Annotated in this window: 51 protein-coding genes (1 of these 51 running past the window's edge); 33 read left to right on the top strand and 18 right to left on the bottom strand. The window is 57.8% G+C overall.

Translation table 11 applies throughout. The annotated features are described in order from the left end of the window. From gmd to N4A58_RS10415, 7 genes are all read right to left on the bottom strand, one after another. Positions 1-843: GDP-mannose 4,6-dehydratase (gene gmd / locus N4A58_RS10385; RefSeq protein WP_293709324.1), on the bottom strand; the 843-nt coding region annotated here is incomplete at its 3' end. A gap of 108 nt (positions 844-951) precedes the next feature. Continuing rightward, positions 952-2,169 carry a glycosyltransferase gene (locus N4A58_RS10390; RefSeq protein WP_293709326.1) on the bottom strand — a complete coding sequence of 406 codons (1,218 nt, stop codon included), beginning with the start codon at positions 2,167-2,169 and terminating at the stop codon, positions 952-954. Then, the gene (locus tag N4A58_RS10395) at positions 2,169-3,122 is read right to left on the bottom strand and encodes a glycosyltransferase (protein WP_293709328.1); all 954 of its coding nucleotides are present in this window, start codon (positions 3,120-3,122) and stop codon (positions 2,169-2,171) included. The genes N4A58_RS10390 and N4A58_RS10395 overlap by 1 nt, the downstream gene beginning before the upstream one ends. Beyond that, positions 3,112-4,620: a hypothetical protein gene (locus N4A58_RS10400; RefSeq protein ID WP_293709330.1), complete on the bottom strand. Its 1,509-nt coding sequence runs from the start codon at positions 4,618-4,620 to the stop codon at positions 3,112-3,114. The genes N4A58_RS10395 and N4A58_RS10400 overlap by 11 nt, the downstream gene beginning before the upstream one ends. Before the next feature lie 345 nt (positions 4,621-4,965). After that, positions 4,966-6,135, bottom strand: a complete 1,170-nt coding sequence (gene glf, locus N4A58_RS10405; protein WP_293709332.1) for a UDP-galactopyranose mutase — start codon at positions 6,133-6,135, stop codon at positions 4,966-4,968. Between the two features lie 293 nt (positions 6,136-6,428). After that, positions 6,429-10,154 (bottom strand): lamin tail domain-containing protein, encoded by a 3,726-nt coding sequence (locus N4A58_RS10410; RefSeq protein ID WP_293709334.1) that lies wholly within the window; start codon positions 10,152-10,154, stop codon positions 6,429-6,431. A 108-nt stretch (positions 10,155-10,262) separates the two neighbouring features. Then, positions 10,263-11,873 (bottom strand): XylR N-terminal domain-containing protein, encoded by a 1,611-nt coding sequence (locus N4A58_RS10415; protein ID WP_293709336.1) that lies wholly within the window; start codon positions 11,871-11,873, stop codon positions 10,263-10,265. Between the two features lie 240 nt (positions 11,874-12,113). Here N4A58_RS10415 and N4A58_RS10420 point away from each other — a divergent pair, with 240 nt between their 5' ends. The 8 genes from N4A58_RS10420 (at position 12,114) to N4A58_RS10455 (ending at position 19,221) form a co-directional block, all read left to right on the top strand. Then, a complete protein-coding gene (locus N4A58_RS10420; RefSeq protein ID WP_293709338.1) occupies positions 12,114-12,629 on the top strand; it encodes a 2,4'-dihydroxyacetophenone dioxygenase family protein in 516 nt (171 codons plus the stop codon). A gap of 27 nt (positions 12,630-12,656) precedes the next feature. Next, positions 12,657-13,487, top strand: coding sequence for an SDR family NAD(P)-dependent oxidoreductase (locus tag N4A58_RS10425; RefSeq protein ID WP_293709340.1), 831 nt, complete (start codon positions 12,657-12,659; stop codon positions 13,485-13,487). Between the two features lie 109 nt (positions 13,488-13,596). Continuing rightward, complete coding sequence (locus N4A58_RS10430) at positions 13,597-14,889, top strand: ABC transporter substrate-binding protein (RefSeq protein ID WP_293709342.1); 1,293 nt, start codon at positions 13,597-13,599, stop codon at positions 14,887-14,889. A gap of 7 nt (positions 14,890-14,896) precedes the next feature. Beyond that, positions 14,897-15,625, top strand: coding sequence for an ABC transporter ATP-binding protein (locus N4A58_RS10435; RefSeq protein ID WP_293709344.1), 729 nt, complete (start codon positions 14,897-14,899; stop codon positions 15,623-15,625). After that, positions 15,622-16,338, top strand: a complete 717-nt coding sequence (locus N4A58_RS10440; protein WP_293709346.1) for an ABC transporter ATP-binding protein — start codon at positions 15,622-15,624, stop codon at positions 16,336-16,338. The genes N4A58_RS10435 and N4A58_RS10440 overlap by 4 nt, the downstream gene beginning before the upstream one ends. 1 nt (position 16,339) lies before the next feature. After that, positions 16,340-17,200, top strand: a complete 861-nt coding sequence (locus N4A58_RS10445) for a branched-chain amino acid ABC transporter permease (protein ID WP_293709348.1) — start codon at positions 16,340-16,342, stop codon at positions 17,198-17,200. Positions 17,201-17,212: 12 nt separating this feature from the next. Next, positions 17,213-18,223: a branched-chain amino acid ABC transporter permease gene (locus tag N4A58_RS10450; RefSeq protein ID WP_293709350.1), complete on the top strand. Its 1,011-nt coding sequence runs from the start codon at positions 17,213-17,215 to the stop codon at positions 18,221-18,223. Continuing rightward, entirely contained in the window at positions 18,220-19,221 is a 1,002-nt protein-coding gene (locus N4A58_RS10455) for an alcohol dehydrogenase catalytic domain-containing protein (RefSeq protein ID WP_293709352.1), read from the top strand. The genes N4A58_RS10450 and N4A58_RS10455 overlap by 4 nt, the downstream gene beginning before the upstream one ends. Before the next feature lie 101 nt (positions 19,222-19,322). Here N4A58_RS10455 and N4A58_RS10460 read toward each other — a convergent pair whose 3' ends face one another. The 3 genes from N4A58_RS10460 to pdxA all read right to left on the bottom strand — a co-directional run bounded on the left by N4A58_RS10460 (position 19,323) and on the right by pdxA (position 22,797). After that, on the bottom strand, positions 19,323-20,741 hold the full coding sequence (locus tag N4A58_RS10460) for a calcium-binding protein (protein ID WP_293709354.1): 1,419 nt from the start codon (positions 20,739-20,741) through the stop codon (positions 19,323-19,325). A gap of 189 nt (positions 20,742-20,930) precedes the next feature. Beyond that, positions 20,931-21,818: a dihydrodipicolinate synthase family protein gene (locus N4A58_RS10465; protein ID WP_293709356.1), complete on the bottom strand. Its 888-nt coding sequence runs from the start codon at positions 21,816-21,818 to the stop codon at positions 20,931-20,933. Positions 21,819-21,822: 4 nt separating this feature from the next. Next, positions 21,823-22,797: a 4-hydroxythreonine-4-phosphate dehydrogenase PdxA gene (pdxA, locus tag N4A58_RS10470; protein WP_293709358.1), complete on the bottom strand. Its 975-nt coding sequence runs from the start codon at positions 22,795-22,797 to the stop codon at positions 21,823-21,825. A 172-nt stretch (positions 22,798-22,969) separates the two neighbouring features. Here pdxA and N4A58_RS10475 point away from each other — a divergent pair, with 172 nt between their 5' ends. Both N4A58_RS10475 and N4A58_RS10480 read left to right on the top strand, forming a co-directional pair. Then, entirely contained in the window at positions 22,970-24,004 is a 1,035-nt protein-coding gene (locus N4A58_RS10475) for a four-carbon acid sugar kinase family protein (RefSeq protein ID WP_293709360.1), read from the top strand. 11 nt (positions 24,005-24,015) lie between these two features. Beyond that, positions 24,016-24,753, top strand: coding sequence for a FadR/GntR family transcriptional regulator (locus tag N4A58_RS10480; protein WP_293709362.1), 738 nt, complete (start codon positions 24,016-24,018; stop codon positions 24,751-24,753). A gap of 36 nt (positions 24,754-24,789) precedes the next feature. Here N4A58_RS10480 and N4A58_RS10485 read toward each other — a convergent pair whose 3' ends face one another. Both N4A58_RS10485 and N4A58_RS10490 read right to left on the bottom strand, forming a co-directional pair. After that, entirely contained in the window at positions 24,790-25,905 is a 1,116-nt protein-coding gene (locus tag N4A58_RS10485) for an iron-containing alcohol dehydrogenase (RefSeq protein ID WP_293709364.1), read from the bottom strand. A 21-nt stretch (positions 25,906-25,926) separates the two neighbouring features. Then, entirely contained in the window at positions 25,927-27,105 is a 1,179-nt protein-coding gene (locus N4A58_RS10490) for an exo-alpha-sialidase (RefSeq protein ID WP_293709366.1), read from the bottom strand. Positions 27,106-27,422: 317 nt separating this feature from the next. On the opposite strand from N4A58_RS10490, the gene N4A58_RS10495 reads away from it, so the two are divergent. The 7 genes from N4A58_RS10495 to N4A58_RS10525 all read left to right on the top strand — a co-directional run bounded on the left by N4A58_RS10495 (position 27,423) and on the right by N4A58_RS10525 (position 36,144). Then, positions 27,423-28,919 carry an ABC transporter substrate-binding protein gene (locus N4A58_RS10495; protein WP_293709368.1) on the top strand — a complete coding sequence of 499 codons (1,497 nt, stop codon included), beginning with the start codon at positions 27,423-27,425 and terminating at the stop codon, positions 28,917-28,919. A 69-nt stretch (positions 28,920-28,988) separates the two neighbouring features. Then, on the top strand, positions 28,989-29,903 hold the full coding sequence (locus tag N4A58_RS10500; protein WP_293709370.1) for an ABC transporter permease: 915 nt from the start codon (positions 28,989-28,991) through the stop codon (positions 29,901-29,903). A 10-nt stretch (positions 29,904-29,913) separates the two neighbouring features. After that, positions 29,914-30,849: an ABC transporter permease gene (locus N4A58_RS10505; RefSeq protein ID WP_293709372.1), complete on the top strand. Its 936-nt coding sequence runs from the start codon at positions 29,914-29,916 to the stop codon at positions 30,847-30,849. Continuing rightward, positions 30,842-32,470, top strand: a complete 1,629-nt coding sequence (locus tag N4A58_RS10510; RefSeq protein ID WP_293709374.1) for an ABC transporter ATP-binding protein — start codon at positions 30,842-30,844, stop codon at positions 32,468-32,470. Before N4A58_RS10505 ends, N4A58_RS10510 begins: the two co-directional genes overlap by 8 nt. Positions 32,471-32,491: 21 nt before the next feature. Further along, a complete protein-coding gene (locus tag N4A58_RS10515) occupies positions 32,492-33,523 on the top strand; it encodes a DUF475 domain-containing protein (protein WP_293709376.1) in 1,032 nt (343 codons plus the stop codon). A 153-nt stretch (positions 33,524-33,676) separates the two neighbouring features. Beyond that, positions 33,677-34,939, top strand: coding sequence for an MFS transporter (locus N4A58_RS10520; RefSeq protein ID WP_293709378.1), 1,263 nt, complete (start codon positions 33,677-33,679; stop codon positions 34,937-34,939). Positions 34,940-35,046: 107 nt separating this feature from the next. Continuing rightward, positions 35,047-36,144: a Gfo/Idh/MocA family oxidoreductase gene (locus tag N4A58_RS10525; RefSeq protein WP_293709380.1), complete on the top strand. Its 1,098-nt coding sequence runs from the start codon at positions 35,047-35,049 to the stop codon at positions 36,142-36,144. Positions 36,145-36,180: 36 nt separating this feature from the next. Here the strand turns inward: N4A58_RS10525 and N4A58_RS10530 are convergent, their stop codons facing one another. Beyond that, the gene (locus N4A58_RS10530; RefSeq protein ID WP_293709382.1) at positions 36,181-37,080 is read right to left on the bottom strand and encodes a LysR substrate-binding domain-containing protein; all 900 of its coding nucleotides are present in this window, start codon (positions 37,078-37,080) and stop codon (positions 36,181-36,183) included. Positions 37,081-37,270: 190 nt separating this feature from the next. On the opposite strand from N4A58_RS10530, the gene N4A58_RS10535 reads away from it, so the two are divergent. From N4A58_RS10535 to N4A58_RS10585, 11 genes are all read left to right on the top strand, one after another. Further along, positions 37,271-38,281 carry a hydroxyacid dehydrogenase gene (locus N4A58_RS10535; protein ID WP_293709384.1) on the top strand — a complete coding sequence of 337 codons (1,011 nt, stop codon included), beginning with the start codon at positions 37,271-37,273 and terminating at the stop codon, positions 38,279-38,281. Between the two features lie 2 nt (positions 38,282-38,283). After that, the gene (locus tag N4A58_RS10540) at positions 38,284-38,964 is read left to right on the top strand and encodes an RraA family protein (protein ID WP_293709385.1); all 681 of its coding nucleotides are present in this window, start codon (positions 38,284-38,286) and stop codon (positions 38,962-38,964) included. Positions 38,965-39,005: 41 nt separating this feature from the next. After that, on the top strand, positions 39,006-39,962 hold the full coding sequence (locus N4A58_RS10545) for a tripartite tricarboxylate transporter substrate binding protein (protein WP_293709386.1): 957 nt from the start codon (positions 39,006-39,008) through the stop codon (positions 39,960-39,962). Positions 39,963-40,109: 147 nt separating this feature from the next. Then, the gene (locus tag N4A58_RS10550) at positions 40,110-40,571 is read left to right on the top strand and encodes a tripartite tricarboxylate transporter TctB family protein (RefSeq protein ID WP_293709387.1); all 462 of its coding nucleotides are present in this window, start codon (positions 40,110-40,112) and stop codon (positions 40,569-40,571) included. Between the two features lie 3 nt (positions 40,572-40,574). Continuing rightward, a complete protein-coding gene (locus tag N4A58_RS10555) occupies positions 40,575-42,071 on the top strand; it encodes a tripartite tricarboxylate transporter permease (RefSeq protein ID WP_293709388.1) in 1,497 nt (498 codons plus the stop codon). Continuing rightward, entirely contained in the window at positions 42,071-43,108 is a 1,038-nt protein-coding gene (locus N4A58_RS10560; RefSeq protein ID WP_293709389.1) for an amidohydrolase, read from the top strand. The genes N4A58_RS10555 and N4A58_RS10560 overlap by 1 nt, the downstream gene beginning before the upstream one ends. Continuing rightward, complete coding sequence (locus N4A58_RS10565; RefSeq protein ID WP_293709391.1) at positions 43,105-44,049, top strand: tripartite tricarboxylate transporter substrate binding protein; 945 nt, start codon at positions 43,105-43,107, stop codon at positions 44,047-44,049. Before N4A58_RS10560 ends, N4A58_RS10565 begins: the two co-directional genes overlap by 4 nt. A 66-nt stretch (positions 44,050-44,115) precedes the next feature. Beyond that, positions 44,116-45,084 (top strand): TRAP transporter substrate-binding protein DctP, encoded by a 969-nt coding sequence (gene dctP, locus N4A58_RS10570; RefSeq protein ID WP_293709393.1) that lies wholly within the window; start codon positions 44,116-44,118, stop codon positions 45,082-45,084. Between the two features lies 1 nt (position 45,085). Next, complete coding sequence (locus N4A58_RS10575) at positions 45,086-45,598, top strand: TRAP transporter small permease (RefSeq protein WP_293709395.1); 513 nt, start codon at positions 45,086-45,088, stop codon at positions 45,596-45,598. 4 nt (positions 45,599-45,602) lie between these two features. After that, positions 45,603-46,895 (top strand): TRAP transporter large permease, encoded by a 1,293-nt coding sequence (locus N4A58_RS10580; protein WP_293709397.1) that lies wholly within the window; start codon positions 45,603-45,605, stop codon positions 46,893-46,895. Next, a complete protein-coding gene (locus N4A58_RS10585) occupies positions 46,892-47,845 on the top strand; it encodes an SMP-30/gluconolactonase/LRE family protein (protein ID WP_293709399.1) in 954 nt (317 codons plus the stop codon). Before N4A58_RS10580 ends, N4A58_RS10585 begins: the two co-directional genes overlap by 4 nt. A gap of 160 nt (positions 47,846-48,005) precedes the next feature. On the opposite strand, the gene N4A58_RS10590 is transcribed toward N4A58_RS10585, so the two are convergent. Beyond that, positions 48,006-49,145, bottom strand: a complete 1,140-nt coding sequence (locus N4A58_RS10590) for a calcium-binding protein (protein ID WP_293709401.1) — start codon at positions 49,143-49,145, stop codon at positions 48,006-48,008. Between the two features lie 147 nt (positions 49,146-49,292). After that, the gene (locus N4A58_RS10595; RefSeq protein WP_293709403.1) at positions 49,293-50,303 is read right to left on the bottom strand and encodes a LacI family DNA-binding transcriptional regulator; all 1,011 of its coding nucleotides are present in this window, start codon (positions 50,301-50,303) and stop codon (positions 49,293-49,295) included. Between the two features lie 234 nt (positions 50,304-50,537). Between N4A58_RS10595 and N4A58_RS10600 the strand changes: the two genes are divergently transcribed. The 5 genes from N4A58_RS10600 to N4A58_RS10620 are packed head-to-tail and all read left to right on the top strand — an operon-like array spanning position 50,538 to position 55,948. Further along, positions 50,538-51,572 carry a sugar ABC transporter substrate-binding protein gene (locus N4A58_RS10600; RefSeq protein ID WP_293709405.1) on the top strand — a complete coding sequence of 345 codons (1,035 nt, stop codon included), beginning with the start codon at positions 50,538-50,540 and terminating at the stop codon, positions 51,570-51,572. 57 nt (positions 51,573-51,629) lie between these two features. Continuing rightward, positions 51,630-52,409: an ATP-binding cassette domain-containing protein gene (locus tag N4A58_RS10605; protein ID WP_293709407.1), complete on the top strand. Its 780-nt coding sequence runs from the start codon at positions 51,630-51,632 to the stop codon at positions 52,407-52,409. After that, entirely contained in the window at positions 52,406-53,644 is a 1,239-nt protein-coding gene (locus N4A58_RS10610) for a sugar ABC transporter permease (RefSeq protein WP_293709409.1), read from the top strand. The genes N4A58_RS10605 and N4A58_RS10610 overlap by 4 nt, the downstream gene beginning before the upstream one ends. A gap of 11 nt (positions 53,645-53,655) precedes the next feature. Continuing rightward, positions 53,656-54,381 carry an SDR family oxidoreductase gene (locus tag N4A58_RS10615; protein ID WP_293709411.1) on the top strand — a complete coding sequence of 242 codons (726 nt, stop codon included), beginning with the start codon at positions 53,656-53,658 and terminating at the stop codon, positions 54,379-54,381. 1 nt (position 54,382) lies between these two features. After that, entirely contained in the window at positions 54,383-55,948 is a 1,566-nt protein-coding gene (locus N4A58_RS10620) for an FGGY-family carbohydrate kinase (protein ID WP_293709413.1), read from the top strand. An 85-nt stretch (positions 55,949-56,033) separates the two neighbouring features. Here N4A58_RS10620 and N4A58_RS10625 read toward each other — a convergent pair whose 3' ends face one another. The 3 genes from N4A58_RS10625 to N4A58_RS10635 all read right to left on the bottom strand — a co-directional run. Further along, positions 56,034-56,339 (bottom strand): H-NS histone family protein, encoded by a 306-nt coding sequence (locus tag N4A58_RS10625; RefSeq protein WP_092465068.1) that lies wholly within the window; start codon positions 56,337-56,339, stop codon positions 56,034-56,036. 507 nt (positions 56,340-56,846) lie between these two features. Beyond that, positions 56,847-57,476, bottom strand: coding sequence for a nucleoside/nucleotide kinase family protein (locus N4A58_RS10630; protein ID WP_293709417.1), 630 nt, complete (start codon positions 57,474-57,476; stop codon positions 56,847-56,849). Next, a protein-coding gene (locus tag N4A58_RS10635; RefSeq protein WP_293709419.1) for a sugar phosphate isomerase/epimerase crosses the window boundary here: on the bottom strand, positions 57,476-57,671 show its 3' portion. The gene runs 653 nt beyond the window's last position; only the last 196 of its 849 coding nucleotides appear in the window; its start codon lies off the right edge, out of view; it ends in the stop codon at positions 57,476-57,478. The genes N4A58_RS10630 and N4A58_RS10635 overlap by 1 nt, the downstream gene beginning before the upstream one ends.

Raw genomic sequence — 57,671 nt, forward strand, 5'->3', positions numbered from 1 at the left:
ATCCACACCCTCACCGGTGAACTCCACCGAAATACCAAGCTCGTTTGCGGTCCAGGTGATAAACTCACGTACCGAGTACTGAACGCCCGTCGCAATGACAAAATCATCCGCCACGTCCTGTTGCAGCATCATCCACTGCATACGCACGTAATCTTTGGCATGGCCCCAGTCACGAAGGCTGTCGATGTTGCCCATGAAGAGGCACGGCTCGAGGCCCTGTGCGATATTGGCCAAACCACGGGTGATCTTGCGCGTCACGAAGGTCTCACCGCGGCGGGGGCTTTCGTGGTTAAACAGGATACCGTTGCAAGCATACATCCCATAGGCTTCGCGATAGTTCACAGTAATCCAATAGGCGTACATCTTCGCCACGGCATAAGGCGACCGCGGGTGGAATGGGGTGGTTTCTTTCTGCGGGATTTCCTGCACCAAGCCATAGAGCTCGGACGTCGACGCCTGATAAAAGCGCGTGGTCTTCTCCATACCCAAGAAACGGATCGCCTCAAGCAGGCGCAGCGTCCCGGTAGCATCGACATCAGCAGTGTATTCAGGCGCTTCAAAGCTCACCGCGACATGGGACTGCGCACCGAGGTTATACACCTCATCCGGCTGAACTTCCTGAAGAATACGGGTCAAGTTTGACGTGTCCGTCAGATCACCATAGTGGAGCTTGAACTGTGCGTTGGTGACATGAGGATCTTGGTAAATCTGGTCGATGCGCTGGGTATTGAAAAGAGATGCACGACGTTTAATGCCATGTACTTCGTACCCCTTCTCAAGAAGAAACTCCGCCAAGTAGGAGCCGTCTTGACCTGTGACACCAGTGATCAGAGCCTTTTTCATATGTGTTCTCTCGTCATTATTTGAGATATTTTTAGGTGAATGGGTCTGCTATGGTATGAGAGACCCGACGGTTTTCAATTATTTCAAGCTCTGTGATACTAGAAACATTCAAATCCTCCCATTCGGAGCAGCAAGTTCTTTCGTGTTTTCTGGCATCTTGTCCAAGATTTTGTTGAGATCGCCCGCAATCTTTTTCGGATCATGCATTTGGCGAATGGCGCTCACGGCTTTTGCGCGTTTTTCTGTGCTTTTCTGGCTTAATGCCTTGATCATTGCATTCACAAACGAGGGTACCTCGTAGGAGGCCGCGATCTCGCCAAAGTCGAAGGTTTTGACAAATTCCGCGCAACCATGACCTGGACCGACAACCGGCATTACCCCATAGCTGCCGGCTTCGACTAAGATATTTGGCCAATTGTCCTCCAAAGATGCGCTCAAAAGGATATCTGCCTGCGACATGATATCCACGAGCCGACTGTGTTCGGTAATCCGTCCGTGAAAGGTATGATTTACGCCGTGTTGCCTGAGATACTCTAGCAATTCCGGCGCAGCGGTGCCAACTACATCGACTACGAATTCTTCGCCTACTTCATGCAGGGCTGCGAGAACCTTTAGTGCGAATTGCATATGCTTTCGACGCTCATTTAAGCTATCAGCAATCAGTAAAATTCGCCTTTTGAACGGCTTTTTCACATCAAATATCTTGGTCGGAACGTAAGCATTGCGAAGTACATGCGCGCGATCTGCAGAGATAATACCGCTTTCTACGGCGGCATCTCGCAAGAATGCACTAGGTGCCGCGATTTTCACATTAGGAAGCGAGAAAATTTTTTTCTTTAGTTTGTAATTTTCTTGTATCACGCGCGGCGAGCATTGGGATGTATCTAACTGAGGGCAGTCATGGCACCCAAGCCCGAACTGATCACATGTTGCCGGATAGTGGCATCCGCCTGTCGTATAGTAGAAATCATGGAGCATAAAGAGAATGGGCTTCCCTTTCTGCGCGAGTTCCAGGATTTCGCTCATACTCAGCAGATAACTAGCCCAATGTATATTAATTAAATCATAGTTCGACAGAAGTTCGATTATCCAGCCACGCTGAAATCCAGGGTATTCTACAGTGAAATGAGTGTCACTTATGATGTTGTTGGTTAGACTTTTTTGCGGTGACACTGATTGAGGCAAAGCTTCGCCGATAGATTTGATGTCTATGAACTCAGATCGATGCCTTCCACCTGCATCTATGGCGTTGGCCATACGCTTTGCTGCAATGCCGCCACCGCCGCCTCCAGCGCTAGATAGAACTGCGATACGTTTGCCAGACATCATGATGTCGCCTGGATATCTAGATCTAGAAGTAAAGCGCGATTTTTGGCGACTTCAGCTTGAAGTGCGGCGAGTTTTTGGTTGGCGAGCCCGTCAGAGACGCTTCTTACCGGACTCGCGGCTTCTGCTTTTTCGGACACGTCATTAAACAAGCTTACTAAAATGTCCAAGGTAGCCCGAGCCTCCTTCATACCACCATGCGCAGCTTGCACCATCGCGAGTTCTGTGATCGATTCTGCACGTTTGCCGCGTGTTTTGCATTCTTCGTGGTAGACGCTGTAGGCGATATCTAGAGGAATATGCATAAAGCTATACTTCGACGCCATACCAAGGAAGAGGTCAGCATCCATCGCGTAATGCATTTCTTCTTTGCATGGGCCAGCATCCTCCCATGCAGTGCGTGAAAAGAAAACACTTGGTTGAATCAAATGGTGCGAAGCGTAATCAAGTAGGTAGTTAAATTCCAATTTTTCGGGTGAAAACTGAAAGTGACGGATCGGTGTGAAGTCGATCTCTGTCATGTAGGCATCGCCCACGACCACCTGAATTCCAGGATTGTCCCGGAAGCAACGACGTACCGCAACGAGCGTGTTAGGCAGGATGATGTCATCGCCATTAAGCCAGTACAGTATAGGTTGCGTTGCGCGTTGGTATCCTTTGTTGATCGCATCAGATTGACCGCGATCTTTCTCCATCACTGCGACTGCGAACATTGATTCATAATATTCAACGATTTCAGCGGTGTCATCGTTACTACCGCCATCCATCAAGATGATTTCGACCCCGTTCAGATCGTTGCAGAGAAGGCTCCGAAGAGTTTTTTCCAAGAATGCGCCAGAATTGAATATTGGGATGACAATTGAAACACCTGGCAGTCCTGCTTCTGCTTTGTCCATTTTAAAAGTGCTTTCCCAAGGAAGCACGGAGTCTGTGCGGCGGGGATCAGGCAGCATTTTTAATCTCCTCGATGACAAGGGCTTTGATTTTGACCATCAAGCTGCGTTCCGCTTCGTTTGCGCAAGATAGCACAAGAAAGTTGAACAGGCGTGGATTGAATATCTTGTAGTCGATCAATTCAGTGAAGAATAATTTTGCAACTTCAAGCCGCTGTTGCTCTGGTCGGTCTTTGGCGTTGTCGCGGATCATCCCTACAACGATGGCGTGCTTGTTGCCTTCAGGGTAAAAGTCGTTGACATGCTGCCTTAGATCCTTCCGTAGGAGCATAACTATCACTGCCAGAGACAAGGTAAGAGTAAAAGCTCGGAAGGGCTCTAGGTCCAAAGATCGACCTAGAAGTGCTGAAAACCTAACATCTGGCCTCTTAGAAAGAGATAAGATCAATCTTTCGATGAAACTCTCACTCAGGGATCCAGTAAGCTGTGGAACAGTCGTCTCGAACCAAGCCCTGATTTTAGCGGTTTCAATTGTCAGCCTGATAGGCTGTGCGACGGGTATTGAAGAAATTGCACGACTCACAGCAATTTGGTTAGCCTTGCAATCCTTGAGGATGATCTGATGAAAGCCATAGGCTACACTGTCGCGCTCTGGTTTCATTCCCACACCGAAGCCATGGATAACTTCGATGTAGTGTTCGAACTCACTTATTTCGTTGTATGTCGCTTGATGGAGTTCATGTTGCAAGACAACACTATTCGCTATCGAGCCACCAAGATTTTTGATAACCGCGCCGACCATATAGTCCCAGCCGACCACACCAAAGGCCATGCGTTCACTCACCGTGAACTTTTCGAGCTCAGCTATTAACTCCACCAGCCTGTCTCTTGGCAGTAAGAACGCGTCGAGACCACCAAGGTATGGTTCGGAAAAGTCCGTAAATTGACACTCGACCGACAGAACATCTTGTCGGGTGAGCGCTAAGAGTGGATTACATGAGCGCCATGCATCGACAAACTGCACGTCTATAGCTGCAGCATAAAGGTCCGAATTGACTAGTAAGATATCTTGATCAAATTCGAGAAGAGCTCTTTTTAAAACCGGCAGCACACGGGGAACAGGTTTGCCATGCAGTTTGTTCCCAGTTTCCGCCTCTCCCAACTCCACAATATTAGCGATCGGTATACCTGCTTCAAGTAGAGCGGGAACCTCAGTGCCATAGTTGAAGGTGAATGCTTCGAAGCCCAGATCCAGCCATTGAAGGAAACACTTTACCTGCAGCTCGATCCTTGAGAATGGATTAATGGTCGTGAATACTGCAGGGAGGTTCGCTGCTTCAAAATTAGAGCCTAGATTTTGCGAATTGACGGCAGCGAGCAGCCCTCGATACCGCTCAAACAGTGCGACAAATTGGCTGCTCTCACCGTCAGTAATTTGAGTTTCGTAAAGCGCAATCTTTCGCTGGACCGCGCGCTTTGTGATCTGCCGCTGAGAAAAGTCACGGTAAAGCTTGAAGAGGTCTTTGTTTAGTTCAGTGTATGACTTCATGTTGGGCATGTCACTACGTGCTAAAATTGCAATGAAGCTTCTGGATGGCGACTAGTTTGCCGATCATTGTCGTATGAAGCTACGTTGGGTCTATTCAAGTTGCGGTGTTTCTTCAACTCACGGGCTTATTTTTAATAGGTGCCGTGCTGGCTTAGGTGATCGGTGTTCGAGCAGATGCTTAGATGTAGGGCGATTTTTCGGGTTTTAGCATTCGAATGCATTTGTTCAAAAGTTTCTTAAATTGTTTTGTGGTGTTCATCAGCGGCGTCTCAACGACAAGATATTTTTTGAAACACAAGGCTCTTACGGGCTGCAAGTTACTACGGTTTCAGTCCAAGAAACTAAGGTTTTGTCTCACAGTGGCTCAACAAAAAATGCTGGAACTTTCTTTGAATTTCGCAACAAACTCAGGAATCCACGAGCGGTATCGAGAGCCTCTCGTACCGTCACGTCCATATCTAAGTATCGGTAAGTACCCAAGCGGCCGACAAACGTAACCCCGGCAGTCGATTTGGCCAGCCTAACATACTCTTTCAGAAGTTCTTTTTCTTTTACCTGCCGAATGGGATAGTAAGGGACGTCACTGGGCTCAGCTTCGCGTGAAAATTCGCGATAACAAACAGAGCCTTCGTTGCTTTCCCAAGGTGCGAAATGCTTGTGCTCTGTGATGCGGGTGTAGGGTACATCGACTTCACCGTAGTTCATGACAGCGCAGCCTTGATAGTCACCTTCGTAAGTGAACCGTTCAAAGTCCAGCGTGCGGTAGCCCAAGTGACCAAGTTTGTAGCCGAAGTAACCATCTAGCGGGCCTGCATAGAATACGTGATCGTAGCTTTCGGACATGTCTTGGGTGAATGTCGTATCCAGATGGACGGTAATGCCGGGGCAATCCAGCATCCGCTCAATCATCATAGTATACCCGTTTTCGGGCATGCCCTGAAACTTATGGAAGAAGTAGTTATCGTCGTAGTTAAAGCGTACGGGCAGTCGCTTCAGGATCGACGCGGGCAGTTCGCGGGGATGACAACCCCACTGCTTCATCGTGTAGCCTTTGAAAAACGCTTCGTACAAATCCTTGCCTACAAAGCGCATGGCCTGTTCTTCGAAGGTCTGTGGATCTGTGATTGTGGTGTCCGCTTGCTCCTCAGTGATAAAGGCGCGCGCCTCGTCGGGGCTCATCGTTTTACCGAAAAACTGGTTGATCGTGTGCAAATTCACTGGAAGGGAAAAGACTTGGCCTTTCGAAGTGGTCTTCACACGGTTCTTGTAGGGCATGAAGGTCTCGAACTCGTTGACGTAGTTCCAAACTTCTTCATCATCTGTGTGAAAGATGTGTGGGCCGTATACGTGAACCATCACACCAGAGTCTGCGTCACGCTCTGTGTGGCAGTTGCCGCCGATGTGGTCACGACTGTCGACAATTGTGATGTCGTACCCTGCTTGGGCGAGCTCGCGTCCGATTACGGCGCCTGAAAGGCCAGCACCAACAATCAGAATTTTACCCTCAGCATGTGCATCGGTCATGATATGCATCCCATCAACTTATTGTCAGTGGGGTTAAAACCGATCTCATCGTGCGAAACAACCGATATCGCTCTCATCGGCGTCTCAACTGCTGCCGCTTAAACTGAGCGGCAGGTTCTTGCGCACGGTGGTTATCAAAATGGCCGCGAGTGGTGCGGCAGCAGAATACGCGAGTGGCGCAAAATTGGTGCGAGATGATAGCTGTACTTTCAGGACGATTACCAAGGTTTTCCAGGTAACGTTGTCCCCTCATATCTCCGCTATAACTGATATCCCAGACGAGCTCATAGCAGTTACTCTATGGACGTAATAATATTCACCCAACGATTGGCCCCAGGGTTTCCCGTAAAGGTCTGCGAGACAATCATGCCGTCTGGTGCGCGGAGCAGGAGACATTCGCCTTCGTTGTTAAGGATGGCTCGGGGGGGACCCGAGGTATTGCTGAGCCAGTTGTGTGTGATCTCTGGGCCGGATGCGCCGATCGTGACCGTGACAGAGGTTCCGGCGCGTAATTTTTCGCGCTCTGCAAAGGTGTAGGTGTGGCTATATGCGTCGGACAGAGTGTGACCCTGCAGCTCAATGGTAAGGTCTTCGGTCGTATTCTTGATGACCACGGTTTCGCGATCAATGGGATCGGTGCGCACAGCATCGCGGTGATCATTGCCTTGGGTGTTAATGACGGAACTTTCGCGGTCGATCTGAATGCCGTCAGAGGGCGGAACTTCTGAGTTGGGCGCTGACCAGAAGGTGACGTGCCGTACAATGGCAGGGGAGTCTGCACGCGCTGTTGAAAAGGTTAGGAGCAGGTCGTTTTGACCTGTCTTCAGAAGGTCGCTCGACAAATACCCGCTGAGATAGGAGCCGTTCTGGCGTAACTTGCTGGCATCAAGCTCTTTGCCGTTCAGAAACAGACGCATGTCCACTAGGGGATTTGGAAGAGTGTCAAAGTCCCCGCGCTGTGCTTTAAGAATGGCCTCTTGGCGGATCAGCTGTACGTTGGTCGGGTCTTGGCTGATCAGGGCGTCGAAGGGGATGCGTTTGTCTGTTTTCAGATGCGCGGGATCAAGTTCGCCCATGTCGATCTCGACATAGACCCAATCGCCAAAGATTGGCAGGCGCGCTTGGTCTGGGTCGACGGATGTCGGGCTGGTGAAACGGATGCCTTGCGCCGCACGGGTAATGCCCCGCAGGTCGCGCTGACGCTCTAGCCGGTCAAGCGCGTTGCTGTGCACGTTGATTAGTTCTTTTGCACGGCTTTGCCGATTGTTGGCGCTTTCGCGTGCCATCTCAGAGCGCTGGGTACGTTCGATCCGTGTTCTCACGGCGTCTCTCGTGGCTTTCGCCAAATCAAGGGGGCCAAAGATCCCATTCGCAACATCGGTATGGATGGGAATATTCCTAAGAACCTCAAGGTCATCTTCGGGCAGGATGGCAGCGCGGATGGTTGCAAAGTTTGTGACTTCTGACGTCCGGCCGATGGTCAAAATTTCTGCTTGTAACGCTTCCAGCGCCGGGGGCAGGCCGCTGCCGGTGGGCAGTTTGAGCCGTTCTTTGGCCCGTTTCCTGATGTCTGCCAGCGCTGTGCGGGCCTTCTCCTCGTCCGTTGTGCCAAACAGTTGGTCCCACAGGTTTCCTAGAAATGCGATTAGATCATCCAGGTCATCAACCTTGAGGCGGGCTTCGATTTCGTCAATGAGCGCGGTGACATAGGCATCAAGTTCGGCGACCAGCGCTTCCATCGCGGCTCTGATCTCCTCTGCCGCGGCTTCTAGTTTTGCAGCATTATCGGCCAGCGCCCTTTTAGCGTCTTCCAGAGCGGCCTCTACCCGTGCGGCGGCGGCATCGAGAACCTCTTGCACACCTTCCAGCGCGGCCTCGATCGCGGTTGATACAATGATCCGAGTGACATCCTGCACAAGCGCGGCGACCAGCGGGGGCATGTCCTGCGCAATCAGGCGGAATTGGGCGGTGCCGATCTCTCTTTGCACTCTGATCAGCTTGTTGGCAGCATGCCGGTTGATCTGAGGCAGGAAGCTGCATTCCCGCAGTCCGAGCAGTTCCCTGTCCAGCTCTTCGCGGGGCTTCAGCCGATAGTCCAATGTCTCGCCTTCGGCACCTGTGATCAGCGCCAAGATCCCCTCGGCCACGTCGTCGAGCCGCTGTTCAGACCAAGTCGTCGGGCCAAAAGCGCGGCGCCCCGCACCAAAGGCCGCTATGGCAAAGGTCTCTAGTACCTCGGTCAACTCTGCCTCTGCCCCATGCCCTGTCAGATCGACGGGCAAGGCATTCGACAGGCCTTGTAGGGTTAGAGTGGCAATGCGGCGGATCAGGTCGCTTTCGCCGGTTTCGATCCGGTCGATCATACGGTCCATCTGCGCGGCAAACCCGTGTGCGGCGCGGTTCGTGACTGATGCCCCCAGCAATGCCACCTGCCGCAGGAAAATGCGCGATAGGATTTGCTGCGCGTGCTCGGCCAGGGTTTGCAGTTCTTCCTTGAGGTTCGGTCCCTGCGCATTCACCAAGCCGGGCAGAATAACGCGGCGCCCTGCGACCACCATTTCCATAATGGCATCGGCGAGTTCGGGGGGCATATCACCGTTGGTAACGGCTTGGCTGGTGGCGACCTCTAGCTCTGGCTCCACTTCGTTCTCAAGCAGCAGAGCAAGCACAGCGACGGCCAGACCTGCCAGTTGCTTCTTCGCATCCGCGTCGGCATCGGGGGCAATCATGAGGAATAAGTCCGCAGGACTGATGCCCTGATCTGCCGCCGTGTTCAGAATGGCGATGAGGGTGTCACCGGCGGGCAGGGGGCGTAGCAGGTCCTCTAGGTCGCGTTGCACCTCTGGACCGGCGAGCAAGAGCGCGGCATCCGCGCGGGACCCGAGGTGATCGCCAGAGACATTCACGTCATTCAGCGCAGCCCGCACATGCAAGGGCATCACGTCACCAAAATAGGCCGCTTCGGGCTCGATCATCTTCCACAAGGCATGCGCGTGGACGCTCATTCTGGTCAGGCCCGGAGCTTGGGGCAGATCCTCTTCTATAGCAAATTCTGTAATCTGGGCCAGCACCCGCAGGGCATCTTCGGCGTCTGTCGCAGCTAGAGCCGAGGTGCTCAGGTTCTGGAACCTTGCAAGAGCGGCTGGATCGGTCGCGTTTTGCAGTTCGGAGGCTACGTCGCTTAGTGCCTTGCGCAGCGCGATATCATAGCCTGCGACGGCGCTATCCCATGACATGTCAAACAGCAGCGCGCGCAGACTGTCCGTCATCGCATCGACGGAGCTTATGTCGTCGTCCATTGTATCGATCACCACATCGGTGATCATCTTGATGCCGGCGCGGACAAGCGGACGGGGGGTGTCGCCGAGCAATTCGTCCAGAATGTCGGTCCGGATATCGCGGAAATAGTTAGGCAGGCTCGCAATGCGCCCCAGCAGCGTGAAGTCACAACTGGTCCCATAGAGAAAGCCTGCGCCACCGCTGACACTTATGTCAAAGCCCGCTGGCGGACGCCCTCTGCCGCCCATTTGCATCCGGCAGACCAGAGTGCCATGGGCGGCGGCTGCGATTTCCGCAGTCGCTTGGATGCCAGCTCGCAGGACCATCTGTTCCAACAGCCGGTCAAGCAGGCGTCGTTCCAACGGCAAGGGGCGGCTATCATCCAGCAACTCGCCCAAGCGGACATCGAGCGATAGCGAGGCGCGCACATAAGCGCGGGCCTCGGCGGCAAACATGGCAGTCAGGCCAAAGGTGTCGGTCAAATCGCCCGAGATTTGTGCGACCAGCTCGGCGCGCACCTTGGCACCGGCCTCGATGGTAACGATCGCTTCCAGAAACCGTGCGATCTCTGCGCCAGCGCTCGCATTTCCGTTGGCTTCGGCGGCCAGAGACAGGCGAATGCCGTGGCAGAACTCGGCCCCGATCTGCAATCCTGCATCGTATCCAACCCGTGCGAACGCCCGATCCCCATGGGGACCGGCAGAGCCATCTGCGGATAGGTCAATCAAATTTCCGGCCATGTCGGTCCTCCTGAAAACTCTCAAATGAGTATAGTTTCCGGAGGCAACTTCGGGTCTAGTCAGGTTTCCCTGTACAACCTTTGATTTACTTTTGGCTATATGTGCCGCTTAGGTCTCATTGTTCTGCTTCAGCCGATAATCGAGTTTCGCGCGGCTAAGGCCAAGTAAACGCGCCGCGCCAGAGACGTTGCCATCGGCATGGTCTAGTGCTTGAGTTTCGATCCGAGAAACAAGGTTTTCTATCCCGATGCCGTTTTGAAAATGAGGCAGCAGCGCTTGCCACAGTTCGTCAAAATCGAGGCCCGAGGGCGCAGCGGACGGCGACATGTGGGCGTCGCAACGGGCGGCTTCGATATCGTTCGCATCGATGGTCGGCGGATTTTGAGCGCAAATCGCGGCGCGCATCAAGGTCGCGCGAAGTTCCGGCAGGTTACTCGGCCAGTCGCCTTGGCTCAGCGCATCGCAGGCGTCTAGGGTCATGTGGTAGGTGACGTCCTCTTCGGTCGGGCGCATGCGGGTGAGATGCCCTTTGGCCAGAGCGGGCAAGTCACTGCGTCGGTGGGACAGCGCGGGCATCGCGACAGGCAGAACCGACAGGGCATATAGGAGCTCGGACCGTAGCTGGCCGTGCTTGTGCAACTGGTGCAGTGTCTGGGTCGACAGGCCAATCACCTGCAGGTTGACGGGGCCAGCGCCAAAGGTTTTGATCATCTCAATTAGGGTGAGCTGCAAGTCATGGGACAGTTGGTCGATGCCCTCAAGGATCAGCGTGTGGCCTGCAGTGCCAGTGGCCGCGATGGCTTTTCGCACATCTTCCAGAAATTCGGGTAGGCGCGGTGATGCGGCGTGGCTGCGGTGAATTTTCCCGTGGGCAAAGCGGGCCGAATGCAGCCATCCCGCCGCGATCCGGCAGCCAGAGCCTTCGGGGCCTGTGATAAGGGCATTCAGGCGGGCGCGGGCGATCTTCTCTAGCTCTGTGCGGACCGGTGCGACGACCAATTCCTCGAAACTGCGGGTGGATTGTGCCTCCTCCCGTCGTTCGCTTTTCTTGCGGCGAGCGGGGCTTTCTGCGCGGGTGGAGAGGACTTCGTCTAGGAACATCCTGACGAAGGGATCATTCTCGCCCCAGCCGTCCACCGTCTTGCCTACCACGCGGCAGGATTTGTCGCCCATCGCGGCGCAGCTGACCTCTTTGTAAAGCACGAGCTTGCGGAAAAAGACGCTGGCATAGCCCGCCGCGTATCCGGTCTGCGCCCAACAGACAGGGGCAAAGGCGCGCCCGTGACGACGCGAATATTCTGTGGCCTCGACCGACTGGTGCCACAGGAAGTCACCCGAAAAACGGTCATTCTTGAAGTCAAAATCGTTGTGCAGGGTCTCGACCCGCACGGTGCCGGTCATCATGTGCAGCCGTGTGCCCGCTGTGAACGCATCCCCAACGTCCAGATTGGGCCACTCTTGCCGGATGAATTCCGCGTCCTCGCGCCCGTTCCGATACCCCAGCCGCATCATCAAAACCATGGCCTCATGCTCGCCAAAACGGCGGACCAATTCGTCCTGCAAATCCGCGCCAAAGGTCGCCCGCGCCAGAACCATCCGCGCGCCGTTCAACTCGATCGCCCCGTTGGCGGGGCTAAACTCTAGTGTGTCCATTAAGTCCGCCAGCGTCGGGCGACCTCCGCGGTGAAGCAGGCGGGCTTCGTCTTCGGGTGTTTTCATGCAGCCAGATTGCGCATTTCGTGAAACCATTTCACCAAATAAAGAAGCCGCATTGCAGCAAATCCCCCTGTTTCTAAAGGTTTGAAGCGGATGCAGTAAATTTTTCGGCATTGGTTTCACAAGGAAATATCCCGAAAAACGCCGGTGCTGCGCAGCGGCGACGATTTTTTATTTTGACGGAAATAACGCCCTCCCGATCTGCTGAATGTCGCCCTTGATGAAGGGAGTTAGGGAGGAAAAATGAACGAACAACGACTGATCACAAAGCTGCCGCCAGAGCCGCACGAGGCGATGATTCACCGCTTTGGCAAAGAAGGCGCCTTTATCCCCGGCGATGACAAAAACAACCCTTGGGTTCCCTTTGGCGAGCATGCCGCGATCAAGCATCTGGCTTTTGACGTTCGTCAGAATTCAGCGGCAAACATTTTGTGGGTCAAGGGCGGCGGACGCATCGGCACCCACCGACATCGGGGCGTCGTTTCGGCTGTGACGCTTGAGGGATCTTGGGGCTACTACGAATACGATTGGGTCGCCCGTCCCGGTGACTTTGTTTACGAACTTCCGGGCACGGCGCACACCCTGTATTCGGACGATCCGAACGGCATGAAGGCCCTGTTCTGGCTGAACGGCGCGATTGAATTCTTTGACGACGAGGCGAACTACGAATTCACCGCCGACGTCTTCTGGTTCATCGACCACTACGTCAGCCACTGCGAGGCAAACAACATCCCCGTCAACAAAGACATGTTCATGTGAGGCCCAAGGGCCGATGGAGGAGAGCGCATGTCTTTGGAGATGATGTTCAACGTGACCGGAAAATCGGTCGTGGTGACGGGGGCGGCCTATGGCTTGGGTCGGGCCTATGCCGAGATTATGGCAGAGCAGCGGGCGCAAGTCACCTTGATCGACCTGAACGAGGATCAGCTGACCAAGACCGTGGCCGAAATTTCAGAGCAGTTTGGCACGGTCCACGGAATCGTCTGCGACGTGACCGACCGCGCAGGCATGAGCGCCGCATTTGACGAGATCGCCAGCCATCAGGGCGGGATCGACGTGGTGTTTGCCAATGCGGGCGTCGACGCAGGTCCGGGGTTTCTGACCCCCGAAGGCCAGCGCAACCCCGAGGGCGAGATCGACAATCTGGATGATGCCCACTGGGACAAGGTGATCGGCGTGAACCTGACCTCGATCTACTACACGATGAAGCTGGCCGCGCGGCACATGAAACGCCAAGGGCGGGGCGGGTCGATCATCGCGACTTCGTCCATCGCCGCCTTCTACGTCGATGGGATCGTGGGCACGCCCTACATGCCCGCCAAGGCCGGTGTCAGCCATCTGGTCAAGCAGCTGGCGATGGAACTGGGGCGCTACAGCATCCGCGTCAATGCCATCTGTCCGGGGCCGTTCATCACGAACATCGCGGGGGGCCGCATGGCTAATGTCGAGGACCGTCAGGCCTTTATCCGGTGGTCTTGTTTGGGGCGCGTCGCTGAAACCGACGAGATCAAGCCACTGGCGCTCTATCTGGCGTCGCCCGCGTCGAACTACGTGACGGGCTCGCAGATGGTGATCGACGGGGGGCTGATCCTGCGCCCCGCACAAGAAGTCGACTGAGCTTTTACAGCAGTTTCGGGGCGGCTCTGCCGTCGCCCCGTGGTTTGGCGGACCGGTCAAACGGGCAGGTAGAGGCCCGCGGTACGCCGTTTTCAGGGAGGAAAGACCAATGACATTAACCATCAATCCGCACACCGTAGATCGCCGCACCTTGCTCAAGGGGCTGGGGGCGGTCACTGCGGCCACCATCGCGTTGCCCCATGGCGCGCGGGCTGCAGCGAAAACTATCAAGGTCGGGGTGATCAGCCCTATGACCGGCCCGCTGTCCCTCTTCGGTTACACGGACGACTACACCGCAAACAAGATCATGGATCTGGTCAAAGACGGGATCGAAATCGGCGGCGAGACCTACAACATCGAAATCCTGCTGCGCGACGCACAGTCCAACCCGAACAAGGCGGCAGAAATTGCGGGCGACCTGATCCTGAATGACGAGGTGCACATCATGCTGCCCGCCTCGACCACGGACATCAACAACCCAACCGCTGACCAGTGTGAACTCTACGGTGTGCCCTGCATTTCGTCGAACTCGCCGTGGCAGGCCTTTGTCATGCCGCGCGGCGGGGCCGAGCAGCCCTTTGAGTGGACCTATCACTTCTTCTGGGGTCTCGAGGACGTGCTTGGCACCTTTACCGGCATGTGGAAGTCGATCGAGACCAACGGCAAGGTCGGGATGCTGTTCCCCCGCAACGCCGATGGCGAAACCTGGGGCAACAACGATTACGGCCTGCCCCCTGCGGTGCGGGATGCGGGGTTCGAAGCCTTCGCGCCCTCGATGTTCGAGCCGCGCACCAACGATTTCTCGGCCCAGATCGCAGAGTTCAAGGCCAACAACTGCGAGATCGTCGGCGGCATCACCTATGTGGCGGACCTGAAGACGTTTATCACCCAGTGCAACCAGCAGAACTACCACCCCAAAGTGGTGACCGTCGCGGCCGCGCTGCTGTTCCCCTCGGGGATCGAGGCGATGGGCGAGTTGGGCACCGGAATGTCGTCCGAGGTTTGGTGGACCCCTGCCTTCCCCTACACATCGTCGCTGACAGGTCAGACCAGCCGCGATCTGGCGGACATCTGGGAATCCGAAACCGGCAAGCAGTGGACCCAGCCGCTGGGGTACGCTCACGCCCTGTGGGAGGTGATTCTGGATACGCTCAAGCGCTCGGAAAACCCGCTGGACCGCATGGCCAATCGCGATGCTTTGGCTGCGACGAACCTCGATACCATCGTCGGCAACATCCGCTTTGGCGACGGCCCCCACGCCAACATCTGCAAGACGCCGATCTTTGGCGGTCAGTGGGTCGAAGGTGAAAAATGGCCGTTCGACCTGAAGATCGTCGATGCCTCGCTCAATCCGGACGTTCTGCAGCCCGAAGCGCAGATGTTCCCGATCGCGTGGAGCTAACGCACAAATGCCTGATCGAAACATCCTAGTTGCCGAAGGGCTGACGAAGCGGTTCGGCGCCGTGACAGTCGTGGACGATGTCAGCTTTTCCGTAGCTGAAGGAGAGGTTCTGGGGATCCTTGGCCCGAACGGCGCAGGGAAAACCACGCTGTTCAACCTGATCAGCGGCGATCTGGCTGCCAACGGAGGAGAGTTGTCGCTTGACGGCTCTCGCCTCTCGGCCGAGCCGCCGTATCGGCGGTGTCAGCGGGGCATCGGGCGCACCTATCAGGTGCCCCAACCCTTTGGCGACATGACGGCCTTTGAAAACCTACTGGTCCCCGCGATGATGAGCGCCCACCTGAGTGATACCGAGGCCTATGACCACTGCACGCAGGTTCTGCGCGATTGCGGGCTGATCGAGCACGCGAACAAGCCTGCTGGCAGTCTGACCCTGCTGAACCGCAAGCGTCTGGAACTGGCGCGGGCTTTGGCGGGCAAACCGAAACTCTTGCTGCTGGACGAGATTGCAGGCGGCCTGACCGATGCCGAGGGGGCCGAACTGGTCGGCTTGATCCGGCATGTCCGCGATCAGGGCGTTACCATCATCTGGATCGAACACGTGCTCCACGCGTTGATGGCCGTGGCCGACCGCATCATGGTTCTGAACTTTGGTGCCAAGATCGCCGAAGGCGCCCCCGATGCGGTCATGCAAAATCTTGAGGTCCGGCGCGTTTATATGGGGATCGAGGCATGAGCACTCCCATCCTATCGACCCACGCCCTGACGGGCGGTTACGGCGACTTTCAGGCGCTGTTCGGCATCGACCTGCATCTGGACAAGGGCGAGGTCATCTCCTTGATCGGCGCAAATGGCGCGGGCAAATCCACGTTCCTGAAGTCGATCTTTGGCCTTTTGCCCGTGGACGCGGACATGGTCCGGTTCGAGGGCAATCCGGTTGGCGGCACCCCTGCGCATCAGATGGTCTGCAAAGGCATCTCGATGGTGCCCGAGGGGCGGCGCCTTTTCACAGGAATGACGGTCGAAGAGAACATGCGCGTTGCCATCGACAACGCCCGCCTGCCTGAAAACGAGGGCCCGTGGTCCCGCGAACGCCTGTTCCAGCTGTTCCCGATCCTAAAGGAAAAGCGCCGCCAGCCGATCGAGAACTTGTCCGGCGGACAACAGCAGATGGTCGCGATTTCCCGTGCCCTGCTGTGCCAGCCCAAGGTGCTGCTCTGTGACGAGATCAGCCTAGGCCTTGCGCCCAAGGTGATCCGCGAAATCTATGCCGTGTTGCCGGAAATCAGCGCCGCGGGCACCTCAATCGTTCTGGTGGAACAGGACGTGACCTTGGCCCGCGAAGCGTCGGACCGGCTCTATTGTATGCTCGAAGGGCGTATAACCCTGTCCGGCATTTCAAACGACATTTCCCGCGAGGCGATTGCCTCGGCCTATTTCGGAGCGTGATATGCAGTGGCTTGATGCAATAATTCAGGGCGTGCTGCTGGGTGGTATGTACGCGCAGTATGCGCTGGGAATGGCGCTGATGTTCGGGGTCATGCGGATCGTGAACATTGCCCATGGCGATGTTATGATCCTGCTGTCTTTGATCGTGATTTCGCTGGCAGGGGTGCTGCCTCTTGGCAACATCGGACTGATCGTGGTGATCGTGCCGATCGCAGTCCTGCTGGGATGGGTGCTGCAAAAGTTCATTCTGAACAAGGTGGTTGGCGCCGACCCGCTGCCATCCCTGATCGCGACGTTCGGGCTGTCGATTGCCCTGCAAAACCTGATGCTAGAAATCTGGTCTGCCGACACGCGCAGCCTGCCGAATTCAGGCATCGCCAGCGCCAGTTTCGAGATCGGGGGCATCTACATGGGTGTCCTGCCGGTGCTGGTTCTGATCTGCGCGTTCGTCCTGACGGGCGGGCTGGACGCGGTGCTGCGCTATTCCCGCTTTGGCCGAGGCCTCCGCGCCGCCGCCGCCGATACCGAGGCGGCAGCAATGACCGGCGTCGATCCCAAGCGTATCTACGCCATCGCCACGTCGATTGCGGTCGCGATCCTAGGGCTGGCGGCAGTGTTCGCGGCATTGCGCGCCACCGTGTCCCCGTCTGACGGTTCGGCACAACTGATCTATGCCTTCGAGGCGGTGATCATCGGCGGCATGGGCTCTCTTTGGGGAGCGTTCCTAGGCGCGATGGTGCTGGGAGTGGCGCAGGCGATCGGTCTGCGCGTGGACCCCGGCCTTGGCATTCTATTCGGTCATCTGGTGTTCCTCGCGGTGCTGGCAACGCGCCCCGAAGGCATCATGGCACGCAAGAAATAAAGGGCTTTTGCAATGAGACAGACATTCCAACAGGCCCGCGTTCAACGGGCCACACCCTCCAGCCGCATCGCCATGAGCCTCTGTGTGATCGTGCTGGTGGGCCTTGTGACCATGCCTTGGTGGGCCTCGTCGGGGAACATACGGTGGGCGATTGAACTCAGCTGCTATGTGGCCATCGCTCAGATGTGGAACCTTTTGGCGGGATATGCGGGGCTGGTTTCGGTAGGCCAACAGGCGTTCATCGGCGTCGCGGGCTACATGCTGTTCGTGCTGGCGCAGAACTTTGGCGTGAACCCCTTTGTGGCGGTGATCCTGTCGCTGATCGCACCTGCGGTGCTGGCGGTGCCGACTTATCTGCTACTGCGGCGGCTGGACGGTCCCTATTTCGCCATCGGCACTTGGGTCGTGGCCGAGGCCGTGCGGCTTGCCACGTCGAACATCGACTACCTGAACGCGGGCGCGGGTCTGACCCTGCGTGTGATGACCCAGTACAGCCAGCACGAACGAGAGGTCGCCTTTGTAATCCTGTGTGCGATGCTCTTGATCGCGACCATCGGGGGCAGCTATTGGCTGCTGCGGTCTCGGATTGGTCTGGCCCTGACCGCGATGCGCGACAACCCCGTCGCGGCATCCAGCCAAGGGGTCAATGTCGGTCAGTTGCGGTTCCTCATCTTCGTCGCGGCGGCTGTGGGCACGGGCTTTGCGGGCGCGATCTATTACATGGCGCAGCTGCGGATTACGCCGGCTGCGGGCTTTGATCCGTTCTGGGCTTCGATGTCGATCTTTATCGTCATGGTCGGCGGCATCGGTGCCATCGAAGGGGCCATCGTCGGCGCGCTCATCTACTTCTTCGCGGATCGTCTTTTCGGTGAATTCGGCTCGGCCTACCTGATCGTTCTGGGCCTGCTGACGCTGGTCATCGCCCTCTATGCGCGCGGCGGGGTCTGGGGCCTGCTGAGGCATCTGGGGGATCACCCGTGGTTCCCCGTGCAACGCAAACTCGTGCTGGAGGACAAATCATGAGAGCCGCGATTTTCGACGCCATGGGTCAGCCGCTCCGGATCGGAGAGGTCGAGACCCCGGAGGCCGCCGCAGGCCAGGTCCTGCTCAAAGTCTGTCGCTGCGGGATCTGCGGGTCGGACCTGCACATGACCGAAGACCCGACCTTTGGCCTGCAAGGCGGCGAGGTCATCGGCCACGAATTCTCGGGCGAAGTGATGGACGTGGGCGCAGATGTCACGGGGCTGAAGGTGGGCGATCACGTGACCGCAGCGCCCTTGCGCGGATGCGGGACATGCGAGGCCTGCAAACGCGGTGAACCAGCGTGGTGCGCGAATTTTTCTTTGATTGGAGGCGGGTACGCTGAATTCGCGGCGGTCGATACCTTCCAGTGTCGCAAGCTGCCTTGGGGGATATCGGCAGAGGATGGCGCGCTGGCCGAGCCTTTGGGTGTTGCTTTGCACGGGATCATGCGGGCGCGGATGCAGCCCGGCGCGCGGGTCGTCGTCGTGGGCGCTGGCGCGATCGGGCTGGCGGTTGCGTTTTGGGCACGCAGGCTTGGCGCGGCGCAGGTCGTTGTGGTCGATATGCACGACCACCAGCGCGAACGAGCAATGGACCTGGGGGCGACGGACTTCTTGATCAGCGGCCCTGATCTGGATCGCTGCGTGACAGAGGCGTGCGGCGGCGCTCCCGAGATCGTCTTTGAATGTGTGGGAAAACCGGGGTTGATCGACCACTGCATCGGTCTGGTCGCGCCCCGCGGCCGCGTCGTCGTGCTGGGGCTGTGCACCGCGCCGGACCACATGGACAGCTTCCGCGCTATCTCCAAAGAGGTAGAGATCGTGATGTCGGTGTTCTTTTCGATGCCGGAATTCGAGATGGCGATCAGGGCGCTGGATGCGGGCACCTATGCGCCGCAGCATCTGATTTCGGACACAGTGAGCTTGGACGAGATGCCCCAAGCGTTCGAAGCCCTTCGCCAGAGGACGACGCAATGCAAGGTGCTGATCGCGCCTTAGAGTGCGCGGGTAACACGATTGCCTTGAAGAACGGCGCGCCGCCCCTTGGCGCGACCTCCACAGGCGCTGGTGGTCGCACATAGGACTGCGCGTGTTGTTGGCTAGAAAAACTCGATCCCGAGCGAGAGGGAGTCCAAGTCTTCCTCGGAAACCCTTCTGAATTCGACTGAATTCTCGGCTGAGAATACCAAGACGACGTTTCCTTGGCTGTTGAGTTCAGAATAGGTGCTGATCACGTGCGCGCCATCCGCCAAGCCACCGACGAGGGCGCTTTCAATGCGAAGGATGTCTGAGCGAAGGTTGAAGTCAAAGATTGTGTCATTGCCGTTGTTCTCATGAAACGTAAAGACATCAGCGCCTTTGCCGCCAAACAAGCGGTCATCGCCGCTGCCGCCCCTTAGGGTGTCATTGCCTTGGCCCGCGCGGATTGTGTCGTTGCCAGAACCGCCAGCGGACAATTCATTGCCACTTCTGCTGACGATCCTGTCGTCCCCCTCACCGCCAAAGAGTTGGTCGCGCTTGGAGCGAGAGTACAGAGTGTCATTCCCGCTCCCCCCGTACATTTTCGCGCGTACATTACCGTATGTGCTCAGGGAGTGGAGTTCGTCGTTTCCATCGTCCCCGCGCATGATGGTGTTCTTAGACCCTTCGTCGGTAATTGTATCGTCACCGTCACCACCTCGTAGGATACGTGTCGCTTCCTCGTCTGGGATACCCGCAGTAATTTCATCGTCCCCCGCGCCACCAAGCAGAGTGTCCGAACCTTTGTTCGTGTAAAGATAGTCATCGCCAAGGCCGCCCCGTAGGAGGTCGTCATTGTTGCTCCAACCAAAGCCGGCCGACAGGTGGTCATCCCCTCGGCCGCCAATCAGGGTGTCGTTTCCAGCATTCCCGGCCAAATGGTCATCTTTGCCACCGCCAAGAATGCGGTCATCACCGTCAAGTCCAAACAATTGGTCCTGACCGTTCCCGCCGATCAACGTATCGTTCCCTGCGGCCCCTTTGATGTAATCCCGCGCCTGTCCGCCATTGACCAGGTCCGCCTTTGGCGATCCATACACACGGTCGGTCAAAGACGAGAGTGTTCCCTCCGAAATAGCGAAAGTTTCGATGAGGTCGCGTAGGGTCGGGGACGCGAACTCATCCACAACATAAGGGGAACGGATCGGAATTTTCGTTTGCTCATTTTCAAACGCCAACGTCCACGAAGCACCCGTCGTGCTGTCGGAAAAGACAATCGCTGTGATCAATGCCGAGTCAGTGTCGGAAAGGTCATCCAGCGCACTGCCGTAGACCTCATATTCCAACATACCGTCCGAGAATGTGATCCGGTCTTCGTAGGCGATATCGAATTTCCTGAACTCTGTATCATTCACGAAGCCATATGATGAGGATTCGATTTTTACGTTCTGCAGTTCAGCGTTTTCATCGAGATAGGCTTCACTGCTCCAATTCAGAAACGACCAATCGAGGGTGGCTGGTAGACCTTTGGTTTTTGATAAATCCCATAGTGCGCGCATGAACAGCTCCGATCTTAAAATGTTTGAGGCAACTATTCACGATCGGGCGCGGGTTTTGGGAAGTTTCTACAATTTTTATTTATTTTTTTGTTGCAGTTGCGCGGTCACGCGCACCAACTTTGGCCCTTGGGCCGCTATCAAAGCCAGCCGCCTGCTTCTCGGCAGCTGGCTGAATTTGATTGGCGTTCGTTACATTCGTTCGTATTTCTGAAGGATCTCGGCAATTTTTGCGTCCTGGTCGGGGTCCGGCAGCAAGGCGGGTTGGCGCGATGCGCCGACTGAATTGTCCTGCAGATACAGCGCGCGCTTTACCAGCGCAGGCGGATACCCCAGCGAATAAAGGTCTGTGCGGAAGGCCGTATAGATTTCTTGGGCCTTGGCCGCGCCTTCGCTATCGCCCGCATTCACGCAGGACACGATATCTGCCAGCACGTCGGGTAACACATTCCCTAGGCCCGAAATGCAGCCCTTCGCTCCGTTTTCAAGCGCCCATTGCACCAGATGATCAGGGCCTGAATAGACGTCGAAACCGCTTTGGTCGCGGCCAATCGCCATATAAGCCTCGAGCGTCTCTTGGGCGCCGCCGGAGTCCTTGATGCCAGCGATATTCCCATGTTTGGACAAAACGCGTGCAGTTTCGGGTTCGATGTGGTTCTGGGTGCGCGCTGGAATGTCATAGAGAAACACTGGCGTTTTCACCGCATCGGCCACAGAGGTGAAGTGGCGGATCAGACCGTCTTGCGTGCAGGCGATGAAAAACGGGGTGATGACGGCAATGCCGTCCACACCGATGGCGTCGAATTCGCGCGCGAGTTGGATCGTTTCAAAGGTCGCTGGCATGCCAGCGTTCACGATGACCTTGGCTTGGCCATTCACCTCTTCGACCACCTCGCGGCACAGGCGGACTTTTTCATCAAAAGTTAGCGCAGAGAAATCCCCGTTGGTGCCTGCACACATAATGTGATTGCCCGCGGCCACTTGCCGGCGCACCTGCGCACGGGTGGCCTCGTAATTGATAGTCTCGTCGGCATTGAAACAGGTGACGAGCGCGACGAAGGCTTCTTTGTGGTCGGTCACTGGATTATCCCCGCTTCGCTTTTGCCATCTTCGCCGCATAATCAAGGGCGCAGAGCATGTTGTCATGGTTGGCTTTGTTTTGGCCCGCGATGTCAAAGGCGGTGCCGTGGTCGACTGAGCAGCGGTCAATCGGCAGCCCGAGCGAGACGTTTACGGCGGTGTCAAAGGCCACCAATTTGATCGGGATGTGGCCCTGATCGTGGTACTGCGCGATCACCAGATCAAAGCCGCCCTGATACGCGCGGTGGTAAACGGTGTCGGCGGAAATCGGACCTTGGACATTGATGCCTTCGGCTTGGGCTGCGGCGACGGCGGGGGTGATGGCCACGTCATCTTCGTTCCCGAACAGTCCGTTCTCGCCACAGTGGGGATTGATCCCTGCGACTGCGATCCGTGGCTCTTCTAGCCCCATGCGGCGCAAATGCTTGTGCCCCATACGAATGGTTTCCAAGACCCGCTCTGTTGTGGCGCGCCCGATGGCATCGCGCAGAGAAACATGGGTGGACACGTGCACAACATTCAGCCGCTCTGACGCGAGCAGCATCCAAGAGGATTTCGAGCCTGTCAGGTGCGCCAGCATCCCTGTGTGGCCGTCGAAGTGGTGACCAGCGGCGTTCAGCGCTTCTTTGTTGATTGGCGCGGTGACGATGCAGGCGGTCTCGCCCCCCATGGTCAGTTCAACTGCGTGCGCGATGTAGCGATAACTGGCCTCGCCGCAGGCGGGCGACAGAACGCCGAATTTGCTGGGCAGATCGTCGACCTGCACGTGATCGACGCGAATGCCGTCCCCTTCTGCGTCAGGGGCGATGATCGGTAGCGGGATCCCACAAATGGTGGCGGCGCGCTGCAGTGTATCCCGGTCGCCAATCACGATGGTTTGCTCACGCAAGGCGGCGTCACGTCCAGCCAAGGCTTTGACAGTGACCTCGGCCCCAACGCCCGAAGGATCCCCCATCGTTATGACAATCTTCTCACTCATTGCAGGTCTCCTCCGAACGGTCAGTGCATCATCCAATTAACCTATAGGTAAAAATACATCAACATTAGAGGTGTGTGTCTGGGAGATTTCTCTCGAATAGTAAAATTTCCTATAGAAATTAGGGCTATCTTGCGCGTAGTGTTTTTTACAACAAGATGATAATAGGTAAAATATGAGCGAGAAGGTTCTGATTGTTGCAGATGACCTGACAGGGGCGCTCGACTCGGCTGTCGGCTTTGCCGCTGCAGGGCGTACCGTGCGGGTGGCGCGGCACCCAGAGGGAGCGGCGCGCGTCTGGTCCGAGGGGTGCGATGTGCTTGCGATTAACACAGGCAGTCGGGAGGTCCCTGCTGATCTGGCCTGCGCGCGCGTAACTGAGGCGTTGAGTGGCTTAAACCCCCAAGATTTCAACGTTATCATCAAGAAGGTCGACTCTCGGCTCAAAGGGAATGTCGGCGCAGAGACCGAGGTTTTACTTGCGTGGAGCGGCGCGGAGCAGGTTGTTGCTGCGCCAGCGATCCCCACTATGGGGCGGCTTGTGGAAGATGGCTCGTTAATCGGGGCGGGTGTGGATCAGCCCATCCCGGTCTCGGTTCGTTTTACAAGTTCGGTCACTGTGCCAGACGTTGGGTCCGACACGGATTTGGACCAGATTGTGCAGGCGGGTAGAGCGGCGCTTTGGGTTGGTGCGCGTGGATTGGCTTTTGCTTTGGCTCGGGCATCGGGCGTCTCGGCACCCGAAACCGGGGCGTTGCGCGATCCGGTAATGATCGCCAATGGCTCTCGGGACCCTGTGACCGCGGCGCAAATTTCCGCAGTTGAGGCCATCGCGCCGGTGCTTCACGCGCCAAATGGGGTGTTATTGGGCGATCCTTCGCCCGATGGTCCTGTGATCCTGTCCATCGCGCAGGGCGATGAGACAATTTCTGGCGCGCAGGCCGCCGCGCAATTTGCACAGAGCATTTTGGCATGTGTCAGGCGGTGCGAACCGGCATCACTTCTAATTTGCGGGGGCGAGTCCGCGCAAGCAGCTCTGGACCTGCTTGGCGTCGAGAGTTTACAAGTGATCTCAGAATTGCGTCCCGGTTTACCATTGTGCGAGGTCGAGGCCCCTTGGGGTCCCCTTAAAATAGTGACCAAATCCGGAGGCTTCGGGGATGCCGCGCTCCTGCGCGAGGTTCTGCAGAGCGCGCAAGAGAAGTTGTAAAGGAAACGGGAATGGACCAGCACACCTCAGCGGGAAGCCAAGGTCGCGGCGGGCGTCCGCCTTTGTCAGAGAAGGTATATACCGCTCTGAAGTCGCGGATCACGCGCGGGGATTATGGTCCGAACGAAAAGCTGCCCGCTGAAAAGGATTTGTCGGCGCAATACGGCGTATCTCGCCCTGTTTTGCGCGTGGCGCTGGAGCAGCTCCGCGAAGAAGGTTTGATTGTTTCTCGCCAAGGCGCGGGGAATTTCGTGCGGGTGAAACGCGAAGCTGCTCTTGGCTACACGCCCGTAGAAACCATCGCCGACATTCAGCGCTGCTATGAGTTTCGTCTGACGATTGAGGTGGACGCCGCCGGCTTGGCCGCGCAGCGCCGCAATCAGGGCATTCTGGATGAAATGGAGCAGGCTCTTGATCTGTTGTCGGATGCGACAGGCTCTCGGCTGCACCGCGAAGATGCGGATTTTACCTTTCACCTTGCCATCGCGCGGGCGTCGAACAACCAGTACTACGCCGAGACGCTCAAGGCGTTGCGGGATCATATCTACGTGGGAATGAAGATGCACGGTGACGCGTTGATGTCTGATGGGGCGTCTGCGCTGGAAAATGTGCTCGAGGAGCATCGGGGCATCTATCAGGCGATTGCTGATCGTGATCCCGATCGCGCCCGTGCGGTCATGCGCCAGCACGTGTCCCATTCTCGGGAGCGCCTGTTTGGCGCGGGTGTGATGGATCTATCGATGCAGTAAAGGGCGCGCGACCGTGTGGTGGTCGCGCAGCCAGAGTTAATAAGCGTCGCGGTAGATGGCTGTCACATCCTCAACGCTCATGTCGCGCGGGTTGTTGTCCATCAGGCGGCGGATTGCATGCGCTTCGGTGGCCCATTGGGGGAGGTCGGCTTCGTTCGCACCGTGGGTACTCAGCTGCATCTCGATCCCCAGATTCTTGCAGAACTCGAAGGCCGCACTTTTTAGCCCGTCCACCGTTTCCGCGCCTTGCAGGCCCAAAGCGGTAGCAACTTCGGCGGTTTTTTCGGGCACAACGGGCTGGTTAAAGGCCAAGACGTGCGGAAAAATGATCGCGTTTGCCAGCCCGTGCGGCAGGGATAGACGCGTGCCCAAGGGGTAGGCCAGTGCGTGGCCCGCTGCCGTGTTCACGGGACCAAGGCAGATGCCGCCGTAGTACGAGGCCAGCATCATGCCTGCCCGAGCCTCGCTGTCTTTGCCATTCTCAACAGCGCGCTGCAGGTATTTACCAACTAGGTTGAAGCCCATGCGGGCATACCCATCAATTAGATCGTGCGCGCGAATATTCGTAAAGGCTTCAACGCAGTGGGCCATGGCATCGACGCCTGTGGCCGCAGTCACGGCTGGCGGGACCGAATAGGTCAACTCAGGGTCCAAAACCGCGAGGTCTGCGATCAGGTGGGGGCTTTCGACGGCTATCTTGGACTTTGTTTCAGGGTCGGTCACGAGCGCGCGAATGCCTGCCTCTGACCCCGTCCCTGCAGTGGTGGCAACCTGAAAGAGCGGCGTTTGGCGTCCTGAGACCTTGTTCGGGCCGGCGACATCGCGCAGGGATTCCGCGCCGTCCCAGAGCGCCGCGACCAGTTTCGCAATGTCCAAAACAGATCCCCCGCCAAGGCCGATCAGAAGGTCGGGCTGATGTGCGCGCGCTTGTTCCAGAACCTTCTCGAATGCGGGTAGGTCGGGTTCCGGCGGCACGTCATCGATCACCAGAATGCTGCCCTTCAGTCCCAGCCGGTCCACATATTGCAGGGTGGGGGCGGACGTAATGACCAGCGGGCGTTCTGCGCCAGCAGCATGGTCCGCCACGGTCCCCGCAGCGCCAACGCCGATTTCCAGCCGCTTTGGTTGATGAATGGTAATCAATCTGTCCATCGTAGACATTGCGGCTTCCTTTCAGATCGTTTGTTCAATGAGGCGCGCGAGGGTGCTCGCGTTCAGCCGCACGTGCCGGATGGCCCGGCGATATAGGGTGTAGGCCACATCCAGCCCGCCATCCGCGCGAGGCAGGAGTACGGGGTAGGACAGCTCTTTGTTGCGGCCGTCAGTCGAATTGTTGGATAGGCAGGTTCCGGTGCTATCCTCGATCACATACCGCGTGGGGAAGGTCCGGCCCCCGTCGGAGGACAGGCACAGGGTCAGCGGCGCGCGCTCGACGCCCCAAATGGGCTGGCAGCCTTCTTGGGCTTCGGGGCGGGCATCGTTCTCTTCGAGTTCATCGTAAAGCGAGGCGCGTCGCGACTCCGATTGTGCGGCTGAAATCGGATTGCAGACCATCGCGACCATGCCATTTGACAAGGTAACCACGCCGATTGAGCTGTTGTTGTTGGGGACATCCGTGGGTTCTGGTGCGCTCCAACTGCGTCCGCCATCGGTGCTGGTCGAACGATGCACGAAATCGGCCTGACGGCGTCGATAGAAGGCTGCCATCTCGTCGCCTTCCAGAGAGACAGGCGTCATATGGACGGCGCCGGGGGAATTGGGAACCTCTGAGACATCCCACGTCTTTCCGTTGTCTTGGCTGGTGGCGATCGCGGCGGTGTCGAACGCGCCTGTCCAGCGAATGCCGGGCCGCGGGTGACAGCGGAACAGAGGCAGGACCCAAACGCCGTCGTCCCTGACAAACGGCCGCGCACGAATAAAGGTGCCCGCGGGCAGACCGATGTCGCGCGCCTCTCCCGAGGTCAAGGTCGCGCCATCGCGCTGAATGGGGCGCATGTAGACACGCGATTCATCTTGGTTTCCAGCGGGTTGTGCGGTGTTGAATAGCCAGAGTTGACCGTTACGATCGGTGAAAAGAACAGGGTTCTGTTCGGACCGTTCCGTGTCATAGGTCAGCTGCGCGGCTGGCCCCCATGACGGCGCGCCGTCCTCGAGGATGGATGCGTAGATCGAAATGTCAGACTTGCCTTCGAGGGTACCACCAAACCATGCGCAGGCGACCGCACCATCGGGTAAATCCGTCAGAAACGCAGCGTGGTTCTGGATCGTGGGCGCTGGCAGAATGGCCCAATCCCCATCTTCACGCGGCGCTAAAGCGCCGGTCATCTGGGTTGCGATGTCTTCTGGCGTCATCTGCCACTCCTCCTCACTGTGCAGGTTCAAAAGTTGTCAAATGGCGGATAAGTTGTCAAGTTGCGCAACTGCTGTGTGGTGATATTTTTGAAGCTTCTGCGACTGACGTCAGAAAATTTAAGTAAAACAGTGCTATATATGGGTTCTAACTTTTTCCTCCTTAATGTTTGACAACACTTTTCAAGTTTACCAATATGATTTGGCGAATCCGGTTAAACGGTGTGCAGACGGGTGAGACACGCGGCTGCTCGCAACAAGGGGCGGGGTGCCATGTGTGCGTTGCTCAAGGAGAGGGGCTCAGCCCTCAGGGAGGAAAAATGAAACATTCTATGCTATGGGCGTGCGCGCTATTGGCCACGACTGCCTTGTCGCCAGCTTATGCTCAGGATAGCGCTGTCACGATCGTTCTCGGAGAGGAGCCGGATCTGGTCGAGCCTTGTATGGCGACGCGCTCAAACATTGGCCGCATCGTTCTGGGAAACATCAGCGAAACCCTGACCGAGCTGGACGTGCGCGGTGACGAAGGCCTGAAGCCGCGTCTGGCCGAGAGCTGGGAGCTGGTGAACGACAACACGTGGCGTTTCAAGCTGCGCGAAGGCGTGACCTTCTCGGACGGCAGCACATTTGACGCCGCAGACGTAAAGCATTCGTTTGATCGTGCCAAGAGTGATCAGATCACTTGTGAAATCTCGCGCTACTACGAAGGCATTGAAATCACGCCGAGTGTTGTTGACGAGCACACCATCGATTTTACAACCGAGCCGGCGCAGCCCATCCTGCCGCTGCTTTTGTCGCTGCTGACCATCGTACCCTCGGAAACCGCGATTGAGTTCACCCGTGAACCCGTTGGCACAGGTCCCTATGTGATGTCGAACTGGGCTCCGGGTCAGAGCATCACGCTAGAGCGCCGCGATGATTACTGGGGTGAGGCACCCGCCGTGTCGACGGCAAACTATGTGTTCCGTGCTGATCCGTCGGTGCGCGCTGCAATGGTTCAAGCGGGCGAGGCAGACATTGCGCCTTCGATCTCTGCGATTGATGCGACCACGGATATGGATGCGTCCTATCCCAACTCGGAAACCACGTACCTGCGGATTGACCACTCGGTCGCGCCGCTGGATGACAAGCGGGTTCGCGAAGCGCTGAACATCGGTATCGACCGCGAAGCCTTTGTTGGCACCATTCTGGCGGACGGCACTCAGGTCGCGACGGCACTGAACGTGCCCACCACTTTGGGTTGGAACGCTGACACCGAAGCGCGCCCCTACGATCCCGAACGTGCCAAGGCGCTGTTGGAAGAAGCCAAAGCAGATGGCGTCCCCGTGGACACCGAAATTCTGCTGGTCGGCCGGACCGGCAACTTCCCCGGGGCCACTGAAACCTACGAGGCGATCCAGTCCATGCTGTCCGAGGTCGGGTTCAACATCCGCCTGCAAATGGTCGAAGTCGCCGAGCACGAGCAGTATTACTCGAAACCCTATGTTCAGGACCAGCCGGTTCTGGTGGGGGCGCAGCACGACAACTCGCGCGGCGATCCGGTTTTCTCGATGTACTTCAAGTACCATTCCGAGGGCCGACAGTCGGGCATCGCAGACCCCAAGGCGGATGATCTGATCACCCGTGCGACCGCCGCCACCGGCGACGAGCGTGTGGCTCTGTGGTCCGAACTCTTTGGCTACCTGCATGATGACGTGATCGCGGATGCACTGCTGTTCCACATGGTGGGCCATGCCCGCGTGAGCAACGATGTCGAGTTCACACCGACCATCGCGACCAACAGCCAGCTCCAGCTTTCGGAAATTGGCCTGAAGTAATCGGTTTCCTCCGACCCAGTGCGCGGCATATCCCTGTGCCGCGCACGCACTTGTTCCAAGGAGCTTCTCATGAAAACGATGCTTGGGAAGAGGGCAGTATCGAGTCTGATCTCGCTGTTTGTTCTGATCGTGATGGTGTTTTTCCTGTCGCGTCTGACGGGCGACCCGGCCGCCCTGTACCTGCCAGTCGACGCCTCCCAAGAAATGCGTCAGAATTTTCGCGAAATACACGGTCTGAATGATCCCGTGATTGTGCAGTTTGGCCGCTATATCGGCGACCTCGTACAACTCGATTTCGGTGAGAGCCTGCGCAAAGCCCGCCCCGCCATTGATGTCGTCCTCGAGGCATTTGTCTGGACCCTTTGGCTGGCCCTGATCACCATGGCGCTGGTGTCTGTGGCGGCGATTGTGGTCGGCTCCATCGCGGCCTTCAACGTGGGCCGCCCGTTTGATCGCGTGGCGTCTGTCTTGTCGCTCATCGGTGCCTCGGCACCCGATTTCTGGATCGCGATTGTTGGCATCGTTGTCTTTTCTGTCAGCTACGGATTGCTGCCCACCAGTGGCACTGGCACCGTCTGGCACTGGATTTTGCCCATTTCCGTGCTCTTTATCCGCCCGTTCGGCCTGATCCTACAGATCGTGCGCGGATCGATGATCAACGCGCTTGGCTCTCCTTACGTGAAGACCGCGCGGGCCAAAGGGGTCAAGAACCGCCCCGTGATCTTTGTCCACACGCTGCGCAATGCCATGCTGCCCGTGATCACCGTGATCGGTGACCAAGCGGCTGCGCTGCTCAATGGCGCTGTCGTGGTCGAGACGATTTTCGGTTTCCCTGGAGTGGGCAAGCTGATGATCGACTCCATCCTGCAGCGGGATTTTAACGTCATCTTGGCGGCGATCATGGTCACGGCGATTGCGATCTTCCTGATGAATATCCTGATCGACATCGCCTATGCGCTGCTCGACCCCCGCATCCGGACCTGAAAGCATGACTATGACTGACACTTCCGACACTGTCCGCGCCGAAGAAGATCCTGCCAAGCCCGTCAGCGGTCTGCGCCGCGTAATCGCGATGCTGTGGGCGGACAAACTGGCCTTTGTCGCTGCGCTGTTTTTGCTGGTAATCGTGCTCTGCGCGACTTTCGGCCCGATGTTTCTGCAGGATATGGCGGCCAAAACGAACCTGCGCGCGCGCAATGCAGCACCTTTTGAGCTGGAGCGCGGGTTTTTCTTTATCCTCGGCGGAGACGCTTTGGGGCGGCCTTTGCTGGCGCGGATCATTGTCGCCGCGCAGAACACCATGATGGTGGCGGCTGGTGCAGTCGTCGCCTCGATGATCATCGGGTCGGCGCTGGGATTGATCGCTGGCTACACCGGCCGTTGGGTGGGCGAGGCGATTATGCGTCTGGCCGACGTGATCATGTCCTTCCCATCGCTGCTGCTCGCAGTGATCGTGCTTTATATGCTGTCACCGTCGATTGCGAACCTCGTACTGGTGCTGGCGATCACGCGCATTCCAATTTACCTGCGCACCACCCGCGCCGAGGTACTGGAGGTGCGCCAACGCATGTTCGTCCAAGCGGCGATTGTTATGGGTGCGTCAAACTTCCGGATCGTGTTCAAGCATATCCTGCCCGTGATCCTGCCCACGCTCTTGACCATTGCGACGCTTGATTTTGCCTTTGTCATGCTGGCGGAATCCTCGCTCTCCTTTCTCGGGATCGGCATCCAGCCGCCAGAGATCACATGGGGCCTGATGGTGAGCCAAGGCCGCCAGTACCTGACCTCTGCTTGGTGGCTCGCCTTTTGGCCCGGTCTGGCGATCATCCTGACCACCATGTCCCTGAACCTGCTGTCCAGCTGGATGCGTATCGCCCTGAACCCGACCCAACGTTGGCGCCTCGAAATCGGAGCAAAGAAGAATGGCTGATCATCTGCTTGAAGTCCGCGATCTGTCTGTTCGCTTTCATACGGCCCAAGGGATCGTCAAAGCGGTGAACGGCATCAGTTGGCATCTGGACCGTGGTGAAACGCTGGCCATTTTGGGGGAAAGTGGGTCTGGAAAATCGGTTTCTGCCTCTGCGATTATGAATCTCATCGACATGCCGCCGGGCGAGATCACCAGTGGTCAAATCCTGTTCGATGGGGTCGACCTGCTGAAGCAGTCGGACGAGGATCGCCGCCGCCTGAACGGCAAGCGTATCTCGATGATCTTTCAGGACCCGCTTGGGCACCTTAACCCCGTCTACCCTGTGGGCTGGCAGATCGCGGAAACCGCGATGGCCCACGGCAAACCCAAAGACGAGGCTTATGCCCGTGCTCTGGCTCTGATGGAGCGCGTGGGTATTCCCGATCCCGAGGCGTCGATGGACAAGTACCCGCATCAGTTCTCGGGCGGACAACGGCAGCGCCTGATGATCGCGATGGCCTTGGTTCTGAAGCCGGACATTCTGATCGCGGACGAACCCACGACGGCACTGGACGTTACCGTGCAGGCCGAAGTGCTGTCCCTGCTCGAAGAGCTGCAAGAAGAAACGGGTATGGGTCTGCTGTTGATCACCCATGACCTTGGCGTCGTGGCCGAAGCGGCGGACCGCGCGGTTGTCATGGAGGGTGGCTATATCGTCGAAAGCGGCACGCCGCGCGAACTCTATCACAACGCGCAGCATCCCTATACGCGCAAGCTTCTGGCTGCCGCACCGGGCAAAGGCGAGATGCGGGACCCTGCCTCCGATGAGGAGCCGATCCTGCGCGTGCAGAATCTTCAGAAATCCTACGGCGGTTTTGCTGCGCTCAAGGGCGTGAACTTTGACCTGCATGCTGGCGAGACGCTGGCCATCGTTGGCGAGTCCGGTTCAGGGAAATCCACTATCGCTCGCCTGATGCTGCATTTGGAACCTGCCAGCGGCGGCCAGGTGCTTTGGAAGGGCGAAGAGATCCTCTCGAAAACACCGCGCGAGATGGGGCCGCTGCGCCGCCAGTTGCAGATGGTGTTTCAGGATCCGACCCAATCTCTGAACCCGCATATGACGGTTTTCCAGATCATATCTGAGGCATGGGTGATCCATCCTGACATCCTGCCGAAAAGCCAGTGGAAAGACCGCGTCGCCGAATTGCTCGGTCAAGTGGGCCTGAAGCCCGAACATGCCTTGCGCAATCCCCACCAGTTTTCTGGCGGGCAACGACAGCGCATCGCGATTGCCCGTGCGCTCGCGCTGGAGCCAGATCTGATCATCTGCGACGAGGCTGTGTCGGCGCTAGATGTTTCAATTCAGGCGCAGGTGATTGCGCTGCTCGGTGAGTTGCGCGACCGGCTTGGTATCGCGTTCATCTTTATCGCCCATGATTTGCCCGTGGTCCGAGACTTTGCCGACCACGTGTTGGTGATGCAGCGCGGGCAGGTGGTAGAACACGGCACTGTCCGACAGATTTTTGAAGCGCCGCGACAGGGCTACACCCAGCGGCTGTTGGCAGCTGGTCTCGACTCTGACCCGGATGTCCAAGCGGAACGTCGCAGCCAGCGTTTGGCTTTGGCCGCGACCCAAGCCTGATCCGAAAGGTACCCTCTCACAATGTCTGCGCTTTCCTACTTCAAGTGGCCTTTTGCCGTGACCGCGTTCGGCCTTGTTCTGGCGTATTGGCTGGGGCTTCAGACCACGGGCACGGTTGCGGGCGCGCTGTCTTTTCTGCTGATCGGATCGGTTCTGGCAGTGCTGGAGATCAGCCTCAGTTTCGACAATGCCATCGTGAACGCCAACAAGCTGAAGGACATGACGCCGGTCTGGCAGCATCGCTTTCTGACATGGGGCATTCTGATTGCGGTCTTTGGGATGCGCATCGTGTTTCCGCTGGCCGTGGTGGTCATTGCTGCGCGTATTGGCCCGATCGAAGCGATCATACTGGCTGCCAAGCAGCCGCAAGAATACGCCCGCATTATGGATGAAGCGCATCTATCGATCTCTGCCTTTGGCGGTACGTTCCTGATGATGGTCGCGCTCAACTACTTCATGGATCAAGAGAAGGATGTGGACTGGGTGCGCATGCTCGAAGAGCGCCTGCGCAAGTGGTCCTCGATCAAAGGGGTCGAGATCGCGATTGTCTTGCTCATGGCGATCGGGTTCACCGTCGTTCTGCCCGAAGAGCAAGGAGCGACATTTCTCTTTTCGTCGATCTGCGGGCTTTTGACCTTTCTCGCGGTCGAATTGGTGGGCTACCTGTTGGACGCCCAAGAGGACGTTGGCCGCGCAGCCGCCCAAGGGGGCTTTGGCGCTTTCCTCTACCTCGAGGTGCTGGACGCCAGTTTTTCATTCGACGGGGTGATTGGGGCCTTTGCTCTGACCCAAAACCTGTTCTTGATCGCAATCGGACTAGGAATTGGCGCAATGTATGTGCGTTCGATGACCTTGATGTTGGTCGAGCGTAAAACATTGGCGCAGTTTCGGTATCTAGAGCACGGGGCGTTCTATTCGGTGCTGGTGTTGGCGATCATCATGCTGATGCAATCGCTCACCCACGTACCCGAAGTTATCACCGGTTTGCTCGGGGCCAGCCTGATCGGATGCTCATTGCTGGCGTCCATTCACCACAACAGGCAGGCGGGATAGGAGTTCGACCCGCTCCTGCCAATTCCTTCAGCGGCGCTTGATACAATCGTAGGATCAGGCGCCGTTGCTGCATTCCTGATCTCGGCGAAGTGCCACAGATTTATCGCGCAGAGCGGGTTGTTCCAAATCGCTTTCCGCGTCTAGGCTGCAGGCATGTTTCGTAGCTTGCTTCCTCTCTCCGCGCTTTTGCTTGGCTCTGCATTTCTGGTGTTTGCCGGTGGCATGAACGGACTCGTACTGCCCATCAGAGGCGTCGCAGAGGGGTTCACTGCTGCGTCGCTTGGCCTGCTAGGAACAGGGTGGGCGATTGGATATGTGGCTGGCTGTGTCGCCACTCCCAAGCTGGTGAGCCGCGTCGGACATATCCGATCATTCGGGGTGATGTGCGCGATTGCCGCGATTGCGGTGCTGCTCTCGCTCCTTCTCATCACACCTTGGGTTTGGGTGCCCGTCCGCGGGGTGTCGGGCTTCTGCTTTGCGGGCGCTGCGATGATCGTCGAGAGCTGGCTAAACGAACGCACGGAGGCCACGTCCCGCGGCAAGGTTTTCGGGATCTACACGATGGTGAACCTCGCCGCGACAACGGCTGGTCAAATGGTGCTGACTTTGGGGGATGCGACTGGGTACTTGTTTTTCGTCCTTGCGGCCATGGTTTACTGCCTCGCGCTTCTTCCTACGGCGATCAGCGCGACCTCGACGCCAAAGCCGCTGACACAGGTGTCGCTCGACCTTCCGAAGCTCTGGCGCAACTCCCCGATCGCGGTGTTTGCGGTTTTTATGGTCGGGATTTCAAACGCAGCGTTTGGCACACTCGCTGCCGTTTATGCGGCACGCATAGGACTAACAGTCTCCGATATCGCGCTTTTTGCGAGCCTGCCCATTTTGGCAGGCGCGGCGAGCCAAATTCCAGTGGGCTTCGCGTCAGACCGGTTTGATCGTCGCAAAGTCTTGCTTGGGATTGCCGTGCTGGCGGTGGCAGCGGATGCCTTGTTTCTGTTCTATGGGGTGGCGGGCGCTTGGGCTGTCTTGTCACTGTCGGGACTGTTTGGCGCTACGGTCTACGCCATGTACCCCGTGATTGTGGCTCATGCCAATGACCATGCCGACACCGGTTTGGCCATTCAGGTGAGCGGCGGGCTTCTGCTAGTCTTTGGCCTTGGGTCGATTGTTGGCCCGAGTTTAGCGGGCTTTGCGATGAGCGGGTTCAGCGCACAATGGCTTTTCGCGGTGACGGGATCTGCCCACGTGCTGCTTGTTCTTTTTGCCTTGCTGCGGATCTGGATCGCGCCGCCCGTTCGGGCCGAAGACAAAGTGGCCTTTCAGGCGACACCTCTTGGACGTGGCTCAACGCCAGAGACGGTCACGATGGCCGCCGAGTCTCGAGAGATGCTGGAGCAGGATGCGTCCCAAACATAGCTCTCAACCGCTGGAGAGTGCAGTCGCAGTGTTGACGGCGTGGGGTTTGACGGCGGCGCGCTGACGGGTCAAGACTGCACCCTCGCGCATTCGTTCAGGAAGAGAAAATGAAGCAAATTGCTTTGGGCATGGTAGGCGGTGGACAAGGTGCCTTTATCGGCGGAGTCCACAGGATTGCAGCACGGCTCGATGGGCGGTTCCGCTTGGTCGCTGGCGCCCTCTCTTCGACGCCTGAACGGTCAGCGGCGAGCGCGGCGGAGTTGGGTTTGGAACGGTCCTATGGCGATTGGGCCGAGATGGCGCGCGAGGAGGCAGCGCGTCCCGACGGTATCGAAGCGGTGGCGATTGTCACGCCGAACCACCTGCATTTTGGTCCTGCTAAGGCCTTTCTCGAGGCGGGCATCCACGTGATTTGCGACAAACCGATGACCGCGACCCTGGACGAAGCGCTCAAGCTGCGCTCCATCGCGGAGCAGTCGGACGCGCTCTTTATTCTAACCCACACCTACGCGGGCTATCCGATGCTGCGAGAGGCGCGGCGGTTGGTGGCGTCCGGTGCCTTGGGCAAGCTGCGGCTCGCCAATGTCGAATATGTGCAGGATTGGCTGGCAGCACCGGAAACGGGCAAACAAGCGGCGTGGCGCGGGGACCCGAAACAAGCCGGCACCGGCGCGATCGGCGATATCGGGACGCATGCAGCGCACTTGGCACGCTTTGTCACGGGCCTTCCAATCGAAGCCGTTTCCGCCGAAATGCACAGCTTTGTCGAGGGGCGGCAGGTCGATGACAACATTCACGTCATGCTGCGCATGGCAGAAGGTGTGCGCGGGATGCTGTGGGCCAGCCAAGTCAGTGTCGGTTTCGACAACGATATCAGGCTGCGTGTGGTTGGCGATAAAGCAGGGCTGGAGTGGTGCCACGACCGCCCCGAGGAGCTTCGCTTTACCCGACTTGGTGAGCCGACGCAGATTTCGACGCGCGGTGGCCCGGGCTATGCGGGCAAATCCCGCGTTCCAGCCGGGCACCCCGAAGGCTTTCTAGAGGCATTCGCCTCGCTCTACACCGACGCCGCGGATGCGATTGAGGCGGGCGCACTTCCAGATGGCCTTCCAGGCGTGCAAGAGGGCGTGCAGGGATTGCGCTTTATTGATGCCTGCCTGAAGTCTCATGCTGCCGATGGGCGCTGGACCTCTGTCGAGGAGTAGACCGGCTCGAGCCTCACTACCCTCCAGCAAGCGCCTTTATTGGCCCGAAGACGATCTTTCGACCCCGTATTCTCCGCAGAGTTCGGATAAGACAGAGTGTAGCCTTGAGATGATTTCGCCCCTCGGGGACACGGTGCGTTCGACAATTCCGATTTGGCGCGTCACCTGAGGCGTGCCAAAAGGAAGCCTGATGATTCCGATATCTTCGGGTTCCTGAAGGGCCACATGAGGCACCACCGAAATCCCAAGCCCTTGCCTCACACAGGTGACGATCGACCCGATCGTGTCCACCTCCGCCACATCGTTTGTGACCACCCCAAGTCTCGACACTTCAGTATCGATCAGGTTTGCGAGCGGAACCGCGCATCTGAACCGGATATAGGGGCGTGTATTGAGCAAATCGATAGGGTCCTCGCTGGCCATGCTCGCGGGCGCGATCAACCATAGCGGTTCTCGCAAGAAAGGACTCCAGCGCAATGCGTTCGGGAATCCTACGTGTTCGGCGACCATCGCAGCGTCCAAGCGGCCTGCTGCCACATCCGCGATCAGTGGCGAAGACAACGAGATTCGCAGACTGGGTTTCAAGTCCGGATAGCGTTGCCGCATCTGCACCAATGCCCGTGGCAAGAGGTTCAGCGCGCTGGAGCGAACGGAGCCGAGCATCAAAGTCCCTGCGATCTGATCGCCCCTCAGGCTGGCCTTTGTGTCTTCTTCTCTTTGCAAAATATCCTTCGCCATCTCAATGACTTGAAGTCCCGAAGGCGTGAGCCTAGGCGGCCGCGTGCTGCGATCAAAGATGCTTACACGAAGCTCGTCTTCGAGCGCTTGTATCTGCTGACTCACCGCCGATGGCGTCAGCCCGACCACATCTGCCGCATGGGCAAAGGTCCCGTGGGATTGGATCGCGAGAAGCGTTTTGAGTTGCCGAGTGTCCATGCCTAAATCCAGTTTTTCTTAATCTAATAACCAGAAATACGCGCTTTTGATAAGACATTCTTCGCATTACGGTTGGCAGCCAAGGAGGATATCGCAGGCAGGGTTGGGAGACCTTCTGCGATCCAATCGACAGAATTGTCAGAAAATGCCGCGTTCCGAAGGCTTCGGGACGCTTTTGGAGAGATGTGCGATGAGCAAAACAATTCTGGTTACGGGGCCTGACCTCGATCCCGCGGCTGCCCGTTTGGTGGCAGACCACGGATACGAGACGGTGCATACCCCTGCCTATGCAGACAACGCTGTGATTTCTGAGTACCTGCAGAAGACTGGCGCGGTTGGGATTGTATCGCGCATGGGCCGGATCGATGCCGCTGCAATGGATGCAGCGCCGCAGCTTCGGGTCATTTCCAAGCATGGTGTAGGCGTCGATAACATCGACATCCAAGCGGCGGCAGATCGGGGCATCCCTGTTCTGGTTGCCACGGGTGCGAACGCGGTATCCGTGGCAGAGCACGCGATCGCCTTGCTGTTGGCGACGGTGAAGCGCGTTCTCCCTTTGGACGCGGGCTTGCGCGCAGGACGTTGGGAAAAGCCGGGCTTTGCGGGTCGCGAAATCGCGAATTCCACCATGGGTCTGATGGGCATGGGGTCGATCGCGCAGGCAACAGGCCGGATGGCCAAAGGCCTTGGCATCAAGCTGGTTGGCTTTGACCCTTACGCGCCTGATAGCGCCTTCGAGGAGCTGGGAGTCACGCGCTGCGCAACTTTCGAAGAGATGCTCGCGCAGTCTAACATTCTGAGCTTGCACTGCCCTCTGACAGATCAAACACGCAAAATTCTGAACGCGGAGACGATCGCGCTGATGCCCGAGGGGGCCTATGTGATCAACACTGCGCGGGGCGGACTAATTGATGAAGAAGCGCTGGTGTCGGCGATCCATTCGGGTCAATTGGCCGGTGCGGGTCTGGATACTTTTGCGGTCGAGCCGCCAGCTGCGGATCACCCGTTCTTTGCCGAACCTGCGATTGTTCTGACCCCTCACATCGGTGGTGTGACGCGTCAGGCTGGCGCACGTGTCGGGGTCGATGCGGTGCGCGGAATTTTCCAGATCCTCGACGGTCAGCCCGTCCCGCCAGAGCGGATCATTAATCGCAAATTTATGGCTGCCGATCAGGCGCAACTTGTCCAAGGAAAGAAGTAATTATGACCATCGGTTTTCGTATCCTGAACCGCGAGCGCACCGCCTCCAAGGAACTCGTCGCGGAATTCGCAAAACTGCCGGTGGCAAACGTGTCCGACAGCATGTCGCGTATCACGGCAGCAGGACCGACCCTGCGCCCAATGCATACGTCGGGTGGAATGGCAGGCGTGGCTTTGACCGTCAAAGCGCGTCCGGGCGACAACCTGATGCTGCACAAAGCGATCGACATGGCTGTGCCCGGCGACGTGATCGTCGTGGACGCAGGCGGTGATTTGGCGAACGCGCTGATGGGCGAGCTGATGCTGGCCTACGCGATCAAGAAAGGCGTTGTTGGCTTTGTCCTGAATGGCGCAATCCGCGATCTGGATAACTTCCGTGAAACCAACTTGCCGACCTATGCGGCTGGCGTGACCCACCGCGGCCCATACAAAGACGGTCCCGGCGAAATCAACGTACCCATCGCGATCGACGGCATGGTGATCCACCCCGGCGACATCATGATTGGCGACAGCGATGGCGTGCTGTGCGTGCCGATTGACGGAGCCGAGGACATCCTGAAATCCACGCAGGCCAAGTCGGCAGCGGAAATCAAGCAGATGGCCGCCATCGAAGCGGGCACCAATGACCGCACTTGGGTGGACCGCGCGCTCAAAGAACGTGGCTGCGTTCTACCCGACGACTGATCCAACCCCAGAACAACCCCGCATGATCAAGGAGGAGTGACATGCTTAACATCTTCAAAAAGGCCGCCATTGCTGGCGCCATGACCCTCGCCGCAGGCGCTGCATTCGCCCAAGACTATCCTGAGAAGCCGATTGAAGTGATCGTTGGCTACTCGGCAGGTGGCGGGACAGACGTCATGGCGCGCACCACCATGCCCTTTGTCGAGAAGTACCTTGGCGAAGGTGCGAGCATCGTGGTCAAGAACATGCCCGGCGCGTCGGGCCAGATTGGTATCACCGAAGTGGCTGGCGCGGACGCGGATGGCTACACCTTGGGCACCTTTAACCTGCCTGGCATGATGGCGCGAACCTTGGATCGCGAAGCGGCGTATGATCGTGACAGCTTCACTTACCTTGCGAACGTGGTGAACGACCCGAACGTCATCGTCTCGGCCAAGGGCAGCGGCATTCACACGATGGAAGACCTGATCGCTGCGGCCAAAGAGAACCCGCTGGCGATCACCGTCGGCATGTCCTCGCTTGGCGGTGATGACCACTTCCTGCTGATCAAATTGCAGAAGATGACCGAAACCGAATTCACGATCGTGCCCTTTAAAGGCTCTGCGCCTGCACGGACCGCCGTGATGGGTGGCCACGTGGCTGTCGGCATCTTCAACGTCTCCGAAGTTGCGAAATTCCAGGGCGAGCTGAACGTCCTTGGTGTTGCGCAGCCCGAGCGTTCGGAATTCGCGCCAGACGTGCCGACCTTCCGCGAGCAGGGATTTGACCTGATCAATGGCTCCATGCGCGGTGTCGTAGCGCCCGCCGGTTTGCCCGAAGATGTTGCAAACAAGCTGCGCGATGCCTTTGAAAAGGCTGCTCAGGATCCGGAATTCATCGAAGCGATGACCGCTACTGCGAACCCTGTTGCTGTCGTCACCGGCCAAGAGTTCCGCGAATTGACCGACGGGCTGTACGATCTGGCCAAAGAGGCGTGGGAAACCACTCCTTGGAACTAACCCACGTCTGATCCGGCCCTTTGCCGGACACGACCTCCCAGTGGTCCCGACCCAGCCAAACGCTGGATCAGTGGCACACTGCGCGCGGACACAAGGTGTCCTGAGTCCGCGCGCACCAATCCCTTCCTTTTATAATACGAGCACGTCATGCACGACCGATCCAAAAACCGTCTGACCAGACCCGAAACGCTGACTGCGCTTGGCATCGTGGTGGTCGCGGCTGGTTTCCTTGTTCCGACCGCTGATCTGCGTTCGATCTCTGCGCTCTTGCCTGCCGCAATGCTGATCGGTCTGATTGTGCTTGCGCTGGCGTTGCTGACCATGGATCAGCGCAAAGCATCCAAAGGTGAAGCACCGACGCAGATGACCCAGTCCCCTAAGCGTGTCGTTGGGGCCTTCCTTCTAATCCTCGGGTATGCGCTGGCCTGTGACTTCATCGGCTTCTACGTGAGCACTGCGGTGACCATTCCGCTCGTGGCCTTTGCTTTTGGATACCGTAATCCTTTGGGGCTTCTCATTGCGACAGTCATCGTTGTGGGCACGATCTGGCTAATTTTTGACTTCGGGATGTCTCAGGACTTTCCCGCCGGCCGCATTTGGGAGAATTGATCAATGTACTCCGATCTTCTTCATGCTCTTCCTGACGTTTTCGCTTGGGCTAACTTTGCGGCCGTCATCATCGGTGTCATCGCCGGTATTGTTGTCGGCGCGATGCCTGGCCTGTCTGCGACGATGGCGATCTCTGTTCTGGTGCCCTTCACCTTTGGCCTAGAGCCACTCGTCGCGCTCGGCCTGATGGCGGGTATATACAACGGCGCGATGTATGGCGGGGCGATCCCTGCGGTGCTGCTGCGCATTCCGGGCACGCCTGCAGCCGTCGCCACCACCTTTGACGGCTATCCGATGGCGCAAAAGGGCGAGGGCGGCTTCGCGCTTCAGGTTGCTGTGGTTTCATCCGCCATTGGCGGTGTCGCCTCTGCATTTGCCCTGATGCTACTCGCGCCTCCGCTCAGCAAGGTGACACTGCTGTTCGGCCCGTCCGAGGTCTTCTGGGTGGCTGTGTTTGGTCTTGCCTCGATCATCTTCCTTCTGGGAGGGAACCCGATCAAGGGGCTGATCTCTGCGTGCTTCGGCGTGTTTGTCTCTGTCATTGGGTCTGACCCGATCTACGGCAATGACCGTTACACCTTTGGCCAGCTCGAGATGCTGGATGGCATCCACATCGTGATCCTTCTAGTTGGTCTGTATGCGCTACCGCCTGTGATTGATCTGTTGGAAACTCCGCTGAAAACGGGCGTGAATAGCGCCAAGCTCGGGACGGAGCCGATCTGGAAAGCGATGCCCCGCATGAAAGGCTTCTGGAAAACGTGGTTGCGCGGCTCTTTCATCGGCATTTGGATCGGCATTCTGCCCGGTGCTGGCGGTTCGATGGCAGCATTCATGTCCTATAACGAAGCGCGTCGTGGCTCGAAGAACCCTGAGAAATGGGGCGATGGCGAACCCGAAGGTGTGGCCGCTGCCGAAACCGCAAACAATGCGGATACCGCTTCAGCACTCATTCCTGCCCTGACACTAGGTATCCCCGGAACAGCTGTGGCAGCTGTGATGCTTGGGGGCCTGCTGGTCCACGGTCTGCAGCCCGGTCCGATGCTTTTCCGTGACAACCCGGACATCGTCTTCGGCTTCATGTGGCAGTTTCTGTTCGGCGCGATCCTTTTGGTTTTGCTTGGCGGTAGCCTTGCCACCAACAGCTTTGCACGTCTCTTGAACCTGCCGCGTCCGCTACTTGGCTCTGTGATCATCGTGCTGATGCTGATTGGCGTCTACTCGATCCACGGGCGTATGTTCGACGTCTACCTAATGCTTGGCTTCGGTGCTGTTGGCTGGGTGATGGACAAGCTAAAATTCCCGCTGCCGCCCGTCGTGCTCGGACTGATCCTCGGCGGCTTTGCCGAAGAGAACCTGCGCCTTGCCCTGCGCATTGGCCGCGGTGATCCTATGGTCCTGTTCCAAAACACCACAAGCCTGATCTTGGTCGCGCTTACTGTTGCCGTCATCGTCGGTCCGTCGCTCAAGAAGCGTTTTATCGACAGCCGTAAGGCCGCATGATGGCAAGCCCGCACTATCCTGTCCGCGAGGATTGGCTCGCCTTGGCGCAAGAAGACATTCTTGCGTCGGAGCAGCCAATTTTCGACGCGCACCACCATCTTTGGGACCGTCCCGAAGGCCGCTATCGCGCGGCCGAGTTGATGGCGGATGTGGGCGCGGGGCACGACGTGCGGGCCAGCCTGTATGTGCAATGTCGCACCGGGTATCGCACCAACGGGCCTGAACACATGCGCCCTGTTGGCGAAGTCGAGACCATTCTGGACTGGTGCGCAGAGCATCCCCTGCATCCTGCCGGAATTGTCGCGATGGCGGATCTGCAGTTGGGCGTTGATGTGCAGCCGGTTCTGGAAAGCCTGTGCGCAGCGGGGCAGGGCAAGGTCAAAGGCATTCGGAATACAACAGCGTGGCATTCAGATCCCGCGGTTCAATCCAATCCGAACCCGCCCCCTGACGGTCTGCTGCGCTCGGATGCCTTTCTCGAAGGGGCGCGTGCAGTCGCTGATCATGGGCTGACGCTGGATATATGGGCCTATCAGACTCAGCTCGACGACGTTCACGCTCTGGCGCAGGCGATGCCGCAGTTAACAGTGGTCATAGATCATTGCGGCGGACCTTTAGGCGTCGGCCCTCATGATCGTTTTGATCCAGAGAGCTTCGGTGCATGGCGATCAGGTCTCGAACGCGTTGCAGCGTCGCCGAATATACGGATCAAGATTGGCGGCTTTGGCCTTTCGGTGACGGGTTGGCGCTACGCTGACGCGCCGCAGCCACCGGCGTCAGATCAACTAGCAAAGGATTGGGCGCCTTGGGTTTCCGCGGTGCTCGACCTGTTCGGGCCAGATCGCGCGATGTTCCAGAGCAACTTTCCCGTCGATAAGGGGCAGTTCAGCTACGTCAGCCTGTGGAACGCATTCAAGCGCTTGGCTGCACCGCTGTCTGAGGACGAACGCCACGCGCTGTTCTGGCGCACGGCCGCGCAAACCTACGACATCGATCATCAGATTTTCACGCATGACATCGGGAGGAAACCGTCATGAAGAAAACCCTTACCGCGCTGGTCGCGCTTGGCCTGTCGGCCACGGCAGCGCTGGCTGAATACCCTGAGAAGCCTATTGAGGTAGTTGTTGGCTATTCCGCTGGTGGCGGCACAGATGTAATGGCCCGCACCGTTGCGCAGTTTTTGGAGCAAGAACTTGGGGATGGCGCTTCCGTTGTGGTCAAGAACATGCCCGGCGCAGGGGGACAGATCGGCTTTACCGAGGTGGCGGGTGCCAAGCCTGACGGATACACCTTGGGGACGTTCAATCTGCCAGCCGCACTCGCCCTGACACACGATCGCGACGCGGATTATGACGTCGACAGCTATACTTATCTGGCAAACTTCGTCGAAGACCCGAACACGATCACGGTTTCCGCAAGCTCGCCCTACCAGACGCTGGACGAGCTGCTGGCTGCTGCCAAGGCTGATCCGGGCGCTGTGACGCTGGGACTGTCCTCGCTCGGAGGTAATGACCATTTTGGAGCGAACATGCTGGCCGCAGCGGCGGGCGCAGAGTTCACTTTGGTCCCGTTCAAGGGGGCATCGAACGCGCGAACAGCGATCATGGGCGGCCACGTCGCGGGCGGCACGATGACACTGGGCCAAACGACCAACTTCCCCGACGAGTTGCGCGTTCTCGCGGTTCTTGCGGACGAGCGTTCTGACTTCCGCCCCGACGTCCCGACGGCCAAAGAATTGGGTTATGACGTGCAGATGTCATCGCTTCGCGGGATCGTTGCCCCTGCTGGCATTGACGAGGCGACCGCTGATCAACTTCGCGCTGCGCTGACAGCCGTAAACGAAAATAGCGATTTCCAAGCCATGATGGCAGAGCAAGGCAATCCCATCGCCTTCATGGTTGGTGCTGATTTCGCCGAAACCGCGGCAAAACAAAACGCCGTCGCAGCAAAGATCTGGGAAGAGACACCTTGGAAGTAATTGTAAGGCTGGATGGTTGCGTCCGGCCCGCAAAACACACGATATGACACTTGGAGGAGACACCCTATGACACTCAAAACACTTGGCGCCGCGGCGCTCATCGCGGCATCCGCAACTGTGGCGCACGCAGAAGACTGGACGGCTTACACTTACTCGTCGGTATCCTCGACCTCTGCGGTCAAAGGCATGAACCGCATTGTTGAGCGCGTCGGTGCGGACAGCGACCTTGAGATCGACCTGCACCTTGGCAAAACTCTGCAGATCGCTTCGGCGGACATCACGCAGGCGGTTGGCGATGGCATCATCGACATGGCAGCGGACTTCTTCTTTTCGGGCAGTGTGCCGTTGGCACGTGTTCTGAACCTGCCGATGCTGATCGAGAATGACGAAGAGTGGGCCAAAGCCTATGCGGCGATGGAGCCGACTTTGGTTGATGCCTTTGCGCAGCAGGGTGTAGTCCTGTTGGGCGGCTACCGCTACCCCGAGCAGACGATTTTCACCACTTTTGAGATCAACTCGCTCGCGGATCTGGACGGTCACAAAATTCGCGTGACCTCGCCCGAGCAGGGCCACTTCATCGAAGAATTCGGCGGGGCCGCGATTACTCTGTCCGGATCCGAAGTTCCCACTTCGCTGGAGCGTGGCGTGATCGAAGGCGTTCTGACCGCCTCGGCGGGCGGCGCAAAGAAGTGGCATGAATTTCTGCCCTACAACTATCGCTTTGCAGTGAACTACGGCAACTCGATGATCATCGCGAACGCCGATAGCTTCGAGGCTCTGTCCGAAGACACCCAGAACGCTCTGCGTGCTATCGTGGCTGAAGAAGGTCCCAAAACCACTGCTGCCTTTATCGAGGACGAAGTCGCACAGAAAAAGCTGCAGTCCGAGGCCGGCATGACCTTGGTCGATATGGCAGACGGCGACGCAGCAGATGCCAGCGCGAAACTGGCTCCGTTCTGGGAAGCTTGGGCCAAAGAGAACGGCCCCGAGTATGAAGTTGCCCTCGCGACCGTGCGCGAAGCCATCGGCAAGTAAGATGCAGTTTGACGACAAAAAGGGGCCGGTGTCTGCCGGCCCCCTCTTCGACACAGCGGCCAAAGCAACTGGTGCTCTGACGAGCATTGTCTTGGCGGCTCTTGTAATCCTTGTGTGCCTAGAAGCGTTCTTGCGCGGAGCCTTCAATTACTCACTCGGCTTTGCCGAGGAATTGACGGGCTACGGCGTGGTCTTCATCACCTTTTTCGGGGCTGCACTTGCCTTGCGTGGTTCGGCGATGTTTCAGGTCCACTTTCTGCTGGATCGATGGTCAGAGCCGACGCGTCGCATCTTGATCAGGCTCTTCGTCGTGATTGCCGTGATCATCTGTGTGGTCCTCGCGTGGAAGACCAAAGACCTGACACTCAGCTCATTTTCCCGCGGGAAGTTTGCGCCGACGGTTCTGCGCACCCCTTTGTGGATTCCTCAGGTTATCCTGCCTGCAGGTTTCACTGTTTTGACGTTTTTTCTGGTCGAGCAGTTCTTGCTGACCTTCCGTAAATCAAAGGACTAATCCCATGGAAGCGATCCTCGCCTTTGGCCTGCTGATCGGGATGATCCTCGGCGGCATGTGGGTTCAATTCGCCGTCGCGGGCGCTGGCCTGACCTATATTTGGCTGCTCAAAGGGTTCGGCGGCTGGAAAGCGCTTGGCCTGGTGAGCTGGGGCGCGGCCAACAGCTTTACTCTCGCTGCGATCCCTCTGTTCGTTCTGATGGCCGAGATCCTGCTGGGGTCTGGCCTGTCGACGCGTCTTTATAACGGGGTCGCGCCGTTTATGCGGCGGCTTCCGGGCGGATTGCTTCATACAAACATTGCTGGCAGCGGGATTTTCGCTGCGATTTCTGGCGGATCGGCCCCAACAGCGGCAGCTATGTCGACTGTGGCGCTGCCAGAAATGTCGGCACGCGGGTACAACAAGCGTCTGGTCTCCGGTTCGCTGGCTGCAGGCGGTACGCTTGGCATCCTTATTCCGCCGTCGATCACCATGATCATCTACGCGACGTTCACCGAAACTTCGATTGCACGCTTGTTTGCAGCGGGTCTCTTGCCAGGTATCCTGCTGGCGCTGTGCTACATGGGCTTCATCGTCTTGCGGGTGAAGTTAAACCCGTCACTGGCGCCTCGGAACGACACTCCGGCAAGCATGGGCGATCTGGGGCGAGCGCTGCTGGACATCGTACCATTCCTAATGCTGATCGTTATCGTCTTGGGCAGTATCTACGGAGGTTTTGCGACCCCGACCGAAGCGGGTGCTGTTGGAACCGTGGGCGCTATTCTGATCTCGGGCCTTTATGGGAAGCTGTCTTTCGGCCTTGTAAAGGATGCATTGGCGCGGACCGCCTCCATGAGCGGGAACATCCTGTTCATTGTCTTCACGTCGATGATCTTTGCCTATGCGACCGCTCTTTCGGGCATTGGTGAGGACCTCGTCGGCATGCTTGAAAACGCAAATGTCTCTCGCTTGGCCTTCTTGCTGATCATTATGGTGGTGTTCGCTATTCTGGGCTGCTTCATGGAAGGGCTAGGGATGATCGCGATTATCGTCCCGGTGATTTTTCCCGCGCTGATGGCACTGGATGTCGATCCAATCTGGTTTGGCGTGTTCGTTGTCATTCTGGTGGAGCTAGGGCAGCTCACGCCGCCACTTGGTGTGATCCTCTTTGTCGTGGCGTCCTCTTCGGATGAGGTGAAGGTCGAAGACGTCATCATGGGGACATTGCCCTTCTTCCTGATCATCGTGTCATTCATGTTGCTTTTGATCGCGGCCCCACAAATCGCGCTGTTCTTGCCGGAGTTCACCTACCGATGACGCACACTTACCCCTTCCCCGAGCCTGTGATCATCGACGCCGAAGTGTTCACTGAGTTGCCTGCAGCGTTGCGGCGCACAGGCCAACCCTCCTATTGGGCCGAAAAAAACCGGCGCGGTGCCCCTGCGGATAGCTTTATCGAGGGACCCTCCTTTGATCGGGTGGGCAACCTCTACTTTGTCGATATCCCCTTTGGTCGCGTATTTCGTGCGACTCCTTCGGGTGACATCACGCAGGTCGCAGAATATGATGGGCAGCCCAACGGCCTGAAAATCCATCAGGACGGCCGGATTTTCCTCGCTGACTACCAGAACGGCATCATGGAACTGGAGCCTGACACGGGCACAGTGACCAAGGCGCTTGGGGATGCGGACACTGAGAGCTTCAAGGGCTGTAACGATCTGCATTTCGGCCGTGACGGCGCGCTCTATTTCACGGACCAGGGTCAGACCGGCCTGCAAGATCCGTCGGGTCGCGTTTGGAAATGGCAGATGGAGACAGGCCGCCTTCAATGCCTGATAGACAAGGTTCCCAGCCCGAACGGTTTGGTTCTGGATCTGGCTGAACACGTTCTGTTTCTGGCCGTGACCCGCGCGAATGCCGTATGGCGGCTACCGATCTCCCCCAGCGGCCGCGTGAACAAAGCTGGACTGTTCATTCAGTTCTCTGGTGGCCGTGCAGGTCCAGATGGGCTGGCGCTGACCGCAGATGGCGGCGTCGTCGTCTGTCAGACGGGCATGGGGCTGGTTTGGGTGCACAATATGCTGGGTCAGCCAATTGCGGTGATCCGTAGTCCGCGTGGCCTAGGCACAACGAATTGCGCCTTTGGTGGGCCTGAGGGGCGTACTCTTTACATAACCGAAAGCGACAGCGGCAGTGTTCTAAAGGCCGAGCTTCCTGAAAGCCTTGGGATCAAAGGGGCGCCAATGTTCTCAGGATGTTTGGACTAGCATTTGCCGTTTCGGTTCTGTGCCCTACCCGAAGTTTGTGACACCGCATTTGCTGTTATATAAATTGAAAACGCCCCGGTGCTGTGTGCATCGGGGATTTTAAAGAACGACGGAGAGTCGCCTCGCTGAACCGGCTGCTAACAGGTGGCGCAATCGCCAATCACATAAACTCGATAGAGTCCAAAATATCGCTGGTATAGAAAGCGCCGCCCGAGATAACGACAACACCGGTGTCTTCTCCGTTCAGAGTGGTCCGTAAAATCAGATTCATGTTGTTTGAATTGACACTATATGTGAATTCGGTGCCTTCATCAAAAACCAGTCGGTCGATATCTCCAATGCGCTCATTGAAGTTCCCAGAGATATTGTCGCGACCATAGCTCTCATCGCCCTTGAGTCGGAAGTCAAAGGTGTCGGTTGTTTTTCGCGACGAAGCACGAATGGTATCGTCCCCCGCTCCACCGTGTAGCAAGCCGCGACCATAGATGTTGTCGTTACCTTCGTCTCCGAACAAACGGTTATTACCTTTTGTGTCGTAGATTTCATCATTGCCCTCTCCTCCGGACACGCGGTCGTTTCCGCGGCCTCCTGCAAGGTAGGCGTCGTCGCCGCCTGCGCCAAAGATCTTGTCGCGACCGCCCTGACCATCAATGTTATCGGCGCCATCTCCCCCGCGAATGACGTCTCGACCACCGCCTAACCGGACGAGCGTCATTCCGTCACCAAGCAAAACTTTGTCATTTCCCGAACCACTGTTGACACTTGTGTCTTCATTCCTGGCGCGCAAATCAATGACGTCGTTGCCTTCAAAGCTAAAGAGGGTAATGCCATCCTGTAAAAAGGTAGAACCAGGCTTTGCGATGTAACGATCATTGCCTTCGGTCAAAACCTGGTAACCTGGGTCCTCTGCATCACCATCCAGAATAAATCGGAAGGTCTCGCCTGCGAGAAAATCGGCGATCGCCGTGTCATCCCCGGAATCATAGGCATCAATGGCTGGCTCTAGCGTTTCCATGTCCCACTGAAGACCCTTCCAAACCTGAAATTTTTCACCTTCATAAAAGAAAGTAATCTTCTTCACCGTGTAATCTGTCATCTCGCCGCTAGAGAACGTAAAGGACCCTTGGATCTTCGCGAACATATTCAGTCCGTTATGCTCGATGCGAAGGATTTTGGCGCTTGCACCCGTGATATTTGAATCACCCACGAGTATGTCTTCGAGGTGAGGGCCGCCAAAGTATGCTCTTTGATCCCATCCGATGACGGTTGGTGTACGTCCAAAATTAATGATTGTGGGCATCGCGCATGTCCATGGTAGATGGGGTATCGTTTTCGCTTAAAGAAACTACTCTCTTTGCGATGTGTTTGACAACGGTAGCCTGGGCAAAGAGTGCAGGCTATGGCTGCGTTTCTCTTACATGACTTTCGAGATTGGTGGCCCGCTTTTTTAAAGCTCTGGCATTTCCATGGCGCAGGGCACCAATTGTATTGCGGGTTCCGTTTTGCCTGACTTCATCGTTTCGAATGTCAGATCGAGCAGAGCTTGAACGTCCTGCCGTACCATCCCGACGTTTTGTGGAAGTAATGCACCAAAGGGGTCCCAGTCGAAAGTCCCGTAGCGAATTTCGGCCGCGCGTTCGGGCAGAAGGGATTGCAGCCAGAACACCACGCCTTCGAGCGTGATGGTCGAGTTCACAAATATTCCATGGGGAACGCGCTCGATCGCAGCCAGTGTTTGGCGCGCCTTTTCGGGGGCGTACCCTTCGGTGATCATCAGAGCATCGGGTACCGTGATGCCGTGTTCAGCATGCGCCTCTAGGAACCCGCGACGACGTTCCTGGGTGTTGTGGTCGTCTTTGCGGCCACCGATAAACAGCAGCGGCTCAGACACGCCGTAATCCCTTTTGCAGGCCTCCAGAATGACCCGTGTCAGGTCGCGGGCGGCTGTGAAGTTATCCGATAGGATCGAGGGCGCCTTGGTCCCGGGCAAGTCGAGGTTCAGCGTCTTTACCCCAGCCGCTTGGCAGAGATCAGAAATCTGATCCGGGTCCGTCGCGCCAGTGCAGATCAGGTAGTCCACCTGATAGCTCAACATCTCGCGGGCGGCTGACAATTCCAGTGCCGGATCACGTTGGGTGCAGGTGATTACGGGAAATAAACCGGCGGCGCGGGCGCGGGTCTCGAACTCTTCGGCCATCGCGCCGAAGAAGCGGTTGTCGTATTTCGGTAGGATCATTCCCACGATATTCGACCGTTCACGCCGCAGCACGCTCGCCTGAATGTTCACCGTGTAGCCGTTTTCTTGCGCAGCCTTGAGCACTTTGTCAGCGAGTTTCTGGCTGATTCGACGTTTTTTCCACGATCCATTCAACACAGAGCTGACGGCAGTGGGGGACGTTCCAACAAGTTCTGCCAAGTCGTAAATCGTTGGCCTCTTTGAAGAATTCTTGTCGGTCACGTCGCTGCTCTTTCTTTGGTTGCGAGTATATTGACAGGCTTCGAATTCGCTGGCAATCATGCTCCATCGGTTGAGCAATTTCTAAACAACGTGCTCAACCGAAAGAGCGACCTTGAGGAGGGTTGTGGGAGGGTAAACGGTGCACAGGCGCTCCGGCCTCGCGTTTTGCGAGCCTGATAAGTGCTGCCGGACATCTTCTCCATCGCAGGGCCGCACCAATATGGAGGAGATAAAATGACTTATAAATTGATGCTTACCGCGACCGTTGCCGCTTTGACTGCTACCGTTGCCGCCGCCGAGTCCGCCACCGTTGCGTTCCTGATGCCCGACCAAGCGTCCACCCGTTACGAGCAGCACGACTTCCCCGGATTCAAAGCGTCCATGGACCAGCTGTGCCCCGATTGCACCGTGATCTACCAGAACGCCAACGCCGACGTGGCTCTGCAACAACAGCAGTTCAACTCGGTGATCGCGCAGGGCGCAAAAGTCATCGTTCTGGACCCCGTGGACAGTTCGGCTGCGGCGGCCTTGGTTCAGATAGCCCATTCGCAGGACGTCAAAGTCATCGCCTATGACCGACCGATCCCCGACATGCCCGCTGATTTCTACGTCTCCTTCGATAACGAAGGGATTGGCCGCGCGATTGCTCAGTCGCTGGTTGATCACCTGAAAGCCACCGGCGTTGCCGATGGCGAAGGCGTTCTGCAGATCAACGGCTCGCCTACCGATGCGGCGGCTGGCCTGATCCGCGACGGCATCGACTCTGCGCTGGACAATTCGGCCTATAAAACCCTGTCCGAGTTCGACACCCCCGATTGGGCCCCGCCCAAAGCGCAGGAATGGGCCGCTGGTCAGATCACCCGCTTTGGTAGTGAAATCAAAGGCATCGTGGCCGCGAATGACGGCACTGCAGGTGGCGCAATTGCCGCGATGAAGGCTGCTGGGGTTGACCCGCTGCCCCCCGTCACGGGCAACGACGCGACCATCGCGGCGCTTCAGCTGATCATCGCAGGGGATCAGTACAACACCATCTCGAAGCCTTCGGAAATCGTGGCCGAAGCGGCGGCCAAAGTCGCCATGACCCTGATCGAAGGCGGCACGCCCGAGCCGACGACCACGCTCTACGACACACCTTCGCAGCTGTTCGTGCCCGCCGTGGTGACCCAAGAAAACATCAAGGCAGAGATCTTTGATGCGGGCATTCAGACCGCAGCCGAAGTGTGCACGGGTGAGTATGCGGCCGCCTGCGCCGAACTGGGTATCGAGTAACGCATCCGGCGGGGGCGGCATCACCTGCCCCTGCCACCCTTGGGGAGGAGAGGACCAATGAACAAAGGCGATCTGATCCTGAAACTGCGTGGCGTGTCCAAGCAGTTCGGTGCCGTTACGGCGCTACAGGATATCGAGCTCGACGTCCACGCGGGCGAGGTTGTGGCTCTTGTGGGCGACAACGGAGCAGGGAAATCCACCCTGATCAAAGTTTTGGCGGGGGTCCACCAGCCCACCGCAGGCACCATCGAATGGTGCGGGCAACCTGTTTCGCTGGACAGCCCCGGCACTGCTTTGGAACTGGGAATTGCGACCGTCTTTCAGGATCTCGCGCTGTGCGAGAATCTAGATGTGGTGTCGAATCTTTTTCTTGGACACGAAATAGACCCGTGGTCCTTGGACGAAGTTCAGATGGAAGTCCGCGCTTGGACGCTGCTGCAGGAACTCGCCGCGCGCATTCCATCGGTTCGTGAACCCATCGCGTCGCTCTCAGGGGGGCAGCGCCAGACCGTGGCCATCGCCCGCTCGCTGCTCTTGGACCCCAAGATCATCATGCTGGACGAACCCACCGCCGCTCTGGGTGTCGCTCAGACTGCCGAGGTTTTGAACCTGATCGAGCGTGTGCGCGACCGAGGCCACGGGGTCATTTTGATTTCCCACAACATGGAGGACGTCCGCGCCGTCGCAGACCGTATTGTCGTGCTGCGTCTGGGACAGAACAACGGCGTCTTTACCAACGAAACATCCCATCAGGAATTGGTGGCCGCGATCACGGGGGCGGCTGAAAACAGCGTCTCCAAGCGTATGGCCCGCAAGCAAGAGGAGGCCAGCGCATGAGCGACGCATCCCAACAACTCGACCGCGCGGACAGCCGTGTCCGTCACGACGAAGGCATCGCTGGCGCCCTGCGCGCCCTCATCGACCGTGTCCGTTCCGGCGATCTGGGTATGCTGCCAGTCATCGTCGGCCTGATCGTTATTTCAGTCGTCTTTTCTACGCTGAATCCGGTGTTCTTGGCCCCGAACAACCTCGTGAACCTGCTATTTGATGCCGCCGCGATTGGCCTGATTTCGCTTGGTGTGGTTTGTGTGCTGCTGCTGGGGGAGATTGACCTGTCCATCGGCTCCATGAGCGGGCTTTCTTCGGCTCTGGTCGGTGTCCTCTGGGTCAATTCCGGCGTGCCGATGATCGTGGCGGTATTCGGTGCGGTGCTCGCTGGTGCTTTGGTGGGTCTGCTCTACGGCTTCCTGCGCAACAAGTTCGAGATGCCGTCGTTTGTCGCGACCCTTGCGGGCCTGCTGGCCCTCTTGGGGATGCAGCTTTACCTCTTGGGGTCTACCGGTTCGATCAACTTGCCCTACACCTCGGCGCTGGTGAAGTTCGGGCAGATCCTGATCATGCCCGACTGGGTATCCTATCTGGCGGCGATCTTGCCCGGTGTTTTGATGGTCTTCTTCGGCCTTAAAACCATGGCCCGCCGCCGCGAAGCCAACTTGTCCAGCGCGGGCCGCTCGGTCCTGTTTGCCAAGGCTGGACTGCTGACTGCGGGCCTCCTGTTCTGCGTCTACTACCTGAACCTCGGACGCGGTGTGCCGTGGATGTTCGGAGCGTTTACCCTGTTTGTGATCGCGCTGGACTACGCCCTGCGCCGTACCAAATGGGGCCGCTCCATGTTCGCCGTGGGTGGCAACGCCGAGGCCGCGCGCCGCTCTGGCATCAGCGTCCAGAAAATCCGTCTATCGGCCTTTGCCCTGTGTTCTTCGCTGGCAGCATTGGGCGGTGTCTTCGCGGCTTCCCGTCTGGCGTCGGCCAGTCAACAAGCAGGCACCGGTGACGTGAACCTGAACGCCATCGCGGCAGCGGTCATCGGCGGCACCAGCCTGTTCGGCGGTCGCGGGTCGGCTTGGTCGGCTCTGCTGGGGGTGATCGTGATCCAAGCGATCTCCAACGGTTTGACCCTGCTGAACCTGTCGTCTTCGCTGCGCTACATGATCACCGGTGCCGTTCTGGCCATCGCCGTGATCGTTGACAGCCTTGCCCGCCGCTCTCGTGCCCGCCACGGCCGTGCCTAAGGAACCGCTTCATGACCAAATTGGAAAACAAAACCGCGGCCATCACCGGCGCTGCCTCTGGCATCGGTCTGGCCTGCGCCAAAGCTCTTCTGAACGAAGGTGCCAAAGTCGTCCTGATTGACCGCGACGCTGAGAAACTACAGACGCTCTGCGATGAACTCGGCCCGAACGCCCACCCGTTGGTGCTGGATCTTTTCGACGGTCCGGCGGTTAGCGCCATGGTCCCGCAAATCGAAGCGCTGGTGGGGCCGCTCGACATCTTCCATGCGAATGCCGGCTCTTATGTCGGCGGCGCAGCGGCCGAAGGGAATCCGGACGAGTGGGACCGGATGCTGAACCTCAACATCAATGCGGCCTTTCGCTGTGTGAACGCAGTCCTCCCGGGCATGATCGCACGCAAAGGCGGGGATGTGGTGTTCACCTCTTCGGTCGCCGGTGTCGTCCCTGTGGTGTGGGAGCCGATCTACACTGCTTCCAAATTCGCGGTTCAGGCATTCCTGCATTCCACCCGCCGCCAAGTCGCGCCCCACGGGGTGCGCATGGGCGCGGTGCTGCCGGGCCCCGTGGTGACGGCGCTGTTGGACGATTGGCCTAAGGAAAAGATGGACGAAGCGCTGGCCAACGGATCCCTCATGCAGCCCGAAGAGGTCGCGGACGCTCTGGTCTTTATGCTGACCCGTCCCAAAGGCATCGTGGTCCGCGATCTGGTGCTGCTGCCCAACAGCGTGGATCTGTGACATGGCATGTGTGATCGGGATCGACGTGGGCACCGGCAGCGCGCGGGCGGGGGTCTTTGACCTCTCTGGCGCGATGCTGGGGTCTGGCAAATGCGCCATCGCCCTGCACAAGGGCGCGGGCGGCATCGTTGAGCAATCCAGCGAGGATATCTGGAACGCGGTCTGCGATGCGGTGAAATCGGCGGTGGCTGCAGCAGGCGTGGACCCCGCCAGCGTGCGCGGGATCGGTTTCGACGCGACCTGTTCGCTGGTCATCTTGGGGCAGGACGGTGCGCCGCTGCCCGTTGCCGAGGACCGTAATATCATCGTCTGGATGGACCACCGTGCTTTGGATCAAGCCGAGCGGATCAACGCCATAGGTCACGATGTGCTGTCCTATGTGGGCGGCCGCATCTCGCCGGAAATGGAGACGCCCAAGCTCTTATGGCTGAAGGAAAACATGCCCGATCTCTACGCGCAGGCGTGGCAGTTCATGGACCTGACCGACTTCCTGACATGGCGGGCGTCGGGTGACCTGGCGCGGTCGATCTGCACTGTGACCTGTAAGTGGACCTATCTGGGCCACGAAGGGCGCTGGGACGAGAGCTATTTCCGTGCGATCGGGCTTGGCGATTTGGCGGATCAGGGGTTCGAACGGATCGGCACGAATGTTGTTGAAGCTGGCACGCCCTTGGGCACGGGCCTGACCGATCAGGCTGCCGCTGATATGGGGCTGCCCGCTGGCATCCCCGTTGGCGCAGGCCTGATCGATGCACATGCTGGCGGGATCGGTTCGGTGTGTGACGCGCCCCAAGATCGCTTGGCCTATGTGTTCGGAACGTCGTCTTGTACAATGACCAGCACGACGGAGCCGGCTTTCGTTCCCGGCGTTTGGGGGCCTTATTTCAGCGCAATGGTACCCGGTCTTTGGCTGAACGAAGGCGGTCAGTCCGCTGCCGGAGCCGCTATTGATGAGCTGATCTTGCACCATCCATTCGCACCAGAGGCCCAAAGCTTGGCGGAAAGCGCAGGTCTCTCTTTGCCCGATTGGCTGGCTGAGCAGGCTGCAGGGCGTGATGTCCTGCGGACGGTCAAAGGTTTGCATGTGGTGCCCGAACCCATCGGTAATCGCGCGCCTCATGCGGATCCGAATACCCGTGCCGTGATCAGCGGAATTGGGATGGATCGGAGCAAAGATAGCCTCGTGGCGCTTTATCTCTCCAGCCTTTGCGGACTGGGATACGGGTTGAGGCAGATTATTGAAGCCCAAGCGCGTACAGGCACTCACGTCAAAGAGATTGTGATTAGCGGCGGGGCAGGGCGGTCCGCCTTGGTGCGTCAGGTTCTGGCGGATACCACTGGCTTGACTGTTTCGGCGCCGCGAGCGGAAGAAACAGTTTTGCTAGGCTCTGCAATCCTAGGCGCGGTCGCGGGTAAACTCTGCGACAGCGTCACGGACGGCATGACGCAAATGTCCGGACTAGGCGACGTGTATCTCCCCGATCCGACAGCTGTTGCGCGCCACAACGCGCGGTTTTCCGTATACCAAGATTTGCAAGCCAGTGCGCGGCGCGCAGTCGACGTCTGATAAAAAATATGGGGGCGACTGTGCCCCCACAACTCTTTCAGAAACCGATTAGTGTTTCCCCATCGGCATTTCTGTTGTTGCAGAATTAGAGTGCGAAGTCCGATAGCTCTTTGCCGCTTTCGAGTTCGTGGACGAGCCACTTTGGTTTGCGGCCCATGCCCGTCCATGTCAGGCTTTCGTTTTCGGGATGTTGGAATTTTGGCGGCAGAACAGATTGCTTCGGTTTCGGAGCGTCGAGAAGCTCTCCTAGCGTAAATCCCAATTCCTTGGCCTGAGCTTCCAGACGTTCGCGTGCCTCGCGGCGGCGACGATCATCAAAAGTGGCAATCGCCTTTTCAACATCTTTGTGGAGTTTCTTGAGTTCTTTCAGAGACATGTCGTCTAGGTTCATGAGAAACCTCTTACTATTTGAAATTAAACCTTGGAGTGACAAGGATAGTTACAATGGCAAGCCATTTTGGCTTGGCGCACATCCCCTTCGAGAAGTTGGGGGCGTGAATTGATTCAGGGCATTCGAATTGCTGTCGGTTAATCGCAGCGCGTTTTTATCTAAGTTGTTGTCTTGATGATATTTATTTACTTGGTGCCACTGTATTTGTGAAAATAATATCATAATGGAATTAGTATATCTTCCCCGCCTTAGATTACTATTTATCTAATCGAATGGTTAAATTGTTTATTATGTAATTGTATTCGCAATCAAGAGAAAACAAGTGCGCGAAAATCTTTCGTGTGATGTCGCCAAAATTCTGCTCCACGTGGGCTGTGCCTGTTGTCTATGTCGGTGAGGCGGATCGCAGCGCTATTTTCTCAAGAAACGCAGGGAAAAATGGAAAAACCGCACCCGGAATGGATGCGGCTTCGCAAGGTCAAATTTTGAGCGGTCGTGCGTTCTTTTCTACTGAATGAGCACCAGATCAGCGGGTACACTTTTCTCTCGAACCGTGCGGCCGTTGGGCAGGTCATTGCCTTCTAGCTTTTGCAAGATCTCTGCCTCTGTGAGGTCGAAATATTCCCACCGGCTTTTTAGGCGCTGAGTTAGGATTTCTTCGGGAACATCGATCATTACTTTCAGATCGAAAAGCGGATGCAAGTTGGACCAAGGTTGATCGTCAAGCAGCAAATAGTTGCCCTCAACCAGAATGACCGAGGCCGTTGGATCAATCAGCCGCGCAGAGCCGCGTGAAATCTCGAGGGCGCGGTCGAACACAGGCACCGCGACAGTCTCGTCCCGCGCCTTCAAACGTTGCAGAACCGATCGCAACCCGCCCACGTCAAAGGTATCCGGTGCGCCCTTCCAAGGGCGACGACCCATCTTATGGAGGACAGAGTCGTCGTAGTGAAAGCCATCCATTGGCAGAATGGCGGTCTGCCTGGGTGCATCTCGTTCCAGCTGCGCCCACAGGGTTTCGACCGTCGTGCTCTTGCCAGAACCTGGCGCGCCGGCAACGGCGACGAAACAGCGATCTCCGCCAACGAGCTGAAGGACCTGCGCGTGCAGGTCCTCCATCGTGATGTGCGTGCTCATTAAATCAGGCGGTACTGCGCAGCTTTGTTGCGCAGGAAGGGCAGGCCCTTGGACATGACTTCCTCGTGGTCTTTGGCGACGGGACGCCACACCGCGAGGCCGAAACCGATCTCGGGGGGCATGTTGATGAAGCTTTCCATTGCGAGACCCCCTTTGAAGTCGATCGCCTTGAGCGTCGCAAAGATCTCGTCCCAG

Source organism: Donghicola sp., from assembly GCF_025210255.1.
GTDB lineage: Bacteria > Pseudomonadota > Alphaproteobacteria > Rhodobacterales > Rhodobacteraceae > Donghicola > Donghicola eburneus.

Bases quoted from the DNA above. Each gene is read 5' to 3' on its own strand.
- N4A58_RS10390 (WP_293709326.1), bottom strand. From the start codon at position 2,169: ATGTCTGGCAAACGTATCGCAGTTCTATCTAGCGCTGGAGGCGGCGGT.
- N4A58_RS10395 (WP_293709328.1), bottom strand. From the start codon at position 3,122: ATGCTGCCTGATCCCCGCCGCACAGACTCCGTGCTTCCTTGGGAAAGC.
- N4A58_RS10400 (WP_293709330.1), bottom strand. From the start codon at position 4,620: ATGCCCAACATGAAGTCATACACTGAACTAAACAAAGACCTCTTCAAG.
- glf (WP_293709332.1), bottom strand. From the start codon at position 6,135: ATGACCGATGCACATGCTGAGGGTAAAATTCTGATTGTTGGTGCTGGC.
- N4A58_RS10410 (WP_293709334.1), bottom strand. From the start codon at position 10,154: ATGGCCGGAAATTTGATTGACCTATCCGCAGATGGCTCTGCCGGTCCC.
- N4A58_RS10415 (WP_293709336.1), bottom strand. From the start codon at position 11,873: ATGAAAACACCCGAAGACGAAGCCCGCCTGCTTCACCGCGGAGGTCGC.
- N4A58_RS10420 (WP_293709338.1), top strand. From the start codon at position 12,114: ATGAACGAACAACGACTGATCACAAAGCTGCCGCCAGAGCCGCACGAG.
- N4A58_RS10425 (WP_293709340.1), top strand. From the start codon at position 12,657: ATGTCTTTGGAGATGATGTTCAACGTGACCGGAAAATCGGTCGTGGTG.
- N4A58_RS10430 (WP_293709342.1), top strand. From the start codon at position 13,597: ATGACATTAACCATCAATCCGCACACCGTAGATCGCCGCACCTTGCTC.
- N4A58_RS10435 (WP_293709344.1), top strand. From the start codon at position 14,897: ATGCCTGATCGAAACATCCTAGTTGCCGAAGGGCTGACGAAGCGGTTC.
- N4A58_RS10440 (WP_293709346.1), top strand. From the start codon at position 15,622: ATGAGCACTCCCATCCTATCGACCCACGCCCTGACGGGCGGTTACGGC.
- N4A58_RS10445 (WP_293709348.1), top strand. From the start codon at position 16,340: ATGCAGTGGCTTGATGCAATAATTCAGGGCGTGCTGCTGGGTGGTATG.
- N4A58_RS10450 (WP_293709350.1), top strand. From the start codon at position 17,213: ATGAGACAGACATTCCAACAGGCCCGCGTTCAACGGGCCACACCCTCC.
- N4A58_RS10455 (WP_293709352.1), top strand. From the start codon at position 18,220: ATGAGAGCCGCGATTTTCGACGCCATGGGTCAGCCGCTCCGGATCGGA.
- N4A58_RS10460 (WP_293709354.1), bottom strand. From the start codon at position 20,741: ATGCGCGCACTATGGGATTTATCAAAAACCAAAGGTCTACCAGCCACC.
- pdxA (WP_293709358.1), bottom strand. From the start codon at position 22,797: ATGAGTGAGAAGATTGTCATAACGATGGGGGATCCTTCGGGCGTTGGG.
- N4A58_RS10475 (WP_293709360.1), top strand. From the start codon at position 22,970: ATGAGCGAGAAGGTTCTGATTGTTGCAGATGACCTGACAGGGGCGCTC.
- N4A58_RS10480 (WP_293709362.1), top strand. From the start codon at position 24,016: ATGGACCAGCACACCTCAGCGGGAAGCCAAGGTCGCGGCGGGCGTCCG.
- N4A58_RS10485 (WP_293709364.1), bottom strand. From the start codon at position 25,905: ATGGACAGATTGATTACCATTCATCAACCAAAGCGGCTGGAAATCGGC.
- N4A58_RS10490 (WP_293709366.1), bottom strand. From the start codon at position 27,105: ATGACGCCAGAAGACATCGCAACCCAGATGACCGGCGCTTTAGCGCCG.
- N4A58_RS10495 (WP_293709368.1), top strand. From the start codon at position 27,423: ATGAAACATTCTATGCTATGGGCGTGCGCGCTATTGGCCACGACTGCC.
- N4A58_RS10500 (WP_293709370.1), top strand. From the start codon at position 28,989: ATGAAAACGATGCTTGGGAAGAGGGCAGTATCGAGTCTGATCTCGCTG.
- N4A58_RS10505 (WP_293709372.1), top strand. From the start codon at position 29,914: ATGACTGACACTTCCGACACTGTCCGCGCCGAAGAAGATCCTGCCAAG.
- N4A58_RS10510 (WP_293709374.1), top strand. From the start codon at position 30,842: ATGGCTGATCATCTGCTTGAAGTCCGCGATCTGTCTGTTCGCTTTCAT.
- N4A58_RS10515 (WP_293709376.1), top strand. From the start codon at position 32,492: ATGTCTGCGCTTTCCTACTTCAAGTGGCCTTTTGCCGTGACCGCGTTC.
- N4A58_RS10520 (WP_293709378.1), top strand. From the start codon at position 33,677: ATGTTTCGTAGCTTGCTTCCTCTCTCCGCGCTTTTGCTTGGCTCTGCA.
- N4A58_RS10525 (WP_293709380.1), top strand. From the start codon at position 35,047: ATGAAGCAAATTGCTTTGGGCATGGTAGGCGGTGGACAAGGTGCCTTT.
- N4A58_RS10530 (WP_293709382.1), bottom strand. From the start codon at position 37,080: ATGGACACTCGGCAACTCAAAACGCTTCTCGCGATCCAATCCCACGGG.
- N4A58_RS10535 (WP_293709384.1), top strand. From the start codon at position 37,271: ATGAGCAAAACAATTCTGGTTACGGGGCCTGACCTCGATCCCGCGGCT.
- N4A58_RS10540 (WP_293709385.1), top strand. From the start codon at position 38,284: ATGACCATCGGTTTTCGTATCCTGAACCGCGAGCGCACCGCCTCCAAG.
- N4A58_RS10545 (WP_293709386.1), top strand. From the start codon at position 39,006: ATGCTTAACATCTTCAAAAAGGCCGCCATTGCTGGCGCCATGACCCTC.
- N4A58_RS10550 (WP_293709387.1), top strand. From the start codon at position 40,110: ATGCACGACCGATCCAAAAACCGTCTGACCAGACCCGAAACGCTGACT.
- N4A58_RS10555 (WP_293709388.1), top strand. From the start codon at position 40,575: ATGTACTCCGATCTTCTTCATGCTCTTCCTGACGTTTTCGCTTGGGCT.
- N4A58_RS10560 (WP_293709389.1), top strand. From the start codon at position 42,071: ATGGCAAGCCCGCACTATCCTGTCCGCGAGGATTGGCTCGCCTTGGCG.
- N4A58_RS10565 (WP_293709391.1), top strand. From the start codon at position 43,105: ATGAAGAAAACCCTTACCGCGCTGGTCGCGCTTGGCCTGTCGGCCACG.
- dctP (WP_293709393.1), top strand. From the start codon at position 44,116: ATGACACTCAAAACACTTGGCGCCGCGGCGCTCATCGCGGCATCCGCA.
- N4A58_RS10575 (WP_293709395.1), top strand. From the start codon at position 45,086: ATGCAGTTTGACGACAAAAAGGGGCCGGTGTCTGCCGGCCCCCTCTTC.
- N4A58_RS10580 (WP_293709397.1), top strand. From the start codon at position 45,603: ATGGAAGCGATCCTCGCCTTTGGCCTGCTGATCGGGATGATCCTCGGC.
- N4A58_RS10585 (WP_293709399.1), top strand. From the start codon at position 46,892: ATGACGCACACTTACCCCTTCCCCGAGCCTGTGATCATCGACGCCGAA.
- N4A58_RS10590 (WP_293709401.1), bottom strand. From the start codon at position 49,145: ATGCCCACAATCATTAATTTTGGACGTACACCAACCGTCATCGGATGG.
- N4A58_RS10600 (WP_293709405.1), top strand. From the start codon at position 50,538: ATGACTTATAAATTGATGCTTACCGCGACCGTTGCCGCTTTGACTGCT.
- N4A58_RS10605 (WP_293709407.1), top strand. From the start codon at position 51,630: ATGAACAAAGGCGATCTGATCCTGAAACTGCGTGGCGTGTCCAAGCAG.
- N4A58_RS10610 (WP_293709409.1), top strand. From the start codon at position 52,406: ATGAGCGACGCATCCCAACAACTCGACCGCGCGGACAGCCGTGTCCGT.
- N4A58_RS10615 (WP_293709411.1), top strand. From the start codon at position 53,656: ATGACCAAATTGGAAAACAAAACCGCGGCCATCACCGGCGCTGCCTCT.
- N4A58_RS10620 (WP_293709413.1), top strand. From the start codon at position 54,383: ATGGCATGTGTGATCGGGATCGACGTGGGCACCGGCAGCGCGCGGGCG.
- N4A58_RS10625 (WP_092465068.1), bottom strand. From the start codon at position 56,339: ATGAACCTAGACGACATGTCTCTGAAAGAACTCAAGAAACTCCACAAA.
- N4A58_RS10630 (WP_293709417.1), bottom strand. From the start codon at position 57,476: ATGAGCACGCACATCACGATGGAGGACCTGCACGCGCAGGTCCTTCAG.